49 protein-coding genes, 1 tRNA gene and 1 pseudogene (2 of these 51 only partly in view) are annotated in these 57,354 nt (G+C 66.8%); 25 read left to right on the top strand and 26 right to left on the bottom strand.

Features of this window, described 5'->3' with window-relative positions; translation table 11 throughout:
• The 3 genes in view from JZY91_RS11425 to JZY91_RS11415 are tightly spaced (at most 14 nt apart) and all read right to left on the bottom strand, a layout consistent with a single transcriptional unit that may run on beyond the window.
• Positions 1–291: the 5' portion of a GtrA family protein gene (locus tag JZY91_RS11425; RefSeq protein WP_234947960.1), read on the bottom strand. The gene continues 231 nt to the left of window position 1, outside the view; the window shows 291 of its 522 coding nt (coding positions 1–291); the start codon lies at positions 289–291; its stop codon lies beyond the left edge, outside the window.
• Between the two features lie 11 nt (positions 292–302).
• Positions 303–1,208, bottom strand: coding sequence for a hypothetical protein (locus tag JZY91_RS11420; RefSeq protein WP_234947959.1), 906 nt, complete (start codon positions 1,206–1,208; stop codon positions 303–305).
• Positions 1,209–1,222: 14 nt separating this feature from the next.
• Positions 1,223–1,672, bottom strand: a complete 450-nt coding sequence (locus tag JZY91_RS11415; RefSeq protein ID WP_234947958.1) for a hypothetical protein — start codon at positions 1,670–1,672, stop codon at positions 1,223–1,225.
• 74 nt (positions 1,673–1,746) lie between these two features.
• On the opposite strand from JZY91_RS11415, the gene JZY91_RS11410 reads away from it, so the two are divergent.
• The 8 genes from JZY91_RS11410 (at position 1,747) to JZY91_RS11375 (ending at position 13,399) form a co-directional block, all read left to right on the top strand.
• The gene (locus JZY91_RS11410; RefSeq protein WP_234947957.1) at positions 1,747–1,926 is read left to right on the top strand and encodes a hypothetical protein; all 180 of its coding nucleotides are present in this window, start codon (positions 1,747–1,749) and stop codon (positions 1,924–1,926) included.
• Positions 1,927–2,007: 81 nt separating this feature from the next.
• Entirely contained in the window at positions 2,008–3,423 is a 1,416-nt protein-coding gene (locus tag JZY91_RS11405) for an FAD-binding oxidoreductase (RefSeq protein WP_234947956.1), read from the top strand.
• A gap of 32 nt (positions 3,424–3,455) precedes the next feature.
• A complete protein-coding gene (locus tag JZY91_RS11400; RefSeq protein WP_234947955.1) occupies positions 3,456–4,220 on the top strand; it encodes a decaprenylphospho-beta-D-erythro-pentofuranosid-2-ulose 2-reductase in 765 nt (254 codons plus the stop codon).
• A gap of 7 nt (positions 4,221–4,227) precedes the next feature.
• Entirely contained in the window at positions 4,228–6,144 is a 1,917-nt protein-coding gene (locus tag JZY91_RS11395) for an arabinofuranosyltransferase (protein WP_234947954.1), read from the top strand.
• Positions 6,145–6,155: 11 nt separating this feature from the next.
• Positions 6,156–9,542 (top strand): arabinosyltransferase domain-containing protein, encoded by a 3,387-nt coding sequence (locus tag JZY91_RS11390; protein WP_370639229.1) that lies wholly within the window; start codon positions 6,156–6,158, stop codon positions 9,540–9,542.
• Positions 9,543–9,549: 7 nt separating this feature from the next.
• Positions 9,550–10,449, top strand: coding sequence for a cutinase family protein (locus JZY91_RS11385; protein ID WP_234947953.1), 900 nt, complete (start codon positions 9,550–9,552; stop codon positions 10,447–10,449).
• A gap of 38 nt (positions 10,450–10,487) precedes the next feature.
• Complete coding sequence (locus JZY91_RS11380) at positions 10,488–12,395, top strand: M13 family metallopeptidase (protein WP_234947952.1); 1,908 nt, start codon at positions 10,488–10,490, stop codon at positions 12,393–12,395.
• A gap of 11 nt (positions 12,396–12,406) precedes the next feature.
• On the top strand, positions 12,407–13,399 hold the full coding sequence (locus JZY91_RS11375) for a hypothetical protein (RefSeq protein WP_234947951.1): 993 nt from the start codon (positions 12,407–12,409) through the stop codon (positions 13,397–13,399).
• 393 nt (positions 13,400–13,792) lie between these two features.
• Here JZY91_RS11375 and JZY91_RS11370 read toward each other — a convergent pair whose 3' ends face one another.
• The 4 genes from JZY91_RS11370 to JZY91_RS11355 are packed head-to-tail and all read right to left on the bottom strand — an operon-like array spanning position 13,793 to position 16,428.
• Positions 13,793–14,635, bottom strand: a complete 843-nt coding sequence (locus JZY91_RS11370) for a hypothetical protein (protein WP_234947950.1) — start codon at positions 14,633–14,635, stop codon at positions 13,793–13,795.
• Complete coding sequence (locus JZY91_RS11365; protein WP_234947949.1) at positions 14,635–15,375, bottom strand: hypothetical protein; 741 nt, start codon at positions 15,373–15,375, stop codon at positions 14,635–14,637. Before JZY91_RS11365 ends, JZY91_RS11370 begins: the two co-directional genes overlap by 1 nt.
• Positions 15,376–15,386: 11 nt before the next feature.
• On the bottom strand, positions 15,387–16,136 hold the full coding sequence (locus tag JZY91_RS11360; RefSeq protein WP_234947948.1) for a VOC family protein: 750 nt from the start codon (positions 16,134–16,136) through the stop codon (positions 15,387–15,389).
• 1 nt (position 16,137) lies between these two features.
• Entirely contained in the window at positions 16,138–16,428 is a 291-nt protein-coding gene (locus JZY91_RS11355) for an RNA-binding S4 domain-containing protein (RefSeq protein ID WP_234947947.1), read from the bottom strand.
• Between the two features lie 61 nt (positions 16,429–16,489).
• Between JZY91_RS11355 and JZY91_RS11350 the strand changes: the two genes are divergently transcribed.
• Positions 16,490–17,638, top strand: coding sequence for a CapA family protein (locus tag JZY91_RS11350; RefSeq protein ID WP_234947946.1), 1,149 nt, complete (start codon positions 16,490–16,492; stop codon positions 17,636–17,638).
• Here JZY91_RS11350 and JZY91_RS11345 read toward each other — a convergent pair.
• From JZY91_RS11345 to thpR, 4 genes are all read right to left on the bottom strand, one after another.
• On the bottom strand, positions 17,635–18,357 hold the full coding sequence (locus JZY91_RS11345; RefSeq protein WP_234947945.1) for a LysE family translocator: 723 nt from the start codon (positions 18,355–18,357) through the stop codon (positions 17,635–17,637). The genes JZY91_RS11350 and JZY91_RS11345 overlap by 4 nt on opposite strands.
• A 3-nt stretch (positions 18,358–18,360) precedes the next feature.
• Positions 18,361–19,065, bottom strand: a complete 705-nt coding sequence (locus JZY91_RS11340) for an SDR family oxidoreductase (RefSeq protein ID WP_234947944.1) — start codon at positions 19,063–19,065, stop codon at positions 18,361–18,363.
• A gap of 6 nt (positions 19,066–19,071) precedes the next feature.
• A complete protein-coding gene (locus JZY91_RS11335) occupies positions 19,072–19,728 on the bottom strand; it encodes an alpha-ketoglutarate-dependent dioxygenase AlkB (RefSeq protein WP_234947943.1) in 657 nt (218 codons plus the stop codon).
• Between the two features lie 279 nt (positions 19,729–20,007).
• Positions 20,008–20,574, bottom strand: coding sequence for an RNA 2',3'-cyclic phosphodiesterase (gene thpR / locus JZY91_RS11330; RefSeq protein ID WP_234947942.1), 567 nt, complete (start codon positions 20,572–20,574; stop codon positions 20,008–20,010).
• Between the two features lie 25 nt (positions 20,575–20,599).
• Between thpR and JZY91_RS11325 the strand changes: the two genes are divergently transcribed.
• Together JZY91_RS11325 and JZY91_RS11320 are read left to right on the top strand one after the other, a co-directional pair.
• Positions 20,600–22,849 carry an ATP-dependent RNA helicase gene (locus JZY91_RS11325; RefSeq protein WP_234947941.1) on the top strand — a complete coding sequence of 750 codons (2,250 nt, stop codon included), beginning with the start codon at positions 20,600–20,602 and terminating at the stop codon, positions 22,847–22,849.
• A 36-nt stretch (positions 22,850–22,885) separates the two neighbouring features.
• Positions 22,886–24,367 (top strand): amino acid permease, encoded by a 1,482-nt coding sequence (locus JZY91_RS11320; RefSeq protein ID WP_370639228.1) that lies wholly within the window; start codon positions 22,886–22,888, stop codon positions 24,365–24,367.
• A gap of 4 nt (positions 24,368–24,371) precedes the next feature.
• Here the strand turns inward: JZY91_RS11320 and JZY91_RS11315 are convergent, their stop codons facing one another.
• On the bottom strand, positions 24,372–25,133 hold the full coding sequence (locus JZY91_RS11315; RefSeq protein WP_234947940.1) for a TSUP family transporter: 762 nt from the start codon (positions 25,131–25,133) through the stop codon (positions 24,372–24,374).
• Positions 25,134–25,158: 25 nt separating this feature from the next.
• Between JZY91_RS11315 and JZY91_RS11310 the strand changes: the two genes are divergently transcribed.
• The 3 genes from JZY91_RS11310 to JZY91_RS11300 all read left to right on the top strand — a co-directional run bounded on the left by JZY91_RS11310 (position 25,159) and on the right by JZY91_RS11300 (position 28,368).
• Complete coding sequence (locus JZY91_RS11310; protein ID WP_234947939.1) at positions 25,159–26,277, top strand: AbrB family transcriptional regulator; 1,119 nt, start codon at positions 25,159–25,161, stop codon at positions 26,275–26,277.
• Between the two features lie 172 nt (positions 26,278–26,449).
• Positions 26,450–27,385 carry a guanine nucleotide-binding protein subunit gamma gene (locus JZY91_RS11305; protein ID WP_234947688.1) on the top strand — a complete coding sequence of 312 codons (936 nt, stop codon included), beginning with the start codon at positions 26,450–26,452 and terminating at the stop codon, positions 27,383–27,385.
• A 38-nt stretch (positions 27,386–27,423) separates the two neighbouring features.
• On the top strand, positions 27,424–28,368 hold the full coding sequence (locus JZY91_RS11300; protein WP_234947938.1) for a DDE-type integrase/transposase/recombinase: 945 nt from the start codon (positions 27,424–27,426) through the stop codon (positions 28,366–28,368).
• Between the two features lie 247 nt (positions 28,369–28,615).
• Here JZY91_RS11300 and JZY91_RS11295 read toward each other — a convergent pair whose 3' ends face one another.
• Positions 28,616–30,283, bottom strand: a complete 1,668-nt coding sequence (locus JZY91_RS11295) for a DUF885 domain-containing protein (RefSeq protein WP_234947937.1) — start codon at positions 30,281–30,283, stop codon at positions 28,616–28,618.
• A gap of 154 nt (positions 30,284–30,437) precedes the next feature.
• Here JZY91_RS11295 and JZY91_RS11290 point away from each other — a divergent pair, with 154 nt between their 5' ends.
• Positions 30,438–31,514, top strand: coding sequence for an ROK family transcriptional regulator (locus JZY91_RS11290; RefSeq protein WP_234947936.1), 1,077 nt, complete (start codon positions 30,438–30,440; stop codon positions 31,512–31,514).
• Positions 31,515–31,530: 16 nt separating this feature from the next.
• Here the strand turns inward: JZY91_RS11290 and JZY91_RS11285 are convergent, their stop codons facing one another.
• Genes JZY91_RS11285 through JZY91_RS11275 form a run of 3 tightly spaced genes read right to left on the bottom strand, consistent with a single transcriptional unit; the run spans position 31,531 to position 34,180 of the window.
• Positions 31,531–32,055, bottom strand: coding sequence for a gamma carbonic anhydrase family protein (locus JZY91_RS11285; RefSeq protein ID WP_234947935.1), 525 nt, complete (start codon positions 32,053–32,055; stop codon positions 31,531–31,533).
• A complete protein-coding gene (locus JZY91_RS11280; protein ID WP_234947934.1) occupies positions 32,052–33,233 on the bottom strand; it encodes a glycosyltransferase 87 family protein in 1,182 nt (393 codons plus the stop codon). Before JZY91_RS11280 ends, JZY91_RS11285 begins: the two co-directional genes overlap by 4 nt.
• Positions 33,230–34,180, bottom strand: a complete 951-nt coding sequence (locus tag JZY91_RS11275) for a Sir2 family NAD-dependent protein deacetylase (protein ID WP_234947933.1) — start codon at positions 34,178–34,180, stop codon at positions 33,230–33,232. The genes JZY91_RS11280 and JZY91_RS11275 overlap by 4 nt, the downstream gene beginning before the upstream one ends.
• A gap of 82 nt (positions 34,181–34,262) precedes the next feature.
• Between JZY91_RS11275 and JZY91_RS11270 the strand changes: the two genes are divergently transcribed.
• The gene (locus JZY91_RS11270) at positions 34,263–35,177 is read left to right on the top strand and encodes a hypothetical protein (RefSeq protein WP_234947932.1); all 915 of its coding nucleotides are present in this window, start codon (positions 34,263–34,265) and stop codon (positions 35,175–35,177) included.
• Between the two features lie 921 nt (positions 35,178–36,098).
• On the opposite strand, the gene amn is transcribed toward JZY91_RS11270, so the two are convergent.
• Entirely contained in the window at positions 36,099–37,496 is a 1,398-nt protein-coding gene (amn, locus tag JZY91_RS11265) for an AMP nucleosidase (protein WP_234947931.1), read from the bottom strand.
• An 18-nt stretch (positions 37,497–37,514) separates the two neighbouring features.
• Here amn and JZY91_RS11260 point away from each other — a divergent pair, with 18 nt between their 5' ends.
• Positions 37,515–38,309, top strand: coding sequence for a hypothetical protein (locus JZY91_RS11260; protein WP_234947930.1), 795 nt, complete (start codon positions 37,515–37,517; stop codon positions 38,307–38,309).
• A gap of 48 nt (positions 38,310–38,357) precedes the next feature.
• On the opposite strand, the gene JZY91_RS11255 is transcribed toward JZY91_RS11260, so the two are convergent.
• A complete protein-coding gene (locus tag JZY91_RS11255; protein ID WP_234947929.1) occupies positions 38,358–38,951 on the bottom strand; it encodes a TetR/AcrR family transcriptional regulator in 594 nt (197 codons plus the stop codon).
• Between the two features lie 87 nt (positions 38,952–39,038).
• Between JZY91_RS11255 and JZY91_RS11250 the strand changes: the two genes are divergently transcribed.
• Positions 39,039–40,397, top strand: coding sequence for a M20/M25/M40 family metallo-hydrolase (locus tag JZY91_RS11250; RefSeq protein WP_234947928.1), 1,359 nt, complete (start codon positions 39,039–39,041; stop codon positions 40,395–40,397).
• On the opposite strand, the gene JZY91_RS11245 is transcribed toward JZY91_RS11250, so the two are convergent.
• On the bottom strand, positions 40,394–41,632 hold the full coding sequence (locus JZY91_RS11245) for an alpha-amylase family protein (RefSeq protein ID WP_234947927.1): 1,239 nt from the start codon (positions 41,630–41,632) through the stop codon (positions 40,394–40,396). The genes JZY91_RS11250 and JZY91_RS11245 overlap by 4 nt on opposite strands.
• Positions 41,633–41,692: 60 nt before the next feature.
• Positions 41,693–43,390, bottom strand: a complete 1,698-nt coding sequence (locus tag JZY91_RS11240) for a glutaminase (protein WP_234947926.1) — start codon at positions 43,388–43,390, stop codon at positions 41,693–41,695.
• Between the two features lie 172 nt (positions 43,391–43,562).
• On the opposite strand from JZY91_RS11240, the gene JZY91_RS11235 reads away from it, so the two are divergent.
• Positions 43,563–43,835, top strand: coding sequence for a DUF1540 domain-containing protein (locus JZY91_RS11235; protein ID WP_234947925.1), 273 nt, complete (start codon positions 43,563–43,565; stop codon positions 43,833–43,835).
• 80 nt (positions 43,836–43,915) lie between these two features.
• On the opposite strand, the gene JZY91_RS11230 is transcribed toward JZY91_RS11235, so the two are convergent.
• From JZY91_RS11230 to JZY91_RS11205, 6 genes are all read right to left on the bottom strand, one after another.
• A complete protein-coding gene (locus JZY91_RS11230) occupies positions 43,916–44,659 on the bottom strand; it encodes a hypothetical protein (RefSeq protein ID WP_234947924.1) in 744 nt (247 codons plus the stop codon).
• Positions 44,660–44,721: 62 nt separating this feature from the next.
• Entirely contained in the window at positions 44,722–46,167 is a 1,446-nt protein-coding gene (locus JZY91_RS11225) for an MFS transporter (RefSeq protein ID WP_370639227.1), read from the bottom strand.
• A 58-nt stretch (positions 46,168–46,225) separates the two neighbouring features.
• Positions 46,226–47,587, bottom strand: a complete 1,362-nt coding sequence (gene trpB, locus JZY91_RS11220; protein WP_234947923.1) for a tryptophan synthase subunit beta — start codon at positions 47,585–47,587, stop codon at positions 46,226–46,228.
• A gap of 104 nt (positions 47,588–47,691) precedes the next feature.
• Positions 47,692–47,775: transfer RNA gene (locus JZY91_RS11215), tRNA-Leu, on the bottom strand.
• Between the two features lie 53 nt (positions 47,776–47,828).
• Positions 47,829–48,803 (bottom strand): cation diffusion facilitator family transporter, encoded by a 975-nt coding sequence (locus JZY91_RS11210; RefSeq protein ID WP_234947922.1) that lies wholly within the window; start codon positions 48,801–48,803, stop codon positions 47,829–47,831.
• Positions 48,803–49,318, bottom strand: coding sequence for a transporter substrate-binding domain-containing protein (locus JZY91_RS11205; protein WP_234947921.1), 516 nt, complete (start codon positions 49,316–49,318; stop codon positions 48,803–48,805). Before JZY91_RS11205 ends, JZY91_RS11210 begins: the two co-directional genes overlap by 1 nt.
• A gap of 185 nt (positions 49,319–49,503) precedes the next feature.
• On the opposite strand from JZY91_RS11205, the gene JZY91_RS11200 reads away from it, so the two are divergent.
• The 6 genes and pseudogenes from JZY91_RS11200 to pknB all read left to right on the top strand — a co-directional run.
• Positions 49,504–50,418 carry a DUF3662 and FHA domain-containing protein gene (locus JZY91_RS11200; RefSeq protein WP_234949143.1) on the top strand — a complete coding sequence of 305 codons (915 nt, stop codon included), beginning with the start codon at positions 49,504–49,506 and terminating at the stop codon, positions 50,416–50,418.
• 61 nt (positions 50,419–50,479) lie between these two features.
• The gene (locus JZY91_RS11190; RefSeq protein WP_370639226.1) at positions 50,480–52,345 is read left to right on the top strand and encodes an FHA domain-containing protein; all 1,866 of its coding nucleotides are present in this window, start codon (positions 50,480–50,482) and stop codon (positions 52,343–52,345) included.
• The gene (locus tag JZY91_RS11185) at positions 52,346–53,704 is read left to right on the top strand and encodes an FtsW/RodA/SpoVE family cell cycle protein (RefSeq protein ID WP_234947920.1); all 1,359 of its coding nucleotides are present in this window, start codon (positions 52,346–52,348) and stop codon (positions 53,702–53,704) included.
• Entirely contained in the window at positions 53,705–55,168 is a 1,464-nt protein-coding gene (locus JZY91_RS11180) for a penicillin-binding transpeptidase domain-containing protein (RefSeq protein WP_234947919.1), read from the top strand.
• A 15-nt stretch (positions 55,169–55,183) separates the two neighbouring features.
• Positions 55,184–56,784 (top strand): annotated as a pseudogene (locus JZY91_RS11175) (protein kinase).
• Positions 56,785–56,787: 3 nt separating this feature from the next.
• Positions 56,788–57,354, top strand: partial view of a Stk1 family PASTA domain-containing Ser/Thr kinase gene (gene pknB, locus JZY91_RS11170; RefSeq protein WP_234947918.1) — the 5' portion only. It continues 1,515 nt past the right edge of the window; only the first 567 of its 2,082 coding nucleotides appear in the window; its start codon is at positions 56,788–56,790; the stop codon falls past the right edge of the window.

Here is a 57,354-nt window from a genome sequence, read left to right as displayed (position 1 = left end):
GGCCCAGCGGTAGAGCAGCAGCTGGACGGCGAACGTGGAGGCGTACAGCAGGATGACGGCGCCGGCCTTCTTGGCGTTGACCTGCGCGTGGAATGCGAAGCGGGAGTTGAGCACGTAGGCGACCAGGGTGCCCACGCACCAGCCGACGGCCTTGGACATGTCGCGCGACAGCGGGGAGAGTTCGGTGAGCGAGAAGGTGACGCCGAAGTCCAGTACCGCGCAGCCGACACCGATGATGATGAACGGGACCAGCTGCTTTTTCAAAGCCTCGGTCTTGGCACTAGAACTCACGCCGGGTTAGCTTACCCCCGAAGCAGGTCGCGGTAGACATCCAAGCGCTCCAGCACGCCCATATCGGCGGAGATCTCATCCAGCTGCGCAAGCGACGACGCGCACAATTGCCGGATCTGCCCCGCGTCCAAGTCCTCCCAGCCGAGGGAGCGCATGATGGATTCGGTGAGCCAGCCGGTGGTTACCTCGTCCGCGCAGCACGCGGCCGCCAAGGTGGTGGCCCAGAACGCGTCGCGTTCCTGCGGCTTTGTCTCCACCGGCAGCGCGGCCAGGCGCTCCGGGTCCACGCGGGCGGCGGGCCCGACGGTGCTCGTCCCAGCGCCCGCGCCCGCCCCCGCCCCGGCGCCCGCGGCCACGCCCAGCGCCTGGATCAGCGGCACAAAGTCGTGCGAAGTGGCGCGCCCGATCACCTCGCGGGCGTCCTCGCGCACCAGCGCCTCGAGTTCCTTCACGCGCTCCACGCCCAATAGCTGGGCGTTCACCTTCGCAATGTCGAACTCGGTGTCCCCGAAGGATCCCGTGCCCGCGACGCAGACGGACGGCGGCGTGGATTCATCCCGCGCGTACACATCCGCCAGCTGCATCCCGAACTGCCACAGCCCATAGGAAAAGGACGTGGCATCGCCCGGCGCGCGCAGCACTTCGTTGAGTTCCAGCGCATCATCCGCCTCGGCGCCGACCACGCCTGCCTCCGCATCGATGCCGAAGATGGTGGCCACCACCACGCGGCACTCTTTGATCGTGGTGTGCTCGTGGATACCAACCCAGCGGTACACCTCATCATCCGACACCAGCGCGCACCGCACCATCAGCGTGTCCCCCACGTCCGGGTCCCCGGTGGCACGCTGCCGCGCCCTGGCGGCGGTGAGGTTGATCACCGGCGCCAGGTAGTCGGACCTATAGAGGGTGCTGGACATGGCGCCGAATATAGTTACGTTCGCAGCTGCTTCGCCACGATATAACCAGCAGCCGCCGCACATCCGACGAGGGCATTGGGCTTATCGACGCCCGCCTGACCCAACCGCGATGCCACCCCATCCACGATTTTCACCGCTGCGGCCACGCCCGCGGTGGCAGCAGCGCCAAGGGCTGCGAGCACGCCCCAGGACAGCGCCACGCTCTCCTGCTCGGCCTGCTCCGCGTCAACCACCGCGGTGAGATCGTTGCGCGGGTCTTCGTCGAAAGCGTTGAAACAGGCGATCGTCGTCACGTTGGCCCCGGCGAGCAGGAGCCGGGCGAGCGCGGGGCGGGAGGTGAAGCCCGGCGCGGCGGCGAGTGCTGCGATGAAGCCGGCCTGGATGAGCTGGCCTGCGAAGGTGTTGTCGAGGGCGTTGTAGTCAATGCGGGTCTCATCGACCGCGTCCTGGATCGTCTCCTGCATGGCAGCTCATGCTACCGGGACTGGGGCTGTTGCAGCAGCCGAGCCAAGCACGCGACCGGCTAGGGTTGGCGGGTATGGAACCGATGCTTTCGCACTTTATGCAGCAGCTTCTGTCGCAGGAGTTGCCAATGTTGGACTCTGCGGACCGCGCGCGCGTGACCGAGCTGTTGCGCGAGCACGCTGCGAACGGCGGCGGGACGATCACGTCGCAGGATGAGTTGCCGGGCGAGATCCGCCAGATCATGGATCTGTAGGCACAGAGGCACAGAGGCACGGAGTAAGATCACATTAATCGCGGACGGGTTTTGCGGGCCTGGTGGGTAGGCTCTCAAGGTATGGAACTGCATACCGAATTGAAGTCCCTCTACGGCTGGGGCCGCACGGCACCGTCCACCGCGCACGTGCTGTCCACCCCGGACGTGGACGTGATCCGGGCTGCTGTCGCCCAGGTTGCGGATGAAAACTCGACCCTGCCGGAGCACCAGCGCCGCGGCGTGATCGCCCGCGGCATGGGCCGCTCCTACGGTGACCCGGCGCAGAACGGCGGCGGCCTGGTCATTGACATGCAGGCGCTCAACCAGATCCACTCCATCGACCCGGCGAGCGGCATCGTGGACGTGGATGCCGGCGTGACGCTGGACCAGCTGATGAAGGCCGCCCTGCCGTACGGCCTGTGGGTTCCGGTGCTGCCGGGTACCCGCCAGGTCACCATCGGCGGCGCGATCGGCCCGGACATTCACGGCAAGAACCACCACTCCGCGGGCTCTTTCGGCGACCACGTGCTCTCCATGGAGCTGCTGGTCGCGGACGGCCGTGTGCTGCACCTGGAGCCGGAAGGCTCCGCGGATGATCCGGACGGCACCCTGTTCTGGGCAACCGTCGGCGGTATGGGCTTGACCGGCATCATCCTGCGCGCGCGCATTCAGATGACGTTCACGGAGACCGCCTACTTCATCTCCGACACGGTGCGTACCAGCACCCTGGACGAGACGATTGAGGAGCACTCCCACGGCCAGGAGGAGGGCTACACCTACTCCTCCGCGTGGTTCGACGCGATTTCCGCGCCGCCGAAGACGGGCCGTTCCACCATTTCCCGCGGCTCGCTTGCAACGCTTGCGCAGTTGGAGGAGTTCGCGCCGAAGCTGGCGAAGGACCCGCTGAAGTTCAAGGCGCCGCAGCTGATGACGGTGCCCGACATCTTCCCGTCCTGGACCATGAACCAGCTGACGCTGCGCGCGATCGGCGAGGCCTACTACTTCATGGGCGCGCCGAGCAAGAACGACATTAAGAACCTGACGCAGTTCTACCAGCCGCTGGATCTGATCGGCGAGTGGAACCGCGGCTACGGCGATGCCGGCTTTTTGCAGTACCAGTTCGTGGTGCCCACCACCGCCGTGGAGCCGTTCAAGGACATCATCTACCAGATCCAGTCCTCCGGGCACTACACCGCGCTGAACGTGTTCAAGCTGTTCGGCGAGGGCAACCGCGCCCCGCTGTCTTACCCGATGAAGGGTTGGAACGTGTGCGTGGACTTCCCCATCCGCGACGGCCTGAACGAGTTCCTGGACCGCCTGGATGACCAGGTGATGGAGTTCGGCGGCCGCCTCTACCTGGCCAAGGAATCGCGCACCAGCGCCGAGAAGTTCCACGCCATGTACCCCGGCATGGCTGGCTGGCTGGAAACCCGCCGCGCAATCGACCCCACCGGCGTCTTCGCATCCGACATGTCGCGCCGCCTCGAACTGAGCTAGCCGCACTGCGCTAGGAAAGGAACTTTCACACCATGCTGAACGCAGTAGGACAAGCACAGCACATCCTGGTCCTGGGCGGCACGTCCGAGATCGGCCTGGCCATCGCCGCGGAGCTCATCTCCCGCGGCGGCAACCCCACCGTCACCCTCGCCGCGCGCGGGGACTCCCCGCGTATCGACGATGCAGTGGCAACCGTCCAGGCCGCAGGCGCCGGCCACGTGCGCTTGATTGATTTCGACGCGCTGGATTTCGCCTCCCACCCCGCGGTGATTGACGCCGCTTTCGCAGACGGCGACGTGGACGTTGCCGTGGTGGCCTTTGGCACCCTGGGCGACCAGGAGGAACTGTGGCAGAACCAGGCCAAGGCCGTGGCATCTGCGCAGACCAACTACACCGCCCCCGTTTCCGTGGGCGTGCTGCTGGGCCAGGCCATGAAGCGCCAGGGCCACGGCACCATCATCGCCATGAGCTCCGTTGCCGGCCAGAAGGTGCGCCGCTCCAACTTTGTCTACGGCGCATCCAAGGCGGGCATGGACGGCTTCTACCTCCAGCTGGGCGAGGCACTGCGCAAGGACGGCGTGCACGTGACCGTGGTTCGCCCTGGCCAGGTGCGCACCAAGATGACGGATGGTCTGGATGAGGCCCCGCTGACCGTGGACAAGGAAGAGGTGGCAGAAGCTGCCGTGTCCGCGGCGCTGAAGGGCGAGCGCACCGTCTTCGTGCACCGTCTCTTCGGTCCAATCTCCATGGTGCTGCAGCACATCCCGGCACCGGTGATGCGCCGGCTGAACTTCTAAGGCGCGCATGAGTACGGTTGTCAGCCGCGAACTGCGCGTGGCCACGTATGCACCCGATGAGATTTCTGAGCGAGGGACCGTCTTACGGGTCATCGGGTTCGGGCTGGCAGGCGGGGCACTCGCCCTCGCCGCCTGGTATGTCCTGCACACCATCTCCTTCCCCGCGTACAACACTTCCATGGTCACGCGGGCGTTAGCCTCGGTGGTATCGCTCGCGCTTCTAGTCCTGCTCACCTTCAGCTGCTGGTTCTGGCTGCGCGGGTCCAAGCACCCCCTGCTGGAGGCAGTGATCACCCTCGTCCCGGCGGGACTGGTGGTGTCCTCGCTGGGCATTCCGCTCGCCTCCACGCGGCTCTGGCTAGACGGCATCCAGGTGGACCAGGGCTTCCGCACACAGTTCCTGTCGCGGATGACCATGACGGCATCCCACGCGGACATGAACTACGTGGACCTGCCCACCTTCTACCCCATGGGGTGGTTCTGGCTGGGCGGCCGCATGGCCAATGTGCTGGGCATGCCGGGCTGGGAGGTCTACCAGCCGTGGGCGCTGGTATCGCTGGCCGCAGCCGCCGCGATGCTCACGCCGATCTGGCGCCGGCTCACCTCCTCGCTGCCGGTGGCGGCCGCGATTGCCATGGTCACCGTCGCCGTCGTGCTCACCGAAGTGCCGGATGAGCCGTACGCCGCCGTGGTGGCCATGTTCGTGCCCGCAGCCGCCATGATCGCGTACCGGGCGCTGGACGGCTCCTGGTTCGCCACCATCGGCCTCACCCTCTACCTGGGCATTTCGGCCACGTTCTACACCCTGTTCACCGCCATCACAGCGCTGACGGTGGTGGTGCTGGCCATCATCATGTTCTTCATGAAGAAGCGGTCCTGGACGCCGATTGTGCACCTGTTGGTGGTCGGGGGAGCGTCGATAAGCATTGCCCTCATTGCCTGGGGCCCGTACCTGTACCAGCTGGCGTTCGGGGGCTACGCTGCGGAGTCCACGGCCAACCACTTCCTGCCGCAGGAAGGGACGTACTTCCCGCTACCGTTCTTCGGGTTCTCGCTGCTGGCGCTGCTGTCGCTGGCCGGCCTGGTGTTTATGGTGTGCCGGATCAGCGACCCGGAGGTGGCCACCCTCGCCCTGGCGGCGCTGGTGTGTTACGTCTGGGCGGCGGCGTCCATGGCGGCGACGCTGCTGGGCACCTCGCTCTTGGGATTCCGCGTGGAGGTGCTGCTGATCCTCATCTTCGCCACCGCCGGCGTGCTGGGCGTGGCGGAAGCGCGGCTGGTGGGCGTGGACTTCCTCTACCCCGCGCCGTTTAGCGAGCGGACGAACCAGATCATCACCGCGCTTGTGCTCATCATCGTCGCCACTGGCGGCCTGGCCTACGTGCAGCAGATCCCGGCGCAGAATGAGCGCCACATTGACCAGGCCTACGCGGACACGGACGGCTACGGCGAGCGCGCGGACCGCTTCCCGGCAGATGCCGGGCGCCACTACGCGGAGATTGACGCGTACCTGCGCGAGCACGGCCGCAACCCGGGCGAGGCGGTGATTTACACCGACGAAATCAACTTCATGGCCTACAACCCGTACTACGGCTACAACGCCTTCACCAGCCACTACGCCAACCCGCTGGGAGAATTCGAGCCGCGCAACACCGAACTTGTGCAGTGGGCGCAGCTCTCGCACGAGAACCCGGACGCGCTCGCCGCGGCCATCGACGCATCCAAGTGGCGCGGGCCGGAAGCTTTCATCTTCCGCGGGGAACTGGGCAGCGGAGAGGATTACAAGACCCACGTGGCGCACGACATCTTCCCCAGCCAACCCAACGTGCGCTATGAGGCCGTGATGTTCAGCCCGGAGGCGTTTGAAGGTGACGATTGGGACGCAACCCAGATCGGTCCCTTCGTGGTAGTTGTGCGGAAGTAGAGTGAGTCACCGTGTCTACAGCGATCAACGAGACCCCGCGAGAACCGCAGCTTAAGCAACCGCCGCAGCTGACCACCGTGCGCGCGCAGCGGGCGCCGCAATCCCTGGTCGCGGTCTCCGCGCTCTCCGGGCTGATCGCCTTCGCGCTGCTCCTGCTCACGCCGCTGCTGCCGGTCAACCAGGTGCAGTCCTCCTTCTCCTGGCCGCAGGACAACCAGATCACGGCGGTCAACGCGCCGCTGATCTCGCTCGCGCCGCAGGAGGTGGACATTGCGGTGCCTGCGGCTAGCGTCGATACGCTGCGCCCCGGGCAAACCACCATCCTGTCCACGCTGCCCGGATCCTCCCCCGAAGCCACGGACCGCGGCCTGTTCATCACCGCGCCGGGCGGCGGCATTGTGGTGTCTTCGCTGAACCACATCGTCTTCGAGCTCACCCCGAAGCAGGTCGCCGCGCTGCCGGACGGTGCCGTGCTGGAAATCTCCGTCGCGGAGGACGCGATGACGGTTGCCATCCCCGGCACCTCCCACAAGGAGGAGGTTGAGGAGGACTACCGCCCCCAGCTCACCGGCATCTACACCGAGCTGGACCCGGCTCAGGGGCAAATGCTTATCGACGGTGGCTTGCACGCCACAATCGACATCAACTCGCGCTTCACTTCCACACCCAGCGCGCTGAAGCTCGCCGCCATGGTGCTGGGGCTGATCTCCACCCTGGTGGGCCTGTGGGCCCTGGGGCGCCTGGACCGGCTGGACGGCAAGCGCGCCCCGGTGTTTTCCAAGCGGTGGCGCACGTTCACCCCGCTGGACGCGGTGGTGCTTGCGGTGCTTGGGTACTGGCACGTCCTGGGCGCCAATACGTCCGACGATGGCTTCCTGCTCACCATGGCGCGCGTGGCCAATGACTCGGATTACATGGCCAACTACTACCGCTGGTACGGCGTGCCGGAAGCCCCGTTCGGCTCCCCGTTCTACGATATCCTCGCGCTTTTGGCGCGGGTGTCCACGGCATCCATGTGGATGCGCCTGCCCACGCTCTTGGCCGGCATCCTGATCTGGTGGATCCTGTCCCGCGAGATCCTCCCGCGCCTGGGCGAGGCCGTGAGCGGGCGCCGCATGGCGTATTGGACGGCGGCGTTTGTCTTCCTGGCGTTCTGGCTGCCGTACAACAACGGCACCCGCCCGGAGCCGATCATCGCTTTCGGCCTGATCCTCACCTGGGCGTTGTTTGAGCGCGCCATTGCCACGGACCGGCTGCTGCCCGCCGCGCTGGGCACGATTTCCGCCGCGTTCACCCTGGCGTGCGGGCCCACCGGCCTGTCCGCCGTGGGCGTGTTCTTGATCTGCCTGCCCGCGGTCTTCCGCACCATGCGCCGCCGCACCGTGATGGCGCCGTGGATTGCGTACCTGGCGCCTTTCCTGGGCGCGGGCATGGCCGTGATGGTGCCGGTGTTTAAGGACCAGACGCTGGCCACGGTGCTGGAAGCCACCGCCGTGCGCGCGGAGGTCGGCCCCGCAATGCACTGGTACGAGGAGTGGGCGCGCTACGCCACCCTGTTCCAGCAGACCGTGGATGCCTCCATGGCGCGCCGCTTCCCCATGTTCGTGCTGTTCTTCTGCATGGTGCTGATCCTGTGGGGCCTGGCCAAGTACGGCCGCATCCCGGGCGCCACCAAGGGCACGGTAGAGCGCATGGTGCTGATCATCGCGCTGACCGTCTTCTTCATGATGTTCACGCCTACCAAGTGGACCCACCACTTCGGTATCTACGCCGGTGTGGGCGGCGCGGTGGCCGCGCTCGGTTCCGTGGTGCTGTCGCACCTGGCGCTGCAGTCCCGCCGCAACCGTACGTTCGCCATCGCCGCCACCTTGTTCCTCATGGCGTTGACCTTGGCAGGCTGGAACGCTTGGTGGTACGTCTCCTCCTTCGGCGTCCCGTGGTGGGACCGCACCGTGCAGTACCGCGCGGTGGAGGCCAACAGCATCATGCTGGCGATTGCGCTGCTGGTGTTTGTGGTGGGCATCTTCCAATCGCTGGCCCACAACGTCCGCAGGTACGACGCCGCGAAGCAGGGCCTGGCGGAGGAGTTCGACGCCGCCGCGCGCGTGGACGCCGGCCGCTTCGCCGGCATCATGTCCGCCCCAATCGCCATCTTCGCGGTGTTGATGGTGCTGTTCTCCTGCCTCACCTTTGCCAAGGCGTACGTGGCCCAGGCCCCTGCCTACTCCGTGGGCATGGGCAACCTCCGCACCTTCAAGGGCGACAGCTGCGCCCTGGCTAGCGACGTGATGCTGGAGCAGGACACGAACGATAGCTTCCTCACCCCCGTCGGCGGCGTGCCGCTGGGCCGCTCCCTGGACGCGGGCGAGAACCAGGGCTTCACCCCGGACGGCGTGCCCGCCTTCATCGCGGTGGACAACTCCAACACCACGGACGTCATCGCCAACGCGCAGACGGACGCGAACGCCCAGGAGACGCCGGCGGATGAGCTGGGCGAGGAAGCCCAGTCCACCTCCAAGGTGCGCACGCAGGGCAACCGCCCCGACCGCCTGCGCGGCGTCAACGGCTCCACGGTGCGCCTGCCGTTCAACCTGGACTACACCCGCGTCCCGGTTGCCGGCACCTTCGAGGACGACCCGACGAAGCGCGCCGAAATCACCACCGTCTGGTTCGAGCTCCCGGAGCCGGACCCGGACGCGCCGCTGCTGGTCACCAGCGTCGCCGGGCGCATCGCGCACCACGACATCAACGGCGTGGAGCAGGAGGGCACCGAGCTCAAGCTGGAGTACGGGGCCATGCGTGACGACGGTTCCGTTAAACGCCTCGGCGACGTAGAAATGCTGGACCAGGGCCCAACCCCGGCGTGGAGGAACCTGCGCTATCCCATCGCGGACCTGCCGGAAGAGGCGGACGTGGTGCGCCTGGTGGGCGTGGACGAGTCCCTCGCGGAGAAAGATTGGCTGGCAATCACGCCGCTGCGCAACCCGAAGCTTGAGGCAATGACGGACGCAATTGACCCCGACACCCCGGGTCTTTTGGACTGGACGGTGGCGTTCCAATTCCCCTGCCAGCGCACCTTCAACCACTACGCCGGCGTGACCGAGATCCCGCAGTTCCGCATCATGCCGGACGCGCCCGGCAAGGCCCAGCTCTCCGGCTTCCAGGACTTCCTGGGCGGCGGCGCGCTGGCCACCGCGGAGGCCGTGAACTATTCCTACGAGGTGCCGGGCTACCTGCGCAACGATTGGCAGCGCGACTGGGGCTCTGTGGCCAAGTATGAGCTGCGCACCGATTCCACCGGTGCCACACCCGTGCCGGCGGAGATTGAGTATGAGACCATCTCCCGGTGGGGTTGGTGGACCCCAGGCCACATGAAGATCCGCAACCCGCACCAATAGGGGACCCATGAAGCTCACTCGCACCCTTGCCAAGGCCGCCGCAACTGCGGCGGCTGCCGTCGCGCTGCTCGCCCCGGGCCTGGCCGGCGTTGCAGCCCCGGCAAACGCCCAGCTGCCGGCGCCGATCACGCCGTCGCACAACGCCGGCGATCTGCTGCGCCAGCAGGGCTGCAAGCAGCACTACCTGATCGCGGTGCCGGGCGGCGCCAACACCGTGGCGGGCGTGCCCACGTTCCTGCCGCACGGCGGCCAGGTGTTCTCCACCGGGCTGCTCACCCAGGCCGCGTCCGCCGGTGAAATCCAGCCGCTGTGGGTGTCCTACAACTCGGCCGCGTTTCTTACCCGCCCCTACGCTGCCGCGTCTGCGGAGGCGTACGGGAAGACTCGGGGGACCGTCGAAAAGCTCGCGAATGCCTGCCCCAACGCAACCTTCAGCCTCACTGGGTACTCGCTCGGTGCAGACGTGGCGGCGCGGCTGACGCACGACATCGCGTACGGCACCGGGCCGATTGCCCCGGAGCGGCTCGATTCGGTGGCGCTGATTGCCAACCCGTACCAGGGCGGCAACGGCGCGGTGCTGGGTCCGGGCACGTCGCAGGATTCGCGCGGCGCGCTGGGCAGCCTGGACGGCGGTTACGGCGAGCTGAGCGGGAAAGTGCTGGAGATCTGCCGGCCGGACGACATCGTGTGTTCCACCCAGGAGGAGTTCCGCCCGCTGGTCGGCCCGGCGCTGCGCACCACCGCCGCGCAGAACCGCGTGCCGGTGATGGACTTCGTGCAGGTGTTCAGCCAGCTGGGCGCGAATTCCCCAAAGGTAATTGCCGGCATGGGCGCGCACGGGCAGTACGGCCAGGCGGCGCCGCGGGCGGCGGCGGAGTGGATTGTCGCCCACACCGCTGACCGCTAGACGCTAACCACTAATCACGCGCCCAGTACCATGGGGATATGCGTGACCTTTTTGCACTAGTCAACGGCGAATGGCTGGATAGCCACGAAATCCCCGCGGACCGCGGCATAGACGGCGCGTTCCACGCCCTGCGCGATAAGTCTGAAGAAGACGTTCACGCGCTGCTGGAGGGCAGCGACAGCCGCGGCGGCGCGATCTACCGCTCCTTCATGGACACGGAGACAATCAACGCCGCGGGCGTAGCGCCCCTGGAGGCGGACCTGGAGAAGGTCGCCGTAGAAAACGTGGAAGAGTTCGCTCGCAACCTGGGCGTGCTGGAGCGCGACGGCATCGGCGCACCCCTGACCTACTGGGTGGAGAAGGATTCCCAGGGCGAGGACGCGGTGGCGTATCTCTACCAGTCCGGCCTGGGCCTGCCGGATGAGGCGTACTACCGCGAGCCGCAGCACGCGGAGACGCTGAAGAAGTATGAGGCGCACGTAGCCCGCATGCTGGGCTTCCTGCCCCCGAAGTACCTGCTGGGGCTCACTCCGGAAGTCGCGGCGGCGCGCATTATCGCCCTGGAGACGCAGCTGGCCTCCAGCCACTGGGACGTGGTGAAATCCCGCGACGCGGTGGCCACCTACAACCCGGTTGAGTTGGATGAGCTGCCGGCGATCATCCAGACCATGCTCACCGCCTCCGGCATCCCGGCTGGCCGCCTGATCAACATGATGCCCTCCTACACCGAGGACTTGGCCGGCATGCTGCGCCCGGAGACCCTGGCCAGCTGGCAGCTGTGGGCCGTGTGGAACATTCTGCGCGCCCGCGCCGGCCTGCTCACCGAAGAAATCGGGGAGGCAAACTTCGAGTTCTACGGCACCCACCTCTCCGGCGCGACGGAGCAGCGCGACCGTTGGAAGCGCGGCGTTGGGCTGGCGCAGTCGATCGTCGGACAGGAAATTGGTCGGGAGTATGTGGAGAGGCATTTCCCGGCGTCGTCGAAAAGCGAAATGCTCGAGCTAGTGGGCTACCTCATCCGCGCGTACCGCGAGCGCATTGCGCAGCTGGAGTGGATGAGCGAGGAGACGAAGGCCCGCGCGCAGGAGAAGCTGGAGAAGTTCAACGCCAAGATCGGCTACCCGGACAGGTGGCGCAGCTTCGACGGGCTCGAGGTGGACCCGAGCGGCAAGGCGCTGCTGGCCAACGTGCGCGCCGGCTCCGCGTTTGAGCACGAGTACCAGCTGAGCAAGATCGGCAAGCCCAGCGACCGCGACGAGTGGGTGGCGGAGCCGCAGGTGGTCAACGCGTTCTACAACCCGGTGGTCAACGACATCACGTTCCCTGCCGCGATCCTGCAGCCGCCGTTCTACAGCCCGGACGCGGACGCGGCGGAGAACTTTGGCGCGATCGGCGCGGTGATCGGCCACGAGATCGGGCATGGTTTCGACGATCAGGGTTCGCGTTACGACGGCGACGGCAACCTCAATTCTTGGTGGACCGACGCGGACCGCGAGCGTTTTGAGGAGCTGACCGCGAAGCTTGTCGGCCAGTTCCAGGGCCTGATCCCGTCTGCGCTTGAGGGGGCGGAGGGCGTGACCGGCGTCAACGGCCAGTTCACCCTCGGCGAGAACATCGGCGACCTCGGCGGCCTGGGCATTGCCGTGGAGGCGTACAAGCTCTACCTGGCGGACAAGGGCATCGAGGACGTAGAGAGCGCCCCGTTCGACGACCTGGACGGCGAGTTCACCGGCTTCCAGCGTCTCTTCCTCGCGTGGGCGCGCGTGTGGCGCACCAAGGTCCGCCCGGAGATGGCCGCGCAGCTCCTGGCCATTGACCCGCACTCCCCCGCCGAGTTCCGCTGCAACGTCATCGCCGCGAACGTGGACGAGTTCTACAACGCCTTCGACGTCGAAGAGGGCTCAAAGGTGTGGCTCGCGCCGGAAGATCGGGTGAAGATTTGGTAGCCGAGGAACCGTTGCAGCCCCTTGAGCAGGGCTCGCTTGACGACGATTACCCGATCAACCACCAAGCCTCCGACACCTTCCAGGTCGGCGGCGTTGAACGTTCCCTGCCCGACCCGCTGCAGCTTGAGCAGCTGGTGAGCTACATCGAGGCCACCTACGACCAGGAGGCGGAGCAGTACCTGGCGCTTTTGCCCGACCGCATCACCCACGCGGCGATGCTGATGCTGGGCAGCGGCATCGACCAGACCATGCCCGGTGTGGCCTTCCCCGGCGCTGTGGGTGTGGAGGACTGCGAGCTGGGGCAGGTGTTCGTGCCGAGTGGTCGCGCGGGCGTTGGCAGTGGTGCGGGCGCTGACAGTGGTGGTGCGGGCGCTGACAGTGGTGGTGCGGGCGCCGGCACGGGCGTTGGCGGTGGCGCGGGCGCTGACAGTGGTGGTGCGGGCGCGGGTGTTGGCAGTGGTGGTGGCGCGGGCACCGGTAGTGGCGCGGGCGCGGGTGGCGCGACCTGGGCGGTTTCCGTGTGGGACGGCCCCCGCTCCGCGCGCGATAACGCCTGGCGGCCCGAGGTCGCCGGCGTGGCCGAGCTTTCCGGCGCGACGGTGCTGGACATCGATGACCCCGCCCGCGTGGCCGACGCTATCGCGTTCGCCCGTTCCCGCGGCGCAGCCAAGGTTGCGGTGTGGGCGTTTTCGGGAGGGGCTGGATTTGTGTCGTCGGCACGCGAGGCAGGCGACGCTGGTGCAGGCGGCGCTAGTCGAGCGCTCGGCGCCGATGCGTACGTGCTCACCTACCCCACCACGTTGCCGCCTACTGAGGGCCAGCCCACGTTGCTGCAGGTGGCGACACGTGATGAGGTCGCTCCGCTGCTTCCGGAAGAGCTGATGATGCTCAGCGAGGCTGCGACGATCACGGTGAAGCGCTACCACTCGACCCACTACATCGCGACGCCGGCTGAGTCGCGCCGGCGCGTCCGCGACGTGGCCGAATTCTTGGCGTCGGTGTAGGCGGGACGGTGCGGGGCGCCGGGACGGGGCACTGGGCCGGGCGTGCTCGCCTAGTGCGCCCCGGCCGTCCCGTTGCCCCGGCCGTCGCGTTGCCCCGGCCGTCCCGTCGCCGTGGCCGTCGCCGCGTTCCCGCAGGTCACGGGCCCGCCAGCTCAGGGGCATAACTGCAGGTCGGCTCAGGGGCATATATTCCCGTCGATAATTGCTGGTCACAATTTTATGCAACTTTTCGAAGACATGTGACTGGCACGCGCGTGACCTGCGGTTATCGACGTAAACCTATCGACCTAAACGTATCGACCTGAAGACCTGCCCCTGAAGACCTGCCCCTAAACACCTGCCACTGAAGACCTGCCCCTGAACCGCTAGGCCAACCGCCCGGCCGAAACCGGACTACAGGGGCAACCCGACCGGCACGAGCCAGTCAGCCGGGATGTACGCCAGGATCTGCGGCGGCAAACCGGGCACGAGCTGGGCAATCAGGTCGCGTAGCGGCAGCGCGGGCACGGTCGAGGAGCCGAGCTGCATCGTCAACGGCCCGCCCGGCTCACCCGGCCCGCCCGGCCCGCCAGAACCCGGCGCGCCAGGGGCCGCAACGTGGATGTCGCGCAGTGCCTCGTCGGTATTCGCCTGCGGGCCACCAAGGGTCAGCGCGGCGGCGGTCCAGCCGGGTCCGAAAGACACGGACCCGGTCGCGGAGTTCGGGTCGTCGGCCCAGCCGAACTTGGTCCCCTGCGCGCCAGGCAGGCGCGAGGTGCCGAAGTTCTGCGGGGAGCCGTCCGCAGCCACAGGCGCGGCGGTGCGCATGCCCAGGATGATCGGGGCTGCAACCGGGTCCCACCGCACGGCTTGGATGAAGCGGGCGACGTCATACGCAGAGGTCACCGAGTTGCCCCAGTACCCGTTTCGCGCGGTGGCGGTGAGGCCGAACTGGCGGGCAACGTCGTCGATCGCGTTGGGGTAACGCGCGTCGAGCTGGGTGGCAATGCCGTCGTCGGACACGCGGATCATGTGCTCCACGCGCGCCTTGTCCGCCGGCGCACCGTGGCGGAGCACCCAATACCCCAGGTAGAGCTTGGATAGGCTCAGCGAGGGCCGCGGCGCGTTCGCGTCCGGGGACCCGTTGTGGGCCCCGTTCTCCCACACCACGGCCGTCGAGGCCCCCGCCGGCGCAGGCTGCGTGACGACGATCGCAGCAACCACCGCAACACCCCGCACCCAACCTGCTCGCCGCATTACTTCTTCTCCTTCTTCGGAGCGTCCTCGACCTGCTTGATGCCTATGCGGGTGTCCACCGTGTTCTGGTACGCCGTGCCAAGGGTCAGCGCCGCGACGGCGAAGGTCTCGTCGCCGATTTCACCCCACGATACGCTGGCGGTCGCGCCGGAGCGGTCATCCGACCACCCCATCTTGGAACCCTTCACGTCCTTCAGGCGGGCGGTGCCGAAGCCCTGGATGAAGCCGTCCGCGGCTACCTCCGCCTGGTCCTCCATGCCCTCGAACAGCGGTTTTGCCACCGGGTCCCACAGGATCGCGGCGATGAAGGTGGCCACGTCGCGCGCGGAGGTCTGCGAGTTGCCCCAGCTCTTGCCGCGCACGGTTTGGGTGAGGTCGAAATCCTCCGCAATCTCATCGATCGCCTCGGGGTACTTGCGGTCCAGCCGCCCCGCAATTGCGTCGCTGGAGGTGCTCACCATTTCCTCCACCAGCTCTTTTTCTTCGTCGGTGCCGTTGTACAGCACCCAATAGCCCAGGTAGAGCTTGGCCAGCGACAGCGCCGGCCGCGCCTCCTCCCCCTTCGGCGAGATTGATACCCGCCCGTCCGGATGCACCACGGCCAGGCCGGTGCGGTCCCGGTGGTAGGACGGGTCCACGTGGTACGCGTTCGCGGGGGCACTGGTGACGACGGAAGCGGCAAGCGCCAACGCCATCCCCACACCCAACGCGGACCCTCGCCCGGCGCGTGGCCGCTGCATCGTCGCCACAGTTACAGGTCCAGGATCGAGTCGGCTTCGCTGATGTCCTCGAACACCGGCTTTTCCACTTCGCAGAGGAAAAAGCCTGCGCCCGCCGGGTCTTCCGCAACGGCCAGCGGGCCGAAGGGGCTGTCCACCGGACCCTCGATGAGGCTGCCGCCGAACTCGACGACTCGAACGGCCGCGGCGGTCAAAGATTCGACGCCGAAGAAAGTCTGCCACATGCCGGTGGGAGCATCGTCGATAAGCGAAATGCCCAGGAACGCGGCACCGTCCACCTCCGCGGTGAAGTAGGTGCCCTCGCGGCGGATCTCCCAGTCGAAGAGGTCCCCGTAGAAGTCGATGGCGCGCTCGCTCGGCGCGACGTACTCGTACCACACCGGCACGCCCGGCTCGCCGGCTGCGACGAAGTTCTCCTCGCCCGCAGGCTCCACGATGCCGAACACGCCGCCGGCAACGTCGCGGCACAGCATCATGGCGCCGATCGGGGTCTCGCCGGTGCCCAGCACCTCGCCGCCGAGCTCCTCCACCCGCGCGCCCATGTCGCCGCGGGCCAGGAAGTACGTCACCCACGCGGAGCTGCCCTCCGGCAAGGCCAGGATGCCAGCAACGGGCAGGCCGTCTTTGCGGGCCACGCGGTAGTCGTCCCCGCCCAGCTCCCAACCGAAAAGCTGGGAATGGAAGTAGCCGGCCTTCTGCGGCTCCTCGGTCACAAGCTCCTGCCAGTACGGCATCCCGGGCTGGGCCTCGAATGCGGGCATGCTACATATTCCTCCACTTTTCGGGATCAAAATCGTCGTTGGCGGTGCGCTCGTCAAAATAGTCGTCCTCGCCGCCGCCGTCCGCGATCACGGTTGCCTGGGCACCTGGGACGCTGACCACGTCGCCGTCGTAAAGCATGTGCCCCCGCGCCGTGACCACCTCGCCGCCCACGCGGACCTCGCCGGACGCGATGAGCTCTTTCGCGTGCCCGCCGGTCTCGGCGAGGTTGGCCAGTTTGAGGAACTGGCCCAGTTTGATCGAATCGCCGGTGATTGCCACCTCTGAATGCATGCGCCCAAGTCTAGGTCAGAGCGGTTGCGCTGCCAGCTCAAGCCCGGTTAGATCGCAGGGTATGCACATCTCCCGTGCGCTCGCCGGCGTGACCGTGGCCACGGCCGCGCTTCTTGCCGGGTGCCAGGCGCCCTCCCAGACCGCGGACACCACCGTCACCGCCACCACTACGCATGTGGTCGAGGAGACCGCCCCGGCCGAAACGGTCACGCCGGTGGCGCAAGAAACCTCTATCACCATCCGCTCGATCGGCGACATCCTCCCGCACAGCGACGTCTACGGCCGCGCCAACGCGCTCGCCGGCTACGAGGGCTTCGACTTCGCGCCCATGTTCGCCCCGGTTCGCGCGTACATGGAGAACGCGGACATCACCACCGCGAACATGGAGGTGCCTGTCGCGGGCCTGGACTTCGGGCTTTCGGGCTATCCGACGTTCAATTCCCCGCCCGAGATGATCGACGCCCTGCGCGACGCCGGGGTGGACGTGGTGAACAACGCCACCAACCACACGCTTGACCAGGGCGGGGCGGGCGCGGAGGCGTCCGTGCGCAACATCCGCGACCGCGGAATGATGTACACCGGCGGGTACGACTCCTGGGAGGACAAGGCCGCCCCGCGCATCATCGAGGCGAACGGGATCAAGGTGGGCTTCATCGCCTACACCTACGGCACCAACGGCATCCCGGTGCCGGAGGGCCAGGAATACCTGGTCTCCCTCATTGACTACGAGGCCATGCGCCGCGAGATCGCCGAGCTGGACGCGCAGGTGGACGCGACCGTGGCCATGATCCACATGGGCGAGGAGTACGAGTACTTCCCCGTGGACTTCCAGCGCGAGACCGCCGCCGTTGCGCGCGAGGCCGGCGCCGATTACATCCTGGGCGGGCACCCGCACGTGGTGGAGCCATTTTTGCTTGACGACGAATCCTCGCTCACCTGGTTCTCCCACGGCAACTTCCTGCACGGGCAGTGGGACGAGCGCACGAAGATCGGCGGCATCGGCGAGGTGACCTTGACCAAGCGTGCGGACGGTTCCGTGGTGTTCGGCCCCGTCCGCTTCATGCCGACGTTCATGATCGGCCCGCCGATGAGCTACGAGCACCAGGTTATCCCGCTTGCGGAGGCTTGGGACTACGTCGACGTGGCCGGGTGGCAGCAGGCGCTGCGCGAGCGCCTGGGCGACGTGGAGGTTGTGGACTACCTGGACTAGCCCAGCAGCGCCGAGATGCCCTGGATACCCTCCACGAGCATCCACAGCGCGATGGCGATGAACACCACGCCCGCGAACGCGTCGATGGCCCAGCTGTAGCGCTGAATTGGTTTGGCCAGCGCCCGCACCGCGATCGCGAAGCCGACAAACCACGCGATGCCGGTGATGATCAGCGTCACTGCAATCGCGACCATCCAGCCCCAGCCCATCCCGGGGCGGACGAACTGGGCGAAGATCGCGCCGAAGAAGAGGAGCGCTTTGGGGTTGGCAAGGTTCGTCGCCACGCCAAGCCCGAAAGCGCGGGCGGGCGTGAGCACCCGCGGGGGCGCAGGAATGTCGGCGGCGTTTAGCCCAGCATCGGGCCCGGCGGCTCCCTCCATGGCGCTGGCGCCGGCAGCCGCGCCAGCAACCTGGCCGGCTGGAACCCGACGCGCGGCCAGCCCGCCCCGCAGCGCGCCCACACCCATGTAGAGCAGGTAGGACCCGCCGACAACCTGCAGCACCGTCAAAATCTCCGGCACCGCCTGCACCAGCGCGGACAGTCCAAGCAGGGACGCGACAATCCACACCGTATTGCCCAGCATGATGCCGGCGGCGCACGCCACGCCCGCCGCGCGGTCCTTCGCGCCCACGCGAATGATCTGGAACAGGTCCGGGCCGGGGCTCATGATCCCGGCAAACCACGCGACAAGCAGCGTGGCAAAGAGCGAAAGCGTCATGCGTTAACGTTCTGCCTGGTCAGCAGGCATGATGTTCAGCACGTCGATGTTCACGTGCGGCGGCAGCGAGGCCACCCAGCGGATCGCCTCCGCCACATCCTCGGCGGTGAGGTTGAGCTTGCCGTCATACACCGCGGCGGCGCGCTCCTCGTCACCGTTGAAGCGGTTGAGGGAGAAATCCGTCTTCACGCGGCCGGGGTCGATCTCGCACACGCGGATGTCCGGCGCCTCCTCGCGCCGGAACGCGCGCGTGAGCCCGCGCAGCCCGTGCTTCGCCGCGTTGTAGCCGGAGCCGCCCTTGTACGCGTCCGTGCCCGCGATGGAACCGATGTTGATCACCAGCCCCTTCGCTTCCTTGAGCTGCGGATACAGCGCCTTGGTCACGCGCATCGTGCCCAGCACGTTGGTCTGGTACATCCAGTCCCAGCCCTCCGCATCCGCGTCGCGCAGGTAGTCCAGCTCCTTCGCGCCGCCGGCGTTGTTCACCAGCAGGTCCACCTTAGGCAGGGCTCTCAGCTTGTCGACGCTCCCCTCATCCGTCACGTCGAGCTCAATCGCCTCCCCGCCGATCTCGGCCGCGATCTTCTCGCACAGCTCGATGCGCCGCGCCGCGACGTAGACCTTCCACCCGTCCGCGGCGAGCGCGCGGCACGCCGCCTCACCGATACCGGCCGAACCGCCGGTGACCACCGCAACCTTGTCGTTCATGGTGTGTCACATTACCTGGCGCATGGTGATGTTTATTCGGCCGTCGGCAAGCGAAGTGCCCTGCGGACCGGTGCCGGGCGCGACCCGCATGATGCCGTGCCGGGCGCGGCGCGCGGGGCCGCCGAACGCGAGCGCGTCCCCGGACATGAGCAGCGTATCGACGTTCACTCCGCCCACCTCAATCCGGAACACCGCCTCCTCGCCGATTGAGAGGCTGACCACGGCGTTTTCGGAACGCTCCTCCGCATCCACGTGCATGCCCATGCCCGTTGCGGGCGGGTAGAAGTTCACCAGCGCGGTTTCCACGCGCGGCGTCGGGCCCACCAGCGGGTCGATCTCGCGGGCCCGGGACATCACGCGGTCCGCGATGTCCTGGTAGTTCGCGGGCACCGGCGGGACCGGATGGCCCTGGACCTCCTGGACCAGGCGGTACGGGTTGGTCGCCCAAAACCAGCCGAGCGAGAGCATCCACGTGGTCATTTGACCCTTGCCAATGCGCGGCCGGCGCATGGCCACCGGTGTGCCCGCGACCTGTTTTGCCAGCTCACGCGATTGCGTCACCAGGTCATGCTGTTCTTCCAGGCTGAGAAATCCCGGCAGGTGCACAACGCCCGGCGCGATGCGCGCGGGTTCGCGAGGGATCGAGGCTGGGCCGAAAAGCATAGGCTCGAGCGTATGCACGACATGGCGCCCGCGCCGCTCCCCCTGCGTCAAAGCAATGCCATGTCTTTTCTGAGACGCGACACATAGTGGATTCGGCAGAACTATGTGTGGACCCCGCACATAAATGCGCCGATCCCACTATGTATCGCAACTCCAAAAAGACATCTCTCCAGCCACGCCCACAGGAAAGGGCCAGCACACGGCTCGCCCGCGCAACGCGACCCGCCCGAGCACGCCTCGCCCGCCCGAGCGCGGCTCGCCCGCGCAGCGCGGCGCGAGCTAAGACGCGGCCCGGCGCGCCGGCCCGCGCAGGTAGAACGTGTCCACAACCTCGTACTTCGGCCCGCCGCTTCGTCCTTTACCCAGGTGGGATTCCATGAGATAGACCTCATCCACGTCGAAACGCGGGCCGGAGTAGACGGAGAGGGCGTGGGCGTGATCGTCCAGAAGCCAAAAATCGCGCGTCCGAGTGCCGGTACGCGCGACGGTGAGGTGGGCCCGCTGGCGGCTGCGCTGATCCGGCTCCAGAAGCGAATCCGCCATCAGCTCCTTCAGCCCCAGCTTGTCGCCGCCCACGCCGATCCACAGCGTGCGCCGGTCGAAGCAGCCCGCGCCGCGCAGCTGGAGTTCCAGCGGCGGCGCCCACGCCGTGGCCTGCGCCAGCACGTCGGTGACTAGGCCGGCATCGTTGGGCTGGGAGCCATAAAACGCCAGGGTGATGTGCCAGGTATCTGGGTCGGTCCAGCGGGACTCAGTACCAAAGCCGTCGCGGATGGGCCGCAGCGCTGTGATCAGGTGCTCGCGGGCCTCGACGGGTGGGACGATTGCGGCGAACAGGCGTCTCATGCCCACAAAGGTACCCTGGATCACCGTGTTCAACCTGGAACGAATCGGCGCGGGGCTACCGGTCGCGAACGTGATCGACCAGCTGCCGCCCACCGGCCCTCTGGTGGTGGAGGCCCCGCCCGGCACGGGTAAGACCACGCTGATCCCGCCCGCGGTGTCTAACCTCACGGCGGCGCAGGGGAAAACGCTGGTCACCGCCCCGCGCAGGGTTGCGGTCCGCGCCGCCGCACGCAGGCTTTCGCTTCTCGACGCTTCCCCCCTCGGCGAACGCGTCGGCTACGCCATCCGCGGCGAGCACAAACCGGGCGAGTTGGTTGAGTTTGTCACCCCGGGTGTCCTGCTCAACCGCCTGCTGAAGGACCCGGGCCTCGAAGGCGTGGGCGCGGTGATCATCGACGAGGTCCACGAGCGCCAGCTGGACACCGACCTCGTCCTCGCCATGTGCATGGAAGTTGCCGTACTTCGCGACGATTTCTACCTCGCCGCCATGTCCGCCACCCTGGACGCCTCCGCCTTCGCCGACCACATGGGCGCGCAGATCTTGAGCACCGAAGCCGTAACGCACCCGTTGGACATTGAGTACGTGCCCCTTGCGGGCCGGATTGAGGGGGGACGGGGGTTTTATGGGAGCGTCGCAAAGCATGTGCCCGAAACTGAGCGGACCTTGGTGTTTGTGCCCGGCGCGCGGGAGGTTGAGTGGGTGTGCGAGGCGCTTGGGTCCCGCGCGGTGCCGCTGCACGGGCGGCTGACCAGCGCGGAGCAGGACGCGGCGCTGGGCGGGGATGCGCCGGTGGTGGTGGCGACGAGTATCGCGGAGAGCTCGATCACCGTGCCCGGCGTGCGCACCGTTGTGGATGCGGGGCTGGCGCGCGTGCCGCGGCGGGATGCGCGCGGGATGACGGGACTGGTCACGGTGTCGGAGTCCAAGGCGAGCGCGAATCAGCGCGCTGGCCGTGCGGCGCGTCTGGGGCCGGGGCGCGTGATCCGGCTCTACAGCCAGGCCGATTACCAGCACTTTCCCGCCGAGACCGCGCCGGAAATTGCTACGAGCGATCTCACGGGCGCGGTGCTGGCGATGCGCGCGTGGGGGTCGCCTGACTTGCCGCTGATGGATCAGCCGCCGGCCGCCGCGCTGGCACAGGCGGAGGAGGCGCTGGCCGCGATCGGCGCGGTGGACGCGGACGGGGCGTTGACGGACCTGGGCCGGAAGCTGGCGGCGTTGCCGGTGGATCCGCGCCTGGGTGCCGCGCTGCTCACTTTGGGCTCGGGCGCGGCGCCCACGGTGGCCGCGATCGCGGACGGCGCGAGCGGCGACCTCGCCCGCGCCAACCCGCCGAAGCGCCAGGTGGAGCGGCTCGCCCGCCTTGCGCCGAAGGGCCCGCCGGTGCCGGCCGGCGACGTGGTGGCGGCCGCGTTCCCGCAGTGGGTGGCCAAGCGCGTGGGCAGCGAATACTTGCTGGCCAGCGGCACGCGCGCGACCTTGGGCGTGGACATGGGCACCCCGGAATGGCTCGCCGCCGCAGAGGTGCAGCGCACGCGCTCCGGCGCCGTGATCCGCGCCGCCGCCGCGACGGAGCTGCCCAAGGAGCGGGTGCGGGAGGACATCAGGGCCTCGCTTATCGACGGCACCGTTCGCGGCCGCAACGTCACCGCCGTCGGCGCCATCGAGCTCACATCCACACCGGTGAAGCTGACCCCGGAGCAGGCAATGGGGGCGCTTTCCGGCGTGACCTTCACGGATTTCGTCTTGGACGAGGAGGCGCAGCGCCTCAAAAACCGCATCGACTTCCTGCGGGAGACGCTGGGCGATCCGTGGCCGGACGTGACGGCGGGCGAGTACTCGCAGGAAATCGCCCAGCTCGCGGCCGGCACGCCACTGACCAAGTTGGATATGCGCGCCGCGCTCATGCGGCAGCTGACGTGGCCGGAGGCGGGCCAGCTTGCGGAGCTCGCGCCCGAGCGCCTGGAGGTGCCAAGCGGTTCCCACCCGCGCGTGGACTACGCCACCGGCCGCCCCGTGGTGCGGGTGAAGCTGCAGGAATGCTTCGGGCTCGCTGCCTCGCCCGAGCTGACGGGCGTGAAGGTGCTCTTCCACCTGCTCTCCCCTGTCGGGCGCGAGCTGGCGGTGACGGATGACCTGGCCAGTTTCTGGGACGGGCCCTACCAAGACGTGCGCAAGGAAATGCGCGGCCGCTACCCCAAACACCCGTGGCCGGAGGACCCGTGGACGGCGCAGGCGACGGCGCGGACCAAACGCAACCAACATCCTCGGTAGCAGTGTTTTGCGCGGTTACCGCTACGGTTACCCAGCATGACCACTGTGACCGGCCCGGGAACCAACCCGGGGACAACCCCCGCGGGAAGCACCGCGCACAAGGCGCACACCGTGACCATGTGGACGTTGGTCTCGCTGATCATCGGCTCCACACTCGGCTCCGGCATCTTCGCGCTGCCGCAAAACATCGGCTCCGTCGCCGGCCCAGGCGCCATGCTGGTGGGCTGGTGCATCGCCGGCGTGGGCATGCTCTCCATCGCGTTTGTCTTCCAGATCCTGGCGCTGCGCAAGCCCCACCTGGATTCTGGCGTGTACGCCTACGTGCGCGCCGGCCTGGGCGATTTCATCGGTTTCACCAGCGGATTGGGCTACTGGCTGGGCTCCGTGATGGCGCAGGTGGGTTACGCCACCTTGTTCTTCGGCACGGTGGGCTACTACGTGCCGGCGTTCCGCAACCAGTGGGTGCTGGCCCTCGCGGTGTCCGTGCTCACCTGGGCGATCTTCTTCGCACTCACCCGCGGCGTGAAGCAGGCGGCGGTGATGAACGTGGTGGTCACCGTGGCCAAGGTGGTGCCCATCCTGTGCTTCATCCTGCTGGTGGCCTTCCTCGGCTTCTCCTGGGACACGTTCACCGCGGACTTCTGGGGCAGGGGCTCCGGCTTCACGTTCTCTGAGCAGCTGCAGGGCATCATGCTCTACACGGTGTGGGTGTTCATCGGCATCGAGGGCGCCTCCGTGTACTCCAAGCAGGCGCAGACGCGTACCGACGTCGGCCGCGCCACCATCATCGGCTTCCTCTCCATCCTGGTGCTCTTGGTCTCCGTGTCCACGCTTTCCTACGGCGTGCTCACGCAGGAGGAGCTCGCGGCGCTGCCGGACAACTCCATGGCCGCGGTGCTTGAGGCCGTGGTGGGCCCGTGGGGCGGCGCGCTCATCTCCATCGGCCTGTGCCTCTCGGTGCTCGGCGCCTACGTGTCCTGGCAGATGCTGTGCGCGGAGCCGATCGTGCTCATGGCGCGCGACGGCCTGCTGCCCGCGCGCCTCGGCCGCGTGAACAAGGCGGGCGCGCCGTTTGCCGCACAGCTGGTCTCCACTGTGGTGATCCAGTTCTTCGTCATCGTCTTCTTCGCCTCGGCGACCTCCTACAACGCGATGGTGCAGCTGGCCACCATCATGTACCTGCTGCCGTACATCTTCTCCGCGCTCTACCTGGTCATTCTCTGCCTGCGCGCAGAGCCTGACGAGGTCCGCCCAACCCCATCCGTGAACTCCAAGCACCTGCTGGTCGGCGCGCTCGCGTTCATCTACTCGCTCTGGCTGATCTACGCCGCGGACCCCGTCTACGTCCTCTTCGGCGCGCTCGCGGTGGTGCCGGGCATGATCCCGTACATCTGGACCAAGCGCAGTCGCGGCGAGCGCCTCTTCAACACCTTCGAGTGGGTTGTCGTGGCCCTCGTCTTCACCGGCGCCGCGTTCGCGCTCTTCGGCTTGGCCGACGGCACGCTGGTGTTGGACTAGGGGCTTAAAGGAATTCGTCGATAAGCAATTTTGTGCTCAAGACCACCACCAGTGCCAAGAGCGCATAGCGAACCAGCTGGGACCCGCCCTTGAGTACCGTGCGGGCGCCAAGCTGCGCGCCCGCGACGTTGGCCACCGCGAGGGTGAGCGCCAGCGGCCAGACCACGTACCCGCCCGCGATGAAGACACTCAGCGCGCCCAGATTCGTCGCGGTGTTGACCACCTTCGCCATCGCGGCGGATTGCAGGAAGCTCTGCGCGAAGATCGCGGTGAACGCCATGATGAGGAACATGCCGGTGCCGGGCCCGAAAATGCCGTCGTAAAAGCCGATCGCCGCCGCTGCTACCAGGGCTAATGCTTGTCGACGCCCACTTTCCACCCGTTTCCCCGAACCCGACCCGAATTGCGGCCGCAGCGCCACGAAGGTGCCCACCGCGAGCAGGAGGAGGATGATCGCGGGGCGGACGATATCGTCGCTGATCAGCACCACCGCCATCGCGCCGCCCGCGGAAGCCGCGAACGCCGCCGCCGCGAAAGCCCAGGTGGCGCGAGGGATGCCCACCTTGCGTTTCAGCGTGAACGCCGCGGATGCCGTGCCCGTGACGGCCGCGACCTTGTTCGTGGCCAGCACCGACGCCGCGGGGAGGCCGGTGGTGGACATCAGCACCGGGATGAGGATCAGCCCGCCCCCGCCGATGACCGCATCCACCCAGCCAGCGCACGCCGCGGCAACGATGAGCAACACGGTGGAGGTCAAGGGCGGCATGCGCGAAAGAGTACTATCAGCCCCCGTGAACCGTTGGCTAGTCGTCGTCCCGCTGTCCGTGGCGCTGGGCGCGGGACTCTCCGCGCTGCACGTGCCCGCCGCGTGGATCCTCGGGGCCATCCTCGCCTCCGGCGGCATGGCGCTGGCCAGCGGGCGCGAACTGCCTCTCGACGATCGCATTTTCCGTTTCGCACGCGGCATCATCGGCGTGATGGCTGCCCTGCCACTTGTTGGTATTCCCCCGCGGGAATTGCTGCCGTTTCTCTTGCCCGGCCTGATCGCTGCGGCGTTTGTGCTGGCGCTGGCGTTTGGCGGCGGGCTGGTGCTGGCCAACCACGGGGTTACTCGCGAGACCGGGGTGCTGTCCCTGCTGCCGGGCGGCGCGTCGGTCATGCCCGCCATTGCCCAGGAGGTTGGCGCGGACGTCCGCTACGTCTCCCTCTCCCAGTACCTCCGCCTCTTGGTCGTGTCCATGACGTTGCCGCTGGTCGCCTCCGTCATGGCGCCTGGGGTTGGGGGCGGTGGTGGTTCGGCTGGCGGTGTGGGTGCCGCCGTGGGTGCCGATGCGGCAGGCGGCGTGGGCGCCGGTGCGGCGAGCGTGGCCACCAGCGCCGCCACTGGCCTCGCCCCCGGTGACACGGTTTCCCCCTGGATGTGGCTTTTGGTTCCAGCCCTGGTTGTGGTTGGCCTGCCGGTGGGCAAGTTTCTGCGGCTGCCCAACGCCTCCGTGTTCGGCCCCATGCTGGTCACGGTGCTGGTCGGATCGATGGCTGACTTCCAGGTCGCTTCCCCCAGGCCCCTCACCATCGCCGGCCTCATTGCCATCGGTTGGGTTTGCGGCGGCGGGCTCAGCGTGCCGGCATTGAAGCAGTTCAAGAGGCTGCTGCCCGCCACCTTGGCTTACATTGCCTTATTGATGACAGCCTGCGCCGCCGTCGGTTGGCTCATGTCCGCGTGGTTGGGGATCTCGTTCTACGAGGGCTACCTGGCCACCACGCCCGGTGCGCTCGAAACGGTGTTGGCGCTTGCCGCCGAGGGCGGAGCCGGCCCCGCCGTGATCGCCCTGCAGCTCATCCGCCTCATCTGTGTGCTCATCTTTGCCGGCTACCTGCCGAAACTGCTGCGGCACCTTTCCCGCGGGTAGGTGGTTGGTGGCTGGTGGACGTAGGCCCCGGCGCGGCCGTGCCGGCCCCTGTCCACCGGCGCGGCCGTGCCGGCCGTAATAGCGCACAACGCCAGCCCTCCCCCCGGAACGAGTTTGTCATCTCCCTTGCTATCAGGCTGGTTGTGAACGAGAGACCTGAGGAGGTTTGTTCATGGCCACGTTTGATGTTCCTCGCTTGGTGCCGCAGCCGGTGTCGTTTGGTGCCTGCTCGGATTCGCAGGAGGTAGCGGTGCCGTCTAATGGTGACAGTTCACCGCGCCGGCGTCGGGTGGCGGTGCGGGCTGGGGATGTGCTCGGTATTCCGGTGACGTATTTGGATCCGGGTGAGCTACTCGATGATGCGGTGGTGGTGACACTTGCCGCAGGCTCGTTCGTGTTTGCTCCGTGTGTGAAAAAGGGGTGGGGCCTTGATTTCACCCCAGCCCAGAAGGCGCAGATGGTCGCGATCTACCGCAACTTGCCCTATGGGGCGAAAGGGAAATGGATAGCCCGCCACGGGCTCAGTAACGCCACGATGTTCAAGTGGGGGCAGCGTCTCGGGTTACCGTCTGCGGCTGAGGCCAAACTCGACGCGCTGACAGAAGACATCTCTAGCCGCCTCTCGCCGCGTGCGATGACGTACCTCGTGCGCAGTTATGCGGCACTTCCTGCCGGGGAGAAGGGTGCGTTTTTGGTGGCGCTGGGGCTGACGCATATGGAAATGTCGAAATGGATCGCCAAGGTGGCGGACGGATCAATCGAGCAATACGCGCTGAAACGGAAGGCAGATATTGTGGGCTCTGGTACGCATGACGACCCAACGCGCAGTCGTAAGCAGGTTGAGCGGATGCTCGCCGAAAACGACCGGCTGAAGCGGGAGTTGGCGAAGGCCAACCAGAAGCTTCAGCGCCAAGACGCGGAGTTGGATAAGTGGAGGCAGACCAGTGATGCGCTGGGAAAAGCTTTAGCGTCCATGCCCGATCTTCCTGGCGTGGACTACGACGCGGAGGAAAATCCTTATCCGAAGACGAAACACGCCGCTATGAAACTGGTCTCAAGGAAGAACAACGCCTCATCGACGCCCTCGTCTCCTACGGACACTCCCTAACCAAAGCCCAGCAACTGCTTCGCGTCAGCCGCAGCCGGGTGTTCTACGCCCGTAAACCCCGCCCGACGAAGCCCAATCCCACCCCGCACACCGCCCGCAACATCCCCCGTCTGAGCGAGCAGCAAGTCGACGACATTCTGGCGCTGCTCGACGCCAACCCGTATTCAAGCGTCGACGACGTGTACTACAACGCCTACAACCACGGGTTATACATCGCCAGCTTGAGCAGCTTCTACCGCACCGCCCGCCAACACCAGCGCCTGCTTAAACAGCGCTCCCACACCCGCAGACGCAACAACACCAAACGCGGACGCACAACACCCCCACACGTCATCGCCACGGCCCCGGGACAAGTGCTGTGCTGGGACATCACCTTCCTACCTGGACCATGCATCAGTCAGAACTACGCCTGCCTAACCGTGATCGACCTGTACTCGCGAGCCGTAGTAGGCACCAGCATCACCCCGCGCGAACAAACCCGCGCCGCAACCGAGCTGTTCACTCGCATCCTCAGCCAATACCCCGACGTGCACACCGTGCACTCCGACAACGGCCCCTCGATGACCAGCACCACCATCGCCGAGCTGTTTCACTCCCGCGGCATCACCCAATCCTTCAGCCGCCCCCACACCAGCAACGACAACCCCCACATGGAGTCTTTGTTTCACACCATGAAAGGAAGTCCCTACTACCCGCCAGTGTTCGCGTCCATCGACCACGCCACCAATTGGGTCAGCACCTTCACCACCAACTACAACAGCCGGCCAAACAGCGCGATCAACTACTACACCCCACAAAGCGTCCTCGACGGCACCTGGCGCACACTGCAAACCAGCCGCCACCACGCCATCCAGGATGCCCTAGAAGAAGGACGCATCCACACACCACCCAAAACCCCAACCGGACTGCCCAGAGAAGTCACCATCATCCGCACAACCACCACCACATACCCCAGCCCCCAACCACTAACCACCAACCCATAACAAAAACGGTTCACAACCACTTGACACAAAGCGTCTCGTTTGGCGACCTGGGGTTTTGCAGCGCCTCCGGAACGAGTTTGTCATCTCGTTCCGGGGAGGCGGAAACGGCGGAAGCCGCCCCGGCGAAAACGGCGGAAGCCGCCCCGGCGGAAACGGTGGGGAGGCCACCCAGCGGGGAGGGCACCCGGCGGCAGCGGCCACCCAGCCACCCAGCCAGCCCGCACCGCCCCAGCGCCGCCCCCACCCCCTAGTGGTTGAGCACCTCGTTGGCCAGCATGTCCATCGGGATGGAGCCGACGCGCAGGGCCTTGTCGTGGAATTCCCGCAGCGTGAGGCCCTTGGCCAAGGCCTTGTCGCGGAGAGTGATCCAGTCGCGGTAGCCAATCGCGTAGCAGGGGGCCTGGCCCGGCCAGCCCATGTAGCGGTCCAGCTCGAAGGTGAGGGTGGAATCGCCCATCGCGGAGTTGTCGCGCAGGAACGCCTTAGCGTAGGAGGCGTCCCAGGTGCCAACCCCGTCGGGGGTGGTCTTGCGGAGGTGAACTCCGACGTCGACAAGCACTCGTGCAAGGCGCAAACGGCGAGCGTCGAGAAGCCCCATGCGGAAGCCGGGGTCCTCGAAGTAGCCGTGCTCGCCCATGAGGTGCTCGGCGTAGAGGGCCCAGCCCTCGCCGTGGCCAGCGTTCCAGCACACGGAGCGGCGCCACAGGTTGAGTTCGGGGCGCTGCAGCAGGGTGGTGCCCATTTGCAGGTGGTGGCCCGGCACGCCCTCGTGGAAGATGGTGGTCAGCTCTTGCCAGGTGTGGAAGACCTCCTGGCCTGCGGGGACGGACCACCACATGGTGCCGGGGCGGAGCATGTCGTCGCTCGGCGGGGTGTAGAAGATGCCGCCGGAGCCGGCGCGGTCGATGGCGCATTCCACGCGCGGGAGGTCTGCGGGGATGGTGATGTCCGCGCCGTCGAGGACGCCCAACACCTCATCGTTGACCTGGCTCATCCACTCCATCAGCGCGTCGGTGCCGTGGAGCTGGTACTTCGGGTCGTCGTTGAGCTGGCGGTACGCGCCTAGCACGGTGGCGTCCGGGCCGTAGAGACTGCGTGCGATGGCTACCTGCTCATCCACGGTGGCGGCGAGCTGTTCGGTGGCCCAGTCGTACGCGTCGTCCAAGTCCACCTCGCGGCCGAGGAAGTACTCGGAGAACAGCTCGTAGCGGTCGCGGCCCACGCCGTCTTCGTGCGTGGCCTGCGGGGACAGCTCGGTGGACAGCCAGTCCGCGAACTCCGAGAACGCTTCCTTCGCCTCCGTGACCACCTGGGACTCCGGCGGCAGACCCTGCTGCTCCAGCAGGGACCCTTCCTGGCCCAGTGCCTCGCACTGGTTGATCACGCCGTCGATCTGGCGGTGGGATGCAAGGTCGCCGGTGCTCGCGGCCTCGGCGAGGGATTCGGCGTAGCCGCGCAGCGCGGCGCGGACCTTGCTCATGCGCGAGGCGATGTTGTCAAAGTCCTCCTCCGTCACCTTGGGCATCAGCGCGAAGGAATCGCGGATGGTCTGCACGGGCGAGTCGATGATGTTCAGCCGGCGCAGGAACTCGCCGCGGTGGTGCATCTCCAGCTGGTACGCCATCCGGTCCCGCAGCACGGTCGCGGTAAGGCTGTCTACGTCGTCAAAATCGTCCTCATCGTCGGACTCATCCGTCGAATCATTCAACGCGTCCACGTCTGCCACAAGATCGCGGATGCGCTCCGCCAGCGCGTCCCAGTATTCCGGGCTGAAATCCTCCAGCTCACCATCGAACCCGTCGAGCCCGATCTGGGTCGCGGTGGTGGGCGAGATCTCAGCCAGGTCGTACACGAAGTTCTCGCAGGTGGCATCCAGCAGCGAGGGCTCGCGCACGCGCGCAGAAGTAGAGGTCATGGCATGCGACTCTACCCCACAGGGCTTTCCGCGCTTATCGACGCTTCTTCGAACCTCTCAAGCTGAACAGGGCGGTCTACCAGGCACGGAGTGCCAGCCCGGCCCCGGAGAGGCGAATGGACAAAGCGGTCTAGTGTGCGGTAATACTTTTCACATGGCTTTTTCCCGTCCGTCCTCCCCAGCAGCCAAGTGTCTGCATCTTGTGCGTTTGGGTGAACTGACGTCGAGAAGCGAGCTCATCGAAGCAACCGGCCTGTCCCAGCCCACCATTACCCGGGCGGTGACCGCCCTGGTTGGCGCGGGGTACGTGACGGAGCGCCTGGATCTGGCCAAGTCCAACGGCCGCGGTCGGCCGACGGTGCCGCTGGAGCTGGCGGATCCGGAGGCCGTGCACGCCGGCGTGTCCGTGGGTACGGAGGCCACCTACATCGCCCTGTTTGACGTGAAAGGCCACACCCTGACCTGCGTGGACCTGGAACTGCCGGTGGCCAAGATGGATCAGGACGACTTCATCCAGCACATCATGGCTGGGCTGAACCGCCTCACCGCCAGCGTGGGCCGGCCGCTGGCCACCGTTGGCGTGACTGCGTCCGGCACCGTCACGCCGGATGGCCGCGTAACCGCCCACAACCTGGGCTGGGACAACGTGCCGTTCGGCCCGCAGATGCGGGAGCAGTTCTCCGTGCCGGTGCAGGTCACCTCCGTCAGCGCAGCGATTGTGGGGTCAGAGCTGCAGTCCAGCCGGGACCTGAGCATGCCCTCCGTGCTGGCGCTGTTCGCGGACGACTCCATCGCCTGCGCCGTGACCACGGAAAACGGTGTGATGCCGGTGGAGGTGTCGCGCGATGACCTCACCACCCAGGGCTTGCTTAGCGCCATTGGCAAGCCGGAGGTGCGCACGCTGCGCGACGCGGTGACCAACCCGCAGCACCAGGATGTCTCCCGCCCGGCGCTGGATCGGCGCGCCCGCGGACTTGGCCAGCTGGCCGGCGAGCTGTGCGAGACCTACCACCCCGCCACCGTGGTGGTGGCCGGCAGCGCGTTCATCGACGATCCACTCGCGCCCGCCCCCTTCGCCCAAGCCGCCCGCGAAACCACCGGCAGCAAGGTGGACCTGCGCATGCTGCCCACGCACACCGAGATGGTGCGCGACATCGCCCGCGCCGTTGCCCTGGACTTGGTACTCACCGAGCCGCTCGCGGTGGCGGAGCGGCTCACCGCCCGCCGCTAGCGGCGCAGCTTTCGGGTTAGCCCTCGACCGGGACCGTGCCTTCGCGGTGGCGCGCAGCCAGCGCCACGTAGTGCGCGGCGTGCTTCACGCGGGCCTCCCGCGTGGATTCCTCCAGCTCCCGCTTCACCTCCGCCGGTACGCCCGCGGCCAGCGAAAACGCCGGAATCTCCTGGCCCTCGCGCACCAGCGCGCCGCCAGCGATGATGGAGCCCTCCCCCACCCGGCTGCGGGACAGCACGGTGGAGGACATCCCGATCAAGCACGCATCCTCGATCACGCAGGAGTGCAGCATGGCCATGTGGCCCACGGTCACGTCCTCCCCCAGCACCGTCTCCCCGCCTGTATCCACGTGCACAACGGAACCGTCCTGGATGTTGGAGCGCGCGCCGACGATGATGCGGCCAACGTCGCCCCGCAGCACCGCACCGGGCCAGATGTTCACCTCGGGTCCAAGGACCACGTCCCCGATGATGGTGGCGCCGGGGGCCACGTACGCGGTCGGATCGATCTGCGGGGTTTTGCCTTCAAACGCGTAAATCACGTGTCCAAGCGTAGAGCCCCGGTGGCCCCGCCGCGGCCGGTTCCGTGTCGGCCACCGCCCCGCCCCGGCTCAGCCACGTCAGACGGGCCGGTGGCCCCGCGCCACGCGTACCACGCGATGAAGCCCAGCGGCACCAGCGTGAACAGCAGGTTCGGCACCACGAACACCTCGTGCGCCACGTTGATCGCGGCGAACGGCAGCATAGCCAGCAGCATCGGCACCACGCCCCACGCGGCGTAGATGGCCACGCCAAACGGCACAATCCACACCCAGTGATGGTGCCAGGAGAACGGGCTGACCAGGCAGGACGCCATACCGATGAAGGCGAGGGCGAGGGTTGTATTGGAACGTCGTAAAGCAATGTGCGCCGCGTACGCCGCTAGTGCCGTGACAAGGACGGCAAGCGCGAGCCAGAGCGGTGTGGACTCGATGCCGAACTCGCGCGAGAGCACCTGGCGGATCGCCTGCGCGCCCGGATTGTCGGCGAACCCGACGCGGTCTGAGTTGAACATGGATTCCGTCCAGAAGCGGCGCGCGTCCGTGACCTCGGCAAACCCCGTCGCCACCGTGCACAGGAACGTGAACGCGGCCACGAACATCGCGCCCCACCGCCGCTGCACCGCAAAGAGCAGCACAAAGTACGCCGGCGTGAGCTTGAACCCCGCGGCCAGGCCCACGCCAATCCCGGGCAAGCGGTAGCGCCGCGGCAGGAAATCCAGGCACACCAGCGCCATCAGGAAGATATTGACCTGCCCGAAAAACAGCGTCGCGTGCACCGGCTCCGTGCACAGCACAAAAAATGCGGTGAGCAAGAGGACGGGGCTTATGCGTGCCGACGCCCGCGTTGCCCGCGCCGACATCCACACCACCCACGCGAGCACGAGGATCGAGGCCGCCGTCCACGCGTGGCCCAGCTGCGTCGTGGCCTCGCCGAACCAGGAGAACACCACTCCCGCGAACGGCGGGTACGTGAAGGGCAGACCCGGCAGCAAGTCGCCGGCGTAGAGCGGCTCCCCGTTTCGCACCAGTTCGCCGCCGAGGAGGTAGACCTGCAGGTCACTCGGCACATCCGCGGTGAAGATGCTGTGCAGATCCGCGTGGTTCAGGCTGTAGCGCCACGCGCCGAACGCCAGCGCCGCCGCCAGCCCCAGCGCGTTGGCTATGGATGCGCCCCTCATAGCCCCAGCCCGTCCAGCACCTCACCCAGCGCGTCGCCAACGTTGGCGCGCCACACCGTGTCCACCTTCTGGTCCGCGCGGCCCGGCCCGCCGTTAATCACCGCGACGGGTTTGCCCTGCTTCTTCGCATCCAGCACGAACTTGTAGCCGCTCATCACGGCCAGCGACGTCCCAATCGCGATCACGGACGTGGATTCCTCCAACCAGCGGTTCGCCTCCGCCCGGCGCGCCTTGGGCACGTTCTCCCCGAAGTACACCACGTTGGGTTTCAGGCGCTCGCCGCCGCAGGACGGGCACGCGACCATGGTGAACCGCGCCACGTCCCTATCCCGCAGCTCCACGTCGCCGTCCGGGTTGATCATCGCGCCCTCCACCTCAACCGACTCGAAGTACCCGGGGTTGGCGGCGTTCAAGAGAGCGTCGATAAGCGTGCGCTCGTGCAGCGCCCCGCAGTCCAAGCAGACCACGTGGTCCATGTCCCCGTGCAGCGCGATGACGTGCTGCGAGCCAGCCTCCGCGTGCAGCCCGTCGACGTTCTGCGTGACAATGCCGCGCAGCAGCCCGGCGCGCTCCAACTCCACCAGTGCGAAGTGCGCGCGGTTCGGCGCCGCCGCCCGCATGAACCGGATGCCCACAAACGCGCGCGCCCAATACCTGCGCACCTGCGCCGGCGAATGCGCGAACTCCTGGTACGTCATCGGCCGGCCCTTGGTCAGCCGCCCGTGCTTGGAGCGGTAATCCGGGATCCCGGACTCCGTGGACATCCCCGCACCCGTCACCACCAGCACCTTCGGTTCCGCGAGCTGCCGGAGCACATTTTGCTTAGCGACGCCCCCTTCCGTCGGCTCAGCCGTCTCACGCACCACGCGCTCGATGGAGCGCACCGCGCTGGCGTGCGCCATGGCGATCGCCGGGTCTTCGAACTGCGTCTGTGTGGTGAGGTCCATTACCTTCTCACCGTAGCCGTTCACACTATGGTGGACATTCCTCACCGCGCGGGGCTCCGGCCCAAGTGCCAAGATCGCACTCATGGGGGAATGGAAGAAAGAGATTCGGGCACAGCTTATCGACGTTCGCCCACAGCGCGACCTAGATTCAGCCGTGCGCGAGCAGTTGTGGTCGGGCGCGTTAGTCAAACTCTCATCCATCCACGCCATTTCTGACGACTACTACCGCGATCTCAGGATCTTCCAACAGCACTGGTTGAAGGCGTATTGCGCCGGGTACGCCGCCAGGAAAGGCATCGTGACCGGACGCGCATCCGCGTACCTCAACGACATGTGGGTGGTGAACACCTCCTTAGACACTGTCTGCCTAGTGCTGAAATCCACGCCACCGAAGAACCAGTGGCGCGACGGCGTGCACTACATCAAAGCCGATCTTGGCGCCGACGACATCAAGCGCGGCGAGAACATGTCCACCACCAGCCCATATAGAACCTTCCTCGACATCGCGCGCTTCGACGGCTTCGAACACGCCCTGGTTGCAGCCGATTGGCTAGTGAAGTTCGGTGGTTTCACTCCGGTGCAGCTGCAGCACAATATTGCGACCTCGAAGAGATTCCGCGGAATCACCGCCGCCCGGCTGGCCGCGCAGCACTGCTCCGCCCAGCCCGATTCCGCGCCAGAGTCCTACGCACGCGCCCTCCTAATCGCCGCTGGCTACGAGGATGTGCAAGCCAACGTGACCATCCTCGCCGGCGGCAGACGGTACAAAGTTGACCTACTCATCGACGGATGGCTCGTCATCGAGATAGACGGCTTGGTGAAATACGACGGCGAAACCTACGGCAAGACCGACGACGTACTCCGCAAAGAGAAATGGCGGGAAAACGACCTCCGAAATCTGGGGAAAGAGGTGCTCCGGTTTCCGCCGGTTGAGCTGGAGAAGCACCCGGAGCGGTTCCTCGCCACGGTCCGCGAGGCCCACAACCGACGCAAGTAGGTCGGTGGACCCTGCCCACCGCCTGGCCGACCTTGCCGCCCCGGCCGGCGCCCGCCTGGCCGACCTTGCTGCCCCAGCCGGCCCCGCCTGGCCGACTTTGCTGCCCCGGCCGGCCCTGCCTGGCCGATTCTTTGCGCCCCGCCGGTGCCGCCCCGCCGGCTGGGCCCCGGCCGGCGCCCAATCGCCGCCCCGCCGGTCTGCCTGGCGAGCCCCGCCCCGCCGGCACTCAGGGGCATGTGTTCCGGGGCAGGTATTCAAGTCGATAGCTTCATGTCGATGGGTTTAAGTCGATAACACCAGCTCATAGGCTTCCTGGTCAGTTGCCCACGTATTTCTGCATAAAATTCTGACCTGCAATTATCGACGGGAATATATGCCCCTGAGCCGACCTGCAGTTATGCCCCTAAGCACCACACCTCTATATCCGCAGGTCAGAGGGCCGCAGGTTGGCGGCCTACCGGCGCCGCCACCCACGAACCCGTGCGAACGTGCCGAACCCGCACGAACGCACCACCACGAACGTGCGCGAACGCGCGCGAACACGCCCCGCCGCCGCTCAGGGGCAGGTATTCAGGTCGATATGTTTATGTCGATGGGCTTAAGTCGATAACACAAGGTCATCGGCTTCTCAGACAGTTGTCTAGGTAAAACTGCATAAAATTTCTATCTGCAATTATCGACGGGAACACATGCCCCTGAACGTGACCTGCAGTTATGCCCCTAAGCGCCACATCGCCATATCCGCAGGTCAGAGGGAATGCGGGTTGACGGCCAACCGGCGCTACCACCCGCGAACCCGCGCGACGTGGCGAACCCGCGCGGACGTGGCGAACCCGCGCGAACGTGCCGAACCCGCGCGAACGCGCACGCACCACCACCACGAACCACCACGAACCCGCGCGAACCCCCGCCCCAGCGCCCCTACCTAAACGGCACCTCGCCGATCGTGCGCCGCAGCTTGCGGGTACGCAGCCTACGCGGATGCTTAGCCAGCCGCTCCATCGCGCGCACGGCGCACATCACCTCCTTGGAGTTGGAGTAAAAGGCCTGGGCGCCGGCCGGCAGCTTGGGCACGGCATGAAGCGGCAGGTCCGATACCGCGAGCAACGTGCCGTAGGGCACGCGGTAGCGGTAGCCGTTGGCGGCCAGCGTGCAGGATTCCATGTCCACGGCGGCGGCGGTGGAACCGCGCAGCCATTCCCATAGGTCGCGCGGGGATTTCCACTCCCAGTTCCGGTCGCCGGTGCTCAAGACGGTGCCGGTGCGCATGAGGGAGGTCTCGTCGCCGTAGACCTTGGCCACGGCCTTTTCCAGGGTGCGCTGGATTTCGGGCACCGCCGGAATGGGCTGGTCGCGGCGGATGTGGTCGTCCAACACGTGGTCGTGGCGCTCGTAGGCGTTGCCCAGGATCAAGTCGCCGATGCGCATGCGGGCGTCCAGGCCAGCGCAGTGCCCGATCATGATCCACGCCTCCGGGCGCAGCACCGCCAGGCAGTCCGTGATGGTCTTGGCGTTGGAGGGCCCGACACCGATGTTGATCATGGTGATGCCGTCGCGGTTGTCCGCCACCAAGTCATATCGCGGCATCTGGAACTTGGACCCCAGCTCAAGATCCTCCACGGCCACGGTGTCGGAGACCTTCTCGCCGGAAGGCAGCACCAGTCCGGTGTAGCGCGATTCCGGGTTGGACAGCTCGCGCACGCCGAAGCGCACGAACTCGGTCACGTGCATGGCGTAGTTGGTGAACAGGATGTACTTCTGCATCGTCTCCGGCGCGATGCCGGTGTAATGCTGCAACCGCGCAAGTGCCAGGTCAAAGCGCTGCGGTCCGAAGTGGAACAGGGGTTTCTCGTCGCCGTGGAAGGCGTCCCAGTGGCCGTCCACAATCGCGTCGTCCACAAAGTCCAGCGTCGGCCGAGGAATGTGCGCGGAATTGGTGGCGCGCACTTCGTCCAGCCCGCCCAAGCCATCAATGCCGGCAATGTATTCGGGGGGGATCCGCTCGTCGGAGTAGCCGACGTAGATATCGCACTCATAATGCGAGGTCAGCGCCTCAAGCTGCGCCTCCAGGTACGCCTGCATGAGGTCGGGGCGCGACAGCACGGCGGAGTACACACCGGCCTCATCCACGTACCCGAACGGCTCGGAGCGGTCGATGGGCTGCCATCTGGTCACGTCAACCGCGAGCTTGGGGTACCGCACGCCCGCGTAGCGTTCGAACTGCCCGCTGGAGATGGTGTCCTTGGCGAGCTGACAGGAAGCGTCGTAAAGCGAAATGAGCTCCGCTACCGCTTGGGTTGCGCTGGCGACTTTCTGCATAGGGCCTACACTACTTGCGTGTTTGGAAAGCGCACGTGGGCGAGTTTCGCTGCCCTCACCGCCGCCGCCCTGCTCGCGGCCTGTTCACCTGCGCCGGAGGCCCCGCTGGCGGTGGTCGAGGCCCCCGCCGTCGTGCCCAATCCGGGCGTGGATCCGGAGGTGCTGGAGGCGGCCATCGCGACCATCGAGGAGGCTACCGGGACTGAGCTGGGGCTCGCGCTTTTCGACGGTTCTTCCATCCTCACCCGCGGGTCCATCGCCTCCCTCCCGGCTTGGTCCACCATCAAGATCCCGATCTCTTTCGCCGCGCTGCGCCACTGCGACTACAACGAGGACTACTTAGAAGACCTGATCAGTGCCGCGATCGAGATCTCGGACAATGACGCAACCGACCTCCTGTGGGCGTGCCTGCAGGAGCCGGGCGGGGCGGAGATGCTGGTGCGCAGGGAGATCGGCTCCCGCGTGGACGTGGCGTGGGGCCGCACGCCGTGGCCGTTTGCCACGCAGGCGCGCTACGCGTGGGAGCTATCGCAGCGTGATGATCTGGAGGACAACGTGATCATCGGCCACATGCGCCACATTGACAAGGAGCAGACCTGGGGTTTGGGCAACCTCGGCATCCCCTTCAAGGGCGGGTGGGGCGACGTGGACGCGGATGGGTCCTGGCAGTCGCGCCAGATGGGGTTTGGCAAGCTCGGCGGGGTGACCTATGGGATTGCCATCGGCGCCGTGAGCAAGGACGGCTCCTTCCAAGCCACCACCGACGCGCTTGATGCGCTGGCAAAAGTACTGGCCTCCTTCAACGAGACCTAGCGGCCTGCCGGCCAGAGCCTGCCGGCCAGAGCCTGCCGGCCCCAGAACCTACAGGCCCTGCCCCATCGAGTACGCGCCCAGGGTGCGTCGCACGTCCTCAATCCGCTGCCCCAGCTCTTCCGCCGGAACCCGCTCGGCGAACCCGCGGGCAAACACCGCCTGGGTGCCGGCAGCGAGGAAGTACGCCGTGTCATCCACCATGGAATCAGTGGCCTGCACATCCGCAGCCTCAAGGTGCTGCACAAGCTGCTCGCGTACCGGGCCGTAGAGAATCTCCACCACGTGGTTGTTCAGTTCGCCGCGCGCTGCGGAGTTCATCAGCGAGCGGACAGCGTTGTCCTGCTCCCCCAAGCCCTCGAATAGCCGCGCCACCTGCTGCGGGTAATCCGTGTTCGGGCTGAACGTCTCCACAAACTCCCGGTACGCCGGTTCAATGACTGCCAGCCCGGCTGCCAGCAGCACCGCGTCACGGTCCGCAAAGTGCTCGTAGAACACCTGGCGGCTCACCCCGGCTTCCCGCACGATGCTGGTCACAGAAAGCTCATGCGCGGGTGTGGAGTCCAGCAGCGTCACCGTAGCGTTGAGCAGCGCCTGGCGGGTGCGAACCGCCCGCGGATCAGTGCTGGCCTCGCGTCGAGCCATGGGTACCGTCCTTTGTGTCAATGAGATAGCAGCATTTTGCCATACACCCAGATCGCCCGGATGTGATCGGCGCTACTATCTGCTTCCATGTACCCAGCCGACCCCACCGCAGCAGCAATCGCCCTGCTCAAGGACCTCATCCGCAACGCGTGCGTGAATGATCTGACACCGGATTCCGGCCAGGAAGTGCGCAACGCGGCAACGTTGGAGCGCTTCTTCAGCGATGTCACCGACCCAAACGGCACCACCGCCCCCAGCACCGTGCGCGTGCAGCGCTTCGAACCGCACCCGGGCCGCGTCTCCATCGCCTTCACCATCGACGGCACCGATCCGGACGCGGAGCCGCTCACCCTCCTCGGCCACACCGACGTGGTGCCGGTGGATGAGGCCAAGTGGACCCAGGATCCGTTCGGGGCCGAAGAGATCGACGGCAAGATTTACGGCCGCGGCGCCACCGACATGCTGTACATCACGGCGGCGATGGCGGCGGCTGTGAGGGACGTCGCCAAGCATGGGCCCCGTCCGAAAGGGACCGTGACCTTTGTGGGGTGCGCGGATGAGGAGGCGCGCGGGGGCTTGGGTGCCGGCTGGCTGGCAGAGCACGAGCCGGACGCGTTTTCTTGGCGCAACTGCCTGTCCGAGGAGGGCGGGTCGCACCTGCCCGTGGCGGATGGGTCGGACGCGCTGGTGGTCGTGATCGGGGAGAAAGGCGCAGGTCAGCGCCGCCTGACCATCCATGGGGATGCCGGTCACGGCTCCGCCCCGCACGGGCGCGACCTGGCGGTGGCGAAGATCGCGGAGGTGGCGCGCCGCGTTGCCGCCATCGAGCCCGAGGTCACGCGCGATGAGCCGTGGCCGGGCTACGTGCGCGCCTTCCGCTTCGATCCTGCTACGGAGCAGGCGCTTCTCGACGGTCACAGCTACACCGCCCTCGGCGAACTCCAGCGCTACTCCCACGCGATGAGCCACCTCACCATTGCGCCGACGGTGCTGCGCGCGGGCGGGGCGATTAACGTGCTGCCGTCCGTTGCCTGGTTGGAGCTGGACATCCGCCCGCTGCCCGGCCAGACCCAGGACGACATCGACGCGCTGTTGGTTGACGCGCTGGGCGACCTAGCGGAAGAGGTGGAGATCACCCACCTGATTACCGAGGACGCCACGGTCTCCCCCACCTCCGGCCCGCTGTATGAGGCGATTCTGGCCACCTTCGGGGAGTTCTTCCCCGGCGTACCCGTGGTGCCGACGATCGCCGCCGGCGGGTCCGACCTGCGTTTCGGCCGACGCAAGGGCGGAGTGGGCTACGGCTTCGCCCTGCACCAGCGCCACCAGACGCTCGGCAGGGTGCTAGACACCCTCCACAGCCATGACGAATACGTGGAGGTCGCGGACGTGGAGCTCACCGCGCAGGCCTACGTGAGCCTGGTGCGGCGCTTCGTGGGCGCCTAGGAGCGTTCGTAGAGCGTCTCCCCGCCCGCGCGGATGCGCACGCCCGGCGCGGGGTCCAGCCACGCGTCCAGCTGCAGCTCGCCCGCGCCGCCCTGGCCGTCAGCATCACTCTGGCCGCCCTGGCCCCCCGCGCCGTCTGCGCCGCCAGCCGCACGGGCGCGCAGGCTGATCGTCGGGTTGGTCTTGTCCAGCACCTCCACCTCCGCGTGGGTGAGCCACGGGTAGCGGCGGCGCAGGCCAATCAGCGCCTGGTGCTCGCGGAAGATCCACTCGCCAAGCGGCGACAGCTCGGCCGGCGTTGCGGGGAGCTGGGGGCGCACGGAATCGTCTGCCCCGAAGCCCTCGCCGCGCAGGCCCTGAAAGCCCTGCTCATCGCCGTAGTAGATGCTGGGCATGCCGGGGAGGACCATCAGGATGGCCAGTGCCAGGATCGCCTTGTCCTGGCCAACCTTGCTGGCAATGCGGTCCACGTCGTGGTTGCCAATGAACGTGTTCGGCAGCATCCGCGCCGCCATCGCTTGGTGGCGTTCGAGGGCGTGGGCGAGCTCCCAAAAGTTTTCGTCGTGAAGCGAGCTCCAAATGCCCTTCCACAGCTCGTACTGTGTGACGGAATCCAGCGTGCCGGCCTCGGCGATCTCGGCGTAATCGCCGTGGATGACTTCGCCCAGGAACATTGCGTCCGGGAATTCTTCGCGAACGCGGGCCAGCACGTCGCGCCAGAACTCGGGCGGGACGGAATAGGCGACATCCAGGCGCCAGCCGGCGATACTGCGGCGCAGCCAGTGCTTCATGATGTCCACCACCGCGTCGCGCACCCGCTCGTCCGCGTGGTGCAGGGTGGCCAGCTCGCCGTGGCCCTCCCAATCCGTGTCGCCGGCAAGGCCCTGCTCAACCCACTCGTGGGTGCGGGCGACGTGGTTGAACACGCCGTCCAGCATCACGTTGATGCCGCGGGCGTGGCACTCGGCAACGAGGTGGTCAAAGTCCGCGTCGTCCCCCAGGCGGGAGTCGATGCGGTAGTGGTCAATCGTGTCGTACCCGTGGCCCACCGATTCAAAGATTGGGGCGAGCAGCAGGCCGTTGCAGCCCAGCTCAATCAGGTAATCCAACCACGGTTCAAGGTCGCGCAGACGGTGGCCGGCATCTACTTCGCCGCGGTCCCTGATCGGCGCGCCAGTGGCGCCCAGCGGGTACACGTGCCACCAGATGGTGTTGGCAATCGTCTCCTTACTCACGCCTCCGACGCTACACGCCCCTACGTGCCCCACATCGCCAACGGGATTACGGCCGCCTCACTACGAATTTTCCGTCGCCTCCGGCGGGGCGGCCACCGCCGGCCCCTCGGCTTCGCCCTCGTCCCGCTTGATCAACGGCTCCAAGCGCTCGCGCAGGCGGTCGCGCCAGGTCTGCTCGGCCTCCTCGTAGGCTTCGTCGTGCGGCAAGAGGCCCCGGTGGGTGAAGTTGATTGTGGTTTCGCCCTCCGCGTCTTCCTCGATGTCGAAGATAAGGGAGGTGTCGTCCCAGTCCCGGTCCGATTTCTCGTCGCCGGTCGGCTCAACGTGCCACACCACGCGCTTGCCGTCGTCCGCCTCGCGGACGGTGAGCGCCACCTTCTGGTCGTCGCTTTCCACCGTGAAGCCGGCACCTTCTTCGTCTGCCTCGCCCTCCACGCGGTCCTCCCACCACTGGCGCGGTTTGGTGATGGCGTCGAACACCCGCTGGCGGGCGGCCGGCACGGTGAAGGACACCTCGAGGTCTTTCACCGACTCTGCCGTGGAGCCGTCCGAGAATTCGTAGTCCGGCAGCGCGCCCTCCGGGTCGTAGATCGCCACATGGGTGCCCTGCTCGCGGAAGTGCAGCAGCCCATCCTTGATCAGCTTGCGGCCAGATTTGTTGAAGGAGGTCACGCCAGACACGTCCAGCACCAGGTCGCCCTTGACCAAGTTCCGCTCCACCAGCTCGTGCAGAATCTTCTCCGCGGAAATGAAGTTGATGCGCCCCTGCAGCTCCACCACGGTGGTGTTGCCCTTGTGCTTCACGCGTCGAATGCCCGGCGCGATGTAGTAGTCCGAGGACATCAGGTTCAGGCCCAGCCCGCTGGACAGCTCCTTGAACACCTTCACGCCGCGCACGGAGTTGCCCTGCTTATCCAGCCGCGGGCTCAGGCTAGCCACGCCCATCTGGCTGGGGATGGTGCCAATCAGGCCGCCGGCTACGCCGGACTTCGCGGGGATGCCCACGTTGACCATCCAGCGGCCCGATGCGTCGTACATGCCCGCGGAGACCATCACCGCCTGGGTCACGCGGCAGGCTTCTGCGGTGAGGATCTTCTCGCCCGTAATCGGCTGGGTACCGCCGTTTGCCAGCGTCGCCGCCATGACGGCGAGATCCTTCACCGTCACCAGCACGGAACACTGCTTGATGTAGGTGGTCACGGCCTGGTGGGCGGAATCGGTCACCTTGCCGGCCTCACGCAGCAGGTGGGCAATAGCCATGTTGCGGTCGGCTCCGTCCATTTCGGACTGGAAAATTTCATCGTCGATACGCAGCTCCCGCCCCGCAAGGCGCGAGAGGTAGTCCCGGATCTTTTCAACCCTGTCCTCGATGGGAATGTTGGGGCCGCCGATGAGCTGGTTGACCGTGATCGCGCCCGCGTTGATCAACGGATTCACCGGGCGGCCCTGGCTGTCCAGGGAAAGCTCGTTGAACGCCTCGCCCGAAGGCTCCACGCCCACGTACTTGTGCACTTCCTCCGCGCCGTAGATGTCCAGCGCCAAGGCGTAGACAAAGGGTTTGGAGATGGACTGGATTGAGAATTCGTAGTCGGTATCGCCCACCGCGTAGACGTGGCCGTCGGTGGTGCAGAGCGCCAGGCCCAGCTTGTCCGGGTCCGCGTTCTTCAGCTTCTCGATGTAGTCGGCGGTCTCTCCCCCGTCCTGGTCGCGGACGGTATCGAGGATGTCTTGGAGATACTGGGGCACAGGCGATGGCATGGGCCCGAGTGTAGTAGCGAATTTCGCAACACTAATGTGCCGTTATTTCCGCAGGTCAGCGTAGGTTTCCCTTGCTTGCGCGGGAATTTTTGCGTGGTTAGTGTGGGCCTTGTCAGATACGCGGAAGTACCCCTGTTCACCAGATTCACCTTCTGCTTTTAAGGAGTCCACCATGGCTACCGCTACCAAGATCGCTTCCTGCTCCACCACTGCTTGCGCATTCAACGAGGGTGGTTGCACCGCGTTGGCTATCACCGTTGCAGGCACCGACACCGCTGCGTGCGGCACGTTCACTACCATCGACGCTCGCAGTTCCCGCCCCGCCGAGGGCCAGGTGGGTGCCTGCCACCGCCTCGAGTGCACCCACAACACCGACCTGATGTGCACCAACGAGTCCATCGAGGTCACCGGGGACGCGCAGTGCGCGAACTACGAGGTCGCTTAAGCTTTTCCTGCTTGACGACGATTGGTTACACGGGGCCCAGCCACCCGGCCGGGCCCCGTTTCCCACGCTCGGGCTAGCTGTCAGATACGCGATTCCGCGTGCCAACCCGAGGCTTGCGCGGCCAGGCCAGCGAGCTGGTCGGCCAAGTCTAGGAAATCGAGTGCCGGGCGCGGAAGCGCCACATGCACCGTCTCACGCTGCGTGGCGGTTGTGCGCAGCAGCGTGACACCAGTGGCGCAGACATCCACCACGAACAGCTGGTCACGGGTGTGACTGCAGCCGTTGTGCGGGCCGTGCTGCCCCGGGATGTTTGGCACGAGGCCAAGCACTGCGGCATCGAACAGCGTGTTCAGGCACCGTCCACCGAGGGAGAGCACCGCGTCGTGCGCGCCCACCCTGTCCTCGTCCACCTCGCCGATGCCCAGGGCCAGGGGACGTAGCGCATCGACGTCTAGGCGCGCGGGGGCACCGATGTGGTGGACGTACACCGTTTCTACATCCACCACGCCTGTGGCCCACAGCTCGTCGGTGTCCACCCACTCCACTGTGGCTAGCGCGTGCACGCTCGCGGCGGAAATGGTGACGTGAAACTGCGGAGCTTGGAACAGCACATCCATCCGCACCTCAAGCGGAGCAAACCCCGGCACATCCTCGCTGAGGCAGGTGACCACGAGGTTGCCCGCGGCGTCGAGCCCGTGGGTGGCTACGTCGATCACGGGTTGTTCCGGGTGGCGGTAGGCAACCAGCATCATGTCCCCGCCGCCGGCGAGCGCACGGGCGGCGATGTTGGCGGCGAGCGCCGTAGCTGCGTCGTCAGAATACATTTGGTTACCCTTACCTGTTGTGCCTAAGGTAACCCTACCCTAATGGGCGACGACTCCTCCGGTCAAGGGGTTGGAGAACCAGATTTCGGATTGTCCCGGAAGCACCACGCGGTGATCGCGGCAAAGCAAGCGCCGGCCGCCGCAAGCAGGAGGAGCACCCCGTGGTAGGCGTCGGCGTACGCAACCTCGTAGGGTTTGTCAGTCAAGCCAAGCTCCAGCCAGCGGGCAAGCAGCGAGCCGGTCACCGCCACGGTAATCAGCGCACCGAACTCGTAGGAGACCTCCTCCACGCCAGCGGCCATGCCGGAGCGGTGCAAAGGTGCGGCGCCGATGATGGCGATGGAGGCCACGCCCATGATCGCGCCGCCGGCCACACCCATCACCGCGAGCCCGGCAAGCTCGAGGGCGAACGACGCCCGCATGGAACCCCACATGAGCAGCAACGTGCCCACGAAGGCACCGGCGAAGCCGCCGGCAATCAGCGGCAGGAATCCCACCCTGCGCAGGTTCGCACCCGCGTACACCGAAGCCGGAATTGCGGCGACGGCCATGGCGACGATGGCCAGGCCTGCGTGCAGCGGGGAGAAACCGTCCGCAAGCTGGAGCTTCTGCACCGTCATCACCTCGGCGCCCACGAAGCAGATGATGCTGCCCACCGCGGCGACCACGCCGCCGGTGAACAGGCGTGAGCGGAAAATGTCGAAGGTGAGCAAGGGGTCGCTCAGAAGCGTCTGTCGCTTGCCAAAGAGCACCCCGCCGACCACGGCCGCGACCAGCGCCGCCGCAAGCGGTGCCCCGGTGCGCTCCGGGTTAGCGGCCTCCTTGATGCTCATGGTGAGGCCGAGCAGGGCGATGAGCGCGTAGACGGAGGACGTGGCGTCCCAGTGCTTCGCCGGGTTGGGCACGTTGGCGGGCGCGAGCCACATGGTGAGGATCAGCGCGATGACCACCACGGGCACGTTGATGAGGAAGACGGAGCCCCACCAGAACACCTCCAGCAGCGCGCCGCCGATCAGCGGGCCGAGTGCCGCGCCGACGACGGCGATGGAGCTCCAGATGCCGATGGCGGTGTTGCGCTCCTGCTCGTCCTCGAAGGTGAGGCGGATGAGCGCCAGGGTGGCGGGCATCATCGTCGCGCCGCCGATGCCAAGGAACGCGCGGGCGGCCACCAGCGCCCACGCGGTGGGCGCGAACGCCGCGGCCAGGGACGCCACGCCGAAAATGAGCAGGCCGATGGTGAACATGCGGCGGTGGCCAACCTTGTCGCCTAACGTTCCCGTGCCCAGCAGCAGGCCGGACAGCATGAGCGGGTAGGCGTTGATGATCCACAGCGACTGCCCCGGGTTCGCCCCGAGCTGTTGGGAGAGCACCGGCAACGCCGTGTACAGGATGGAGTTGTCCAGGCTGATCATGAACAGCCCGAGCGAGATCACCCCGAAGAACGTCCACCGCTGCGCGGCGGTGGTTGGCTCGGGTCGCGGACGCCTGGCCGCGGGTTGCGTAGTCACGCCAGGGGACTTTAGCGCCCGCGTTCCCCGCCGGCGCTCACCGGCCGTCCGGTCCCCCCTAGTGGTGCGCCACCGCGTTGTCGCCCTCGCGCTCGTTGGAGGCGCTGGTCATCTGGGAGAGCACCTCGGTCACGCGGATGTCACCCACCGGGGAGGCAAACGGGTCCTCGTAAATCTGGTCGCCCAAGATGTTGAACACGTACTCCATATCCTTGTCCCCGCGGCCAGACAGGTTGACCAGGATGTTCAGCTCCTCGCCCGCGGCCTCCGCCTCTTCTGCCATGCGGAACGCCTCCGCGAGCGCGTGGGAGGACTCGAGCGCGGGGATGATGCCCTCGTAGCGCGCAAGGATGCGGAACGCCTGCAGCGCATCCGCGTCCGTGGCCACCACGTACTCCGCGCGGCCGGTGTGCATCAGGTGCGCATGCTCCGGGCCCACACCCGGGTAGTCCAGGCCGGCGGAGACGGAGTGGGACTCGCTCAACTTCTCACCGTCCGGGCCGGTGACCACGTAGGAGCGGGAACCGTGCAGGATGCCGATCGTGCCGTGGTTCAGCGGCGCGCCGTGCTTGCTGGTGTCCAGGCCCTCGCCCGCCGGCTCCACGCCGATCAGGCGCACCTCCGCGTTGCCCGGCTGATCCTCCAGGTACTGGGCAAACGCGCCGATAGCGTTGGAGCCGCCGCCAACTGCCGCCACCACCGCGTCCGGCAGCCTGCCGGTCTCTTCCTGGATCTGCTCGCGGGACTCGCGCGACACCACGGCCTGGAACTCCTTGACCAGGCGCGGGAACGGGTGCGGGCCGCAGGCGGAACCCAGCACGTAGTGGGTGGTGGAGAGGTTCTCCACCCAATCCCCCAGCGCCACGTCGATGGCGTTGGACATGGAGCCGCCGTCCTCGCTGGTCACCGGCACCACGGTGGCGCCCATCATGCGCATGCGGCGCACGTTCGGCTGCTGGCGTGCCACGTCCTGGGCACCCATGTAGATCACGCACTCCATGCCCATCAGCGCCGCCACCATCGCGGTCGCGGTGCCGTGCTGGCCGGCGCCGGTCTCCGCCACCAGGCGGGTCTTGCCCAGGCGCTTGGCAATCAGCGCCTGGGCCAGCACCTGGTTGCCCTTGTGCGCGCCGCCGTGGGCCAGGTCCTCGCGTTTGAGGAAGAGCCGGACGCCCTGCATCTTCTCGCCCGGATTCTGCTTGGAGCGCGGCAGGTTCGCGCATTCATACAACGGGGTCGGGCGGCCCAGGTACTTGGCCTGCAGCTCCGCCAGCTCGGCGAGGAACTCCTCGTCCTCGCGCGCCTCCACAAACGCCTTCTCCAGCTCATCCAACACTGGAAACAGCGGTTCCGGCACGTACTGGCCGCCAAATTCTCCAAAGTAGGCGTCAATGAGGGTTTCCCGGGTCTGCTCGGTCATGGTGCGCTGGCCTTTCTTCCGTACTGATTGCAGAAAGCGTAGCCCAGCGCATGCGTAAGGCCCCGAGACACCTGCTAACCGGCGTTTCGGGGCCTTACCATCTGTGCCCGGGGGGGGACTTGAACCCCCACGTCCTTGCGAACACTGGCACCTGAAGCCAGCGCGTCTGCCAATTCCGCCACCCGGGCGGGCGACTCGCTTACTATAGCATCGCGCCACACGAGCGAAACAAATCGCCAGCTCAGCGCAGGAATTCAGGGATCTCCTCCACCGGAACAACCGACACATCGTGGAGTTGGAAATCGAGGTGTTCAACTGAACGTCGTAAAGCAGCAAGCTCCTGCACGCTCGGATTGTGCCCCGGCTGCGGGACCACGAAGATCTCGGCGTGCAGGACGTGGCCCAGGTCGCGGAAGCGGCCGTTCGCCTCCGCCACCCAGGCTGGGGCCCCGGCGATGTTCAGCGCCTTATCTATCAGCGGGTGCTTGTTGCCGTGAATGTCGGTGGGACGGCCGTCCACCAGGTCGCGCACGGAGGTGCGGAGGTTGGACCAGCCGTCGTCGATAATGGTCACGGACACCACCACCGCCGTCAGCGCGTCCATCCACCACCAGCCGACGCCAATGATGCCCAGCACGCCAATGATGGTGGCCACCGCCGTCATCCAATCGGCCTTGTTCATGTCCGCGTCCGCGTAAAGCACCTTGTCCGGGAACTCCTCCACCAGCTTCAGCTTCAGGCGCCCAAGAATCACGGGGCCGGCGGCGGAGACGGCCATCACCACAATCATCAACCAGCCCAGCCAGATGCTGTGGCCGAAGAGCACCACCGTGCCAATCGGCGGGCGCTCCCGGTGCACCAGACTCATCACACCCTCAAACAGCAGGTAGATACCCATGGCGAAGAGGGCAAAGGACGCGACCAGGTACCCCACGCCGATGTCGCGGTGGTGGCCGTAGGGGTGCTTGGCATTTGCTTGACGACGGATCGTCCACGCCGCCACCAAGAACGCCACCGGTGGCAGGAGCTCCAAAATGTCCTCGTACCAGGCGGTCTTCATCGCCTGGCTCTGCCCGGCCACCAAGCCCACTAGTGGGATGGTGACCAGCTTGACCGCGATGGTGATCCACTCCAGGCGGACCGCCTTGCGCATGAGCTTTTGCTGGTCTGCCGGCAGCGTCTCCCGCCCGCTGCGCGTGCTCGCTTCCTGCACCATCAGATCTCACCCGCCTCGCGGCTTAGGAACCGCTCCAGCTCCGTCAGCATCCGGTTCTCCCCCAGCCCCACGCCCATCACGGTGCCGCCGGTGGGTTTGAACGGCCGGGTCAGCGCCATCGAATCCTCCCAGGGCGCATCCTGCGCCAGCCCACCGATGGCAATGTCCACCTCGCGGTCCTCAATCCACCGCGCCAAGTCACTCTCCGAGCCCACGCGCCACTGCACGTCCGCACCGATCTCGCGCGCGAACTTCTCCACCAGCTCCGCGTCCGTGCCCCGCACCGCGCCCGCTTCGCCCCGCATCTCGACGCGTTGCGTATCGACGATCGTCCACGGCGCGCGCGGCGACACACCCACCACTAGCGTCCCGCCAGCGACACGGTTATAGGTGCCGTCCGGGTCGGCCGGGATGGCTGGGATAGTGCTGCAGCTGGCTAGGCCGGTACCTGTAATAAGCAGCGCGATTGCAGTCGCGGCGTGTAGAGCTGGGCGCGCGGCCCACCCACGTTTCATGCGGCAGAGCTTACCCGTGAACGCCCTGCCAGCACCCCGCACAATCACTGGTGCTCTAGGTTGCGGGGGCTTGGCAACATATACTTACTGCGTCGAAAAGCACCCGAAGCTCGCTCGACCGTTTTCGCATGCGTGGAAAGCGTTGCAAGCTGCAGGCATCAGGCAACAGGAAGGAGGTGCGGGAAGTGTCGTTCATGGACAGGCTGGCGAAGCTGGACAGCTCCATCCAGCGCGGGCTGGATAACTCGATGGCGGCGGTGTTCGGCGGCAAAGTCGTGCCGGCGGAGATTGAGGAGCTGATCCGGCAGGAAGCGCAGGACTCCGTGGTGGAGACGGACCGCGACGAGATCGTGGCGCCGAACGTCTACGCAGTGGGCGTGTCCTCCAAGGACCTGGAGAACCTGTCGCAGCAGCGCGACCTTCCCGTGGACCTCGCCGAGCAGCTCATGCGCTACGTGCGCAACCAGGGCTGGTTCCTCGACGGGCCGGCCGTGGTCCGCATCGCGGAAGAGTCCGGCCTGCGAACCGGCCAGCTGCGGGTGTCCTCATATATCGATTCAGAGCCGGACGTGGCCAGCGGTTTCGACGCAATTCTTGCGGAACCGAAGCCGCGCTCCGCCGGCCTTTCGGCGTTGGCGAAACACCAGGAGGATCAGATGTCCGAACCCAATTCGACCGCCCAGCCCGGAGCGGGTACGCACCCGACCGTGAGCCTGCTGCTGCAGGACGGCTCTTCCCGCACCTACTTGGTGCAGGAGGGCTCCAACATTCTCGGCCGCTCCAACGACGCGGATTTCCGCCTGCCGGATACCGGGGTGTCTCGCCAGCACGCGGAGATCACGTGGGACGGCGAGGTTGCGGTGTTGGTGGACCTGCAGTCCACCAACGGCACCACGGTGAACGATGAGCCGGTGGAGAACTGGATGCTGGCGGATGGCGATGTGATTACGCTGGGCCACTCCCACATCGAGGTGCGCATTGTGGAGCCGCGCGCGGCGAGCCCGCTGGCCCAGGTGACGCAGCAGCAGCCGCAGCCCGGCGCGGCCGGTGCGCCGACGGAGGCGGCAAGCCACCCGAGCACGGAATACTTCGGCCAGTAGTTCACACAACCGCGCAACCGCTGTGGTTGCGCCGACATCGCCCAAAGGAAGGTGACGCCACATGGATGAGATGGTGATCCTCAGCTCCCGTTTCGGGTTGCTTGCCCTGCTGTGGGTGTTCATCTTGCTGGTGATGTGGGTCCAGCGCAGGGATATTAAGGCGGCGGCTGGGGCTGTGCGTCGCCAAGCAGTAGCCCAAGCTCCCATCAAGCGTGAGAAGGCGCGCGAGATCACCGTGGTGGAGGGCCCGCTGAAGGGCTCCCACATGGAGATTGCCAGCGTGGAGGACGTCACCATCGGCCGCGGGCCGGACAATGACTTCCAGCTGGGCGATGATTTTGCGTCCTCCCGCCACGCGCGCCTGTTCCGGCGGGGCAGCGAGTGGTTTGTGGAGGACCTAGACTCCCGCAACGGAACGTTTGTGCAAGGCATGCGCATCGACCAGCCAACGGGTGCAGGTTGGCACCGACATCAAAATGGGACGCACGATTGTGAGGCTTGTGCCATGACGACACCCGCAAAGAACACCCAGCAGCGACTGCGGCTGGACTTTGTCGCAGCGTCCGACCGCGGCTTAGTCCGCGGCAACAACGAGGACTCCGCATACGCCGGCCCGCACCTGCTCGCGCTGGCGGACGGCATGGGCGGCCACGCGGCGGGCGAGGTCGCGTCCCAGCTCATGGTCACCCACCTGGAGCACCTGGACAAGGAGCCGGGGGATGCGGATCTACTCGCCCTACTAGGTGCCGCTGCGGAGGACGCCAACGCCGCCATCGAGGATTCCGCGGCGCAGCACCCGGAGCAGCAGGGCATGGGCACCACGCTCACGGCTCTGATGTTCAACGGCACCGCGTTCGGCATGATCCACGTGGGCGATTCCAGGGGCTATCTGCTTCGCGACGGCCAGTTGACCCAGCTCACGGTAGACGACACCTTTGTGCAGTCCCTGGTGAACGAGGGCAAGCTGAACGCGGAGGATGTCTCCTCCCACCCGCAGAAGTCCCTGATCCTGAAGGCCTACACCGGCCGCCCAGTGGAGCCGCACCTGGAGATGGTGGAGGCCAAGGCGGGCGACCGCGTGCTGCTGTGCTCCGACGGCCTGTCGGACCCGGTGACCAATGAGACCATTGCGGTCGCCCTTGACCAGGGCAGCCCGGAGATCGCGGCGCAGCGGCTGGTTGAGCTGGCCCTGCGCTCCGGCGGCCCGGACAACATCACGGTTGTGGTGGCGGATGTAGTTGCCGGGGAGGCGCCCGCAAGCGAGAAAAGCCCCTCCCCCGCCATTGTCGGCGCGCTGGCACCGAGCTACGAGCCGACCCACCCGAACTCTTCCGCCAGCCGCGCGGCCGCCCTGCTGCGCAAGTCCGAGACCATCCAGCCGGACCACAACCGGGCGAAGCTGCAGCCTGCGGAAGGCGGCGCGACGCTGGCCGATTCCGGTGCGGCGGGCGCGGACGAGGAGGGTCCCCATCGGCCTAAGCGCACCGTCTGGCCGTGGGTAGTCGGCGCATTGCTGCTGGCGCTGATCCTGGTCTTCGCCGGCGTGATGTGGGTGCAGAACAGAACCTCCGACCAATACTTTGTGTCCGTCGATGAGGACGGCGCGTTTGTCATCGAGCACGGTTCGAAGCAGGACCGCGAGGGCATCCAACGCGCGTGCATCGACGAGAAGAACCAGCTGCGCATTGTGAACGTGGAGGTGGAGGATTCCTCCAGCTGCAACCTGTTCAAGCAGGAGGATCTGCCCGAAAGCCAGCGCGGCACCGCTGAGCGTTTCGGCGGCGGCACCTATGACGATGTGCTGGGCCTGTTGGGCCGGCTTGCGGATGAAGCGCTGCCGGTCTGCGTAGACAAGTCCGGCGCGGAGAAGGCCAGCGCGAACGGCAGCGCCAACGCTGCTACCGCAGCGTGCCGGGAGGTGAGGTAGATGGGTGCTTTCAGCATGCGCGGCAGGGAGTTCTTCCTGCTGCTGTGCTCCACCGGGCTGCTGGCGCTCATGCTGTTCAGCCTGGAGCTGAGCCAGGGCCGCGCCTTGAGCCAGGACATGCTGATCTTGATCGGCGGGTTCATCGGCGTATACGCGGTGGCGCACATCGCCATCGGGTTCCTCGCGCCGCATGCGGATCAGACGATGTTGCCGATCGTGTCCCTGCTCAACGCCATCGGCCTGGTGATCATTTACCGCATTGACCTGGCAGACCGCCCCCAGTACGGGCCCTTGGCGGAGCGGCAGATGATGTGGTCCTTCGTGGGCGTGGTGCTGATGGTGATCACGCTTGCCATCGTGCGCGACCACAAGGCGCTGTCGCGCTACTCCTACCTGCTCGGCCTTGTCGGGTTGATACTTCTGGCATTACCGCTAGTATGGCCTCAACCGCCGGGTTTTGCGGACGCAAGAATTTGGCTGTGGCTGGGTCCCTTCTCCATCCAGCCAGGCGAATTCTCCAAGATCCTGCTGCTGATTTTCTTTGCGCAGCTCTTGGCTCAAAAGCGCGCCCTGTTCACGGTGGCGGGCAAGCGTTTCTTGGGGTTGACGTTTCCCCGCCTGCGGGACCTGGCGCCGATTCTGGTGGTGTGGGCCATCGCCATGCTGATCATGGCCGTGTCCAATGACTTTGGCCCGGCCCTGCTGCTTTTCGCCACCGTGCTGGCCATGGTGTACTTTGCCACCTCCCGCGCGTCCTGGCTCTTCATCGGCGTTGGCCTGGTAGCCATCGGCGGCTACGCTGTCTACCAGGTCAGCGAGAAGATTCAGCAGCGCGTGTCCAACTTCATCGACCCGTTCGCGGACTTTGACGGCATTGGCAACCAGCCCGCCAACGCCCTGATCTCCCTGAGCTGGGGCGGCTTGACCGGCACCGGCTTGGGCTACGGCCACCCGGAGCTCGTGCCCGTGGTGCACTCGGACTACATCCTGGCCGCGATTGGTGAGGAGCTGGGGCTGATCGGCGTGGCAAGCGTCCTCGCCCTCTTTGCCATCCTGATCACCCGCGGCTTCCGCGCCGCGCTCTCCGTGCGCGACACCTACGGCAAGCTCCTTGCCGCAGGCTTGGCGACGACGATTGCAATCCAAATCTTCGTTGTTGCAGGCGGCATTTCCTCCATGCTGCCCATGACGGGCCTGACCACGCCGTTCATGTCCGCGGGCGGCAGCTCCATCATGGCGAACTACATCCTGCTGGCGCTGTTGCTGCGCATCTCCAACTCGGCCAACCGCCCGGCGGAGTTCGACGCCAACGCGATGACGAAGGCGCCTGGACGGGCACGCGCGGAGGTGACCGCCTAGATGAATAAGTCCATCCGATTCGGGGCGATCTTCTCGCTCCTGCTCATCATCGCCCTATTGGTGCACTTCACCGTGGTGCAGGGTTTCCGCGAGGACGAGTACGCCCAGGATCCGCGCAACTCCCGCATCACCATGGAGCTGAAGCGCATCAACCGCGGCCAGATCAACGCGGGCGGGCAGGTGCTTGCAGAGTCCTTCAAGAACGACGCCGGTTTCTACCAGCGCGCGTACCCCAACATGCCCTTCTCTTTCGCGCCGGTGCTGGGCTACGTGTCTGATCTCTACGGCACCGCGCAGCTGGAGGCGGGGTACAACGGCGCGCTGACCGGTGAGAACACCCGCTCCTCCTCCCGCTTCCTGCGCACAGGCCAGGAGGATGACCACCTTGGCAACTCCGTGGAGCTGACCATTGACCCGAACCTGCAGGCGCTGGCCTTTGACCAACTGAACAGCCGCGGGTTCGAGGGCGCGATTGTGGCCCTGCGGCCCTCCTCCGGCGAGGTGCTGGCCATGGCGTCCACCCCGTCCTATGACCCGAACTTGATTGCCAACCCGGATACTGCGGAGTCCGCCTGGGCAGATGTGAACAACAACCCGGGCAAGCCGCTGCTGAACCACGCGACGCAGGAGCAGCTGCCGCCGGGCTCCATTTTCAAGATTGTCACCACCGCCGCGGGCCTGCGCGCCGGCTTCACGCCGGACAGCCTGCTGACGGGTGAGGCGCAGACCATCCTGCCGGGCACGGACATCCCGCTGACCAACTACGGCGGCATGCCCTGCGGCGGAGGCGGCGACGTCACCCTTCGCACCGCGTTCGCGCTGTCCTGCAACACGGCGTTTGTGCAGATGGGCCTGGAAGCCGGTGCTGACGGCCTGCGCGAGGCCGCGGCCGCGTTTGGCGTCGGCGAGCGCTACGACATGGGCCTGCCTGCCGCCGCGGGCTCCCTCGGCGACCTGCCGAGCGGGCCGGAGGTGGCGCAATCCTCCATCGGCCAGCGCGACGTGACCATGACGGCACTCCAGGCCGCAGTGATGGCCGGCACGGTTGCCAACGAGGGCAAGCGGATGTCCCCCTACGTGGTCAAGCGAGTGCTCCGCCCAGATCTCACGGAGATCTCCGCCAACAAGCCGCGCCAGCTCAGCGATGCCATCACGCCGGAGGAAGCAAACACCATCGCGGACCTGATGTACGGCTCCGAGCGCGCGACCTGGGGCTATGACGGCAACGGCTTCGCCTCCAAGACCGGCACCGCCGAGCATGCGGAGGGCGCGGACCCGCACGTGTGGTACGTGGCCTTTGACAAGGGCAAGGACGTGGCGGTGGCCGTGGTGGTGAAGAACGGCGGCAACCTCGGCGCCGGCGCCACCGGCGGCCAGGTGTCCTCCCCGCTGGGCCGCGCGGTGCTCTACGCCGCGCCCGCGCCGCCCGCACCCGCCCCCGATTCCAACGCAGCCCGAAACTAAGAAGGTGAGACAAGCATGAACACTGAGAACCGCGAGGACCTGCAGCAACTCATCGGCTCGGACTACCAGCTGCAGTGGATCATCGGCCACGGCGGCATGTCCACCGTCTGGCTGGCGGATGATGTGGTGAACCAGCGCGAGGTTGCGCTCAAGGTGCTGCGCCCCGAGTTTTCGGCCAACCAGGAGTTCCTGGACCGCTTCCGCAATGAGGCGCTGGCGGCGGAAGGCATCAACTCCCCCAACGTGGTGGCCACGTATGACTACCGCGAGGTGCAGTCCCCGGCCGGGTTCACCCCATGTGCTTCATCGCCATGGAGTACATCCGCGGCGAATCCCTGGCGGACCTGATCGCCCGCGAGGGCAAGCTGGACGAGGATGTTGCGCTGGACGTGCTGGAGCAGGCCGCGCACGGCCTCGCCCTGATCCACCGCATGGGCCTGATCCACCGCGACATCAAGCCGGGCAACCTCATGATCACCCAGAACGGGCAGATCAAGATCACGGACTTCGGCATTGCCAAGGCCGCCGCCGCAGTACCGCTCACCCGCACCGGCATGGTGGTGGGCACCGCCCAGTACGTTTCCCCGGAGCAGGCCCAGGGCCTGGCGGTCTCGCCGGCGTCGGACGTGTACTCGCTGGCAGTGGTGGGCTACGAGATGCTTTCCGGCACCCGCCCGTTCACCGGCGATTCCTCCGTCTCCGTCGCGCTGGCGCACGTGAATAATGAGCCGCCGCCGCTGCCTATCTCCGTCTCCGCCCCGGCACGTGAGCTCATCGAGATCGGCCTGCGCAAGGACCCGGAGATGCGCTTCCGCGACGGCAACGAGATGCAGCTGGCCGTCAGCCAGGTGCGCGACGGCATGCGCCCGGCGCAGCCCGGGGGCCGCACCCAGGTCATCGCCACCGAACCCTCGCCGACGGCTTCGACGCAGATGCTTGCCGACGTTTCCGAGAACCGCACCACCCGCCCTGCCGGCGCCTATCCACCGTCGGCCGCTAGGGCGGTTGCCGCGAACCGCCAAGCCCAGCAGCCACCGGTTCCCCAGCGCCAGGTGGCTCCACAGCCGGCGCCCGTGCCAGCTCGTGCGGCTGCTCCGGTGTCGGGGCGTGGGCAAGGGAACGTCGAAAAGCAAAAGTCCTCGAAAGCGGGCCCGATTATCGCGACGCTGTTGACGCTGGCCCTGGTGGGCGGCGGTGCGGCGTGGGCGTGGTCAAGCGGTGCGCTGGACCGGGTGCTCACCCCCCGCTCGACGACGACCACAACGCCGACTCCGCCGACCACGGCGACGACCGAGACGACGCAGACCACCACGGTGGAAACGCAGGTCAGCACCACAACCGTGCAGGAAACGGTGCCGGAGCGGCCGACGCCGACGCGCGAGGTGCGCGAGCCGGGCACGGTGACGTTCGACCCGGCGCCGGAAAACAGCGCCCCGGCTCCGAGCAACCCGCAGCAGTCCTCGCAGCCGCCGGCGCCGCAGCGCACGACGGCGCAGCAACCCTCGCAGCCGTCCCCGCAGGTGCCGGCACCGGAAAATGAACAGCAACAGCCTGGCCAGGGGCAGGGTGGGCTAGAATTACCAAACGCCACACCCGCCCCAGGAGGTAACACGTAAACCATGAAGATCGCTGACCGCTACGAGCTCGGTGACATCATTGGCACCGGTGGCATGAGCGACGTGTACGCCGCCACCGACACCGTGCTGGGGCGCGACGTTGCCGTGAAGATGCTCAAGATCGACATGGCGCGCGACGAGAACTTCCGCGAGCGCTTCCGCCAGGAGGCGAAGAACTCCGCGCGGCTGAACCACCCCAACATCGTGGCGGTGTATGACACTGGCGCGCAGGTCATCGGCGGGGTGAACATCCCGTTCATCGTGATGGAGCGCGTCACCGGACGGAACCTGCGCGACATTGTGCGGGGCGACGGCCCCCTGTCCCCCCACGATGCCGCTGCGCTGCTCCAGCCGGTCACGCGCGCGCTGCAGTCCAGCCACGACGCCGGGATTATCCACCGCGACATCAAGCCGGCCAACATCATGGTCACCAACACTGGCGAAGTGAAAGTGATGGATTTCGGCATCGCGCGGGCGTTGGATGATTCCACCTCGGCGATGACGCAGACCTCCGCCGTCATCGGCACCGCGCAGTACCTCTCCCCGGAGCAGGCGCGCGGCAAGGCTGCC

This window comes from Corynebacterium sp. CNCTC7651, from assembly GCF_021496665.1.
GTDB lineage: Bacteria > Actinomycetota > Actinomycetes > Mycobacteriales > Mycobacteriaceae > Corynebacterium.
This window is presented reverse-complemented; position numbering and strand designations above follow the sequence as displayed.

What these genes read in the sequence shown, in the direction of transcription:
- JZY91_RS11365 (WP_234947949.1), bottom strand. Translation starts at nt 15,375, where the DNA reads ATGCAGCGGCCACGCGCCGGGCGAGGGTCCGCGTTGGGTGTGGGGATG.
- JZY91_RS11290 (WP_234947936.1), top strand. Translation starts at nt 30,438, where the DNA reads ATGGCTTTTTCCCGTCCGTCCTCCCCAGCAGCCAAGTGTCTGCATCTT.
- JZY91_RS11235 (WP_234947925.1), top strand. Translation starts at nt 43,563, where the DNA reads ATGGCTACCGCTACCAAGATCGCTTCCTGCTCCACCACTGCTTGCGCA.
- JZY91_RS11185 (WP_234947920.1), top strand. Translation starts at nt 52,346, where the DNA reads ATGGGTGCTTTCAGCATGCGCGGCAGGGAGTTCTTCCTGCTGCTGTGC.
- trpB (WP_234947923.1), bottom strand. Translation starts at nt 47,587, where the DNA reads ATGACCGAGCAGACCCGGGAAACCCTCATTGACGCCTACTTTGGAGAA.
- thpR (WP_234947942.1), bottom strand. Translation starts at nt 20,574, where the DNA reads ATGAGACGCCTGTTCGCCGCAATCGTCCCACCCGTCGAGGCCCGCGAG.
- JZY91_RS11240 (WP_234947926.1), bottom strand. Translation starts at nt 43,390, where the DNA reads ATGCCATCGCCTGTGCCCCAGTATCTCCAAGACATCCTCGATACCGTC.
- JZY91_RS11350 (WP_234947946.1), top strand. Translation starts at nt 16,490, where the DNA reads ATGCACATCTCCCGTGCGCTCGCCGGCGTGACCGTGGCCACGGCCGCG.
- JZY91_RS11205 (WP_234947921.1), bottom strand. Translation starts at nt 49,318, where the DNA reads ATGAAACGTGGGTGGGCCGCGCGCCCAGCTCTACACGCCGCGACTGCA.
- JZY91_RS11280 (WP_234947934.1), bottom strand. Translation starts at nt 33,233, where the DNA reads ATGAGGGGCGCATCCATAGCCAACGCGCTGGGGCTGGCGGCGGCGCTG.
- JZY91_RS11340 (WP_234947944.1), bottom strand. Translation starts at nt 19,065, where the DNA reads ATGAACGACAAGGTTGCGGTGGTCACCGGCGGTTCGGCCGGTATCGGT.
- JZY91_RS11210 (WP_234947922.1), bottom strand. Translation starts at nt 48,803, where the DNA reads ATGGTGCAGGAAGCGAGCACGCGCAGCGGGCGGGAGACGCTGCCGGCA.
- JZY91_RS11295 (WP_234947937.1), bottom strand. Translation starts at nt 30,283, where the DNA reads ATGACCTCTACTTCTGCGCGCGTGCGCGAGCCCTCGCTGCTGGATGCC.
- JZY91_RS11250 (WP_234947928.1), top strand. Translation starts at nt 39,039, where the DNA reads ATGTACCCAGCCGACCCCACCGCAGCAGCAATCGCCCTGCTCAAGGAC.
- JZY91_RS11395 (WP_234947954.1), top strand. Translation starts at nt 4,228, where the DNA reads ATGAGTACGGTTGTCAGCCGCGAACTGCGCGTGGCCACGTATGCACCC.
- JZY91_RS11315 (WP_234947940.1), bottom strand. Translation starts at nt 25,133, where the DNA reads ATGCCGCCCTTGACCTCCACCGTGTTGCTCATCGTTGCCGCGGCGTGC.
- JZY91_RS11405 (WP_234947956.1), top strand. Translation starts at nt 2,008, where the DNA reads ATGGAACTGCATACCGAATTGAAGTCCCTCTACGGCTGGGGCCGCACG.
- amn (WP_234947931.1), bottom strand. Translation starts at nt 37,496, where the DNA reads ATGCAGAAAGTCGCCAGCGCAACCCAAGCGGTAGCGGAGCTCATTTCG.
- JZY91_RS11355 (WP_234947947.1), bottom strand. Translation starts at nt 16,428, where the DNA reads ATGCATTCAGAGGTGGCAATCACCGGCGATTCGATCAAACTGGGCCAG.
- JZY91_RS11360 (WP_234947948.1), bottom strand. Translation starts at nt 16,136, where the DNA reads ATGCCCGCATTCGAGGCCCAGCCCGGGATGCCGTACTGGCAGGAGCTT.
- JZY91_RS11305 (WP_234947688.1), top strand. Translation starts at nt 26,450, where the DNA reads ATGGCCACGTTTGATGTTCCTCGCTTGGTGCCGCAGCCGGTGTCGTTT.
- JZY91_RS11270 (WP_234947932.1), top strand. Translation starts at nt 34,263, where the DNA reads ATGGGGGAATGGAAGAAAGAGATTCGGGCACAGCTTATCGACGTTCGC.
- JZY91_RS11400 (WP_234947955.1), top strand. Translation starts at nt 3,456, where the DNA reads ATGCTGAACGCAGTAGGACAAGCACAGCACATCCTGGTCCTGGGCGGC.
- JZY91_RS11380 (WP_234947952.1), top strand. Translation starts at nt 10,488, where the DNA reads ATGCGTGACCTTTTTGCACTAGTCAACGGCGAATGGCTGGATAGCCAC.
- JZY91_RS11180 (WP_234947919.1), top strand. Translation starts at nt 53,705, where the DNA reads ATGAATAAGTCCATCCGATTCGGGGCGATCTTCTCGCTCCTGCTCATC.
- JZY91_RS11415 (WP_234947958.1), bottom strand. Translation starts at nt 1,672, where the DNA reads ATGCAGGAGACGATCCAGGACGCGGTCGATGAGACCCGCATTGACTAC.
- JZY91_RS11385 (WP_234947953.1), top strand. Translation starts at nt 9,550, where the DNA reads ATGAAGCTCACTCGCACCCTTGCCAAGGCCGCCGCAACTGCGGCGGCT.
- JZY91_RS11370 (WP_234947950.1), bottom strand. Translation starts at nt 14,635, where the DNA reads ATGCGGCGAGCAGGTTGGGTGCGGGGTGTTGCGGTGGTTGCTGCGATC.
- JZY91_RS11335 (WP_234947943.1), bottom strand. Translation starts at nt 19,728, where the DNA reads ATGCTTTTCGGCCCAGCCTCGATCCCTCGCGAACCCGCGCGCATCGCG.
- JZY91_RS11320 (WP_370639228.1), top strand. Translation starts at nt 22,886, where the DNA reads ATGACCACTGTGACCGGCCCGGGAACCAACCCGGGGACAACCCCCGCG.
- JZY91_RS11410 (WP_234947957.1), top strand. Translation starts at nt 1,747, where the DNA reads ATGGAACCGATGCTTTCGCACTTTATGCAGCAGCTTCTGTCGCAGGAG.
- JZY91_RS11345 (WP_234947945.1), bottom strand. Translation starts at nt 18,357, where the DNA reads ATGACGCTTTCGCTCTTTGCCACGCTGCTTGTCGCGTGGTTTGCCGGG.
- JZY91_RS11230 (WP_234947924.1), bottom strand. Translation starts at nt 44,659, where the DNA reads ATGTATTCTGACGACGCAGCTACGGCGCTCGCCGCCAACATCGCCGCC.
- JZY91_RS11255 (WP_234947929.1), bottom strand. Translation starts at nt 38,951, where the DNA reads ATGGCTCGACGCGAGGCCAGCACTGATCCGCGGGCGGTTCGCACCCGC.
- JZY91_RS11190 (WP_370639226.1), top strand. Translation starts at nt 50,480, where the DNA reads ATGGATGAGATGGTGATCCTCAGCTCCCGTTTCGGGTTGCTTGCCCTG.
- JZY91_RS11275 (WP_234947933.1), bottom strand. Translation starts at nt 34,180, where the DNA reads ATGGACCTCACCACACAGACGCAGTTCGAAGACCCGGCGATCGCCATG.
- JZY91_RS11420 (WP_234947959.1), bottom strand. Translation starts at nt 1,208, where the DNA reads ATGTCCAGCACCCTCTATAGGTCCGACTACCTGGCGCCGGTGATCAAC.